Origin of the sequence: Faecalicatena contorta, assembly GCF_001404335.1 — a bacterium.
Lineage (GTDB): Bacteria > Bacillota > Clostridia > Lachnospirales > Lachnospiraceae > Faecalicatena > Faecalicatena contortus_B.
In genome coordinates this window covers 1-42,803 of record NZ_CYZU01000048.1, presented here as the reverse complement: position 1 = coordinate 42,803, position 42,803 = coordinate 1, and the positions used below count along the sequence as shown (strand labels likewise).

The following is a 42,803-nucleotide window of genomic DNA, read 5'->3' as shown; positions in this document are numbered from 1 at the left end:
AGTCCCGCCTGCATCCTTATCCTTCCATCCTTGTCCATCCACTGCTGAGTAGACCCGAATATCTTCATGCCGCCGGAAGTATCCGACCATATCTGGAATTTATTTGTGTAGATCGTGCCTGCCAGAAGATCATTTACAGTCACCGACTGGATCACAGCGCTTTTAATCAGCGCACTTTCGATCACCGCGTTTTGGGAAGTCAGATGTATATTGGTCAGGTCACCTACCCCTGCATTACCAGATAAAAGATTTTCGATATTGCCAAGGTTGATATTGGCGGTATTTATCTTTGCATTTATTGCCGTCAGCTCTTCTGTTTCAATCTTTTTAAGTTTTGCGTTAATTGCTTCCAGATCTATGATCTTTGCATAGGTGATGTTGGCAACATTAGCGTCTATTTTATTGACCAGGGCATGGTCAACTAGTGCCAACTGTACCGAGTATCTATCAATCGCCTGGGTGACTGGTCCTTTAAATCCTTGTTGCTCTTCCGTTTCGGATTCCCCCGGGGCTTCCACACTGGTAGTCAGCCCACCATCAAAATCTTGGGTCAAGCTCATTACGGGAACCTTGTAGTCTTTGCCATCCCGCCCTCGGACAACAATTACATCCCAAGGATCAATACGCGGGTCTCCTAAAAATCGGATGCTCCCTGCCATATAGCTGAAACCTTTTAGGGCAGCTTCCACGCTGTTTAAGATGCTTTGGGTCATTAACGGATTGGATATTGTAAGTTCTCGATTTCCGTTACCAGCGGTTATGGAGATGTTTTCACCATTTTCGCCTTTTCCGGTATAGCAAACGATTCGCTGAAACGTATATGGAAAATCGTTATGTTTAAAAGTGTCCCAGTATCTTGCAGGAGCAATATTTATGTTGGATACTACATACTTCTTTATTTCAATTTGCCCCTGGCGGTTGCATATAGCAAACCCCGCATACATTTGTGATATATAAGAAAGAACCTCCCTGCAGGTGTAACCATCCGGGCGTTTTATTGTTATTGAACTAAGTCCTCCTGTTGCTATCGGAACCTTAAGGAAGGCAGACATTTCATTCAGCACTGCGATTGTCGTTGTAGCTGCAGGTAATGATGAAAAATATCCTCTGTCTGCTTTTAGCATCCTATCAAAAGCCGTGAATTTAATCATGTCCTCGTCAGCCTCAGGCTTCCCTGCAGTAAAAAACCCCATCGGAACAAATTCTTCCACAGTTGCAGAAATATCAGCTCCTATACGCCATTCAAGTTCTTCATTTTCTATGAATATGGATGGCTTTTCCATTTCTACTTCTATGTACTGACTGATGCAACTGCCAATAATAAAAGAGGTTCCACTATTGGACCCCCCTTTTAATGTAATACTTTTAATGCCTGATTCAATTTCATTTTCGCCGAGAATTAATTTGCTTCTAAACGTCCGGGAATCTTTCTGTACCAATTCCGTAAACGCCGCTGAGGATTGATACATTATCTCACCCCCGATACTACTCCATCATCAGATCCAATAATGTGATATCCTGAACTGACAACGCGTCAAACTGTTCCAAATCGCACTTCTCAATCTCATCAAACGTAACCGTATGAAGCTGCATCTCATTTTCTATTGCCAACAGTTCATTCATTTCCCGCTCATATGCCACAATATCAGTAATGATATATGAGCCATCATCTACTCTGAATTTTCCGGAGTCATCCTTCTCAGCATATTTTTCAAGTATCTTCTGACGCTCCTCCTCATAGGATGTTGCTACTGGATCCATAATTTTAATGTTACGCGTAATCGCATACCCCAGTTTGATTGGAAGTTTTTTCTTTTTAAGATTCATTATCCCATTTATGAAATTAACTATTTGACTGTTTTTAATCTTCATTACTGCACTCCCCCCGTATGAATAGAATCTTCTATTTCATATACCAGCTGATCGAAATCAGACAAATCTTTCCGGCATTCAACCTTATTTACCTCATACAGTTCTTTATCCTGTATGCTACTGGAATGGCTGGTTGTGCCCCCATCCGTAGATATATTTGCCTGCATGTAGACTACTTGTTTATCATTAATCATGCTATTTCCTGACAGGTTAATAGTTTTGCTTGTCTTTAACATTTCGTCCTCCTATTTCTCTACCAAATCTACTTTTACCCCGTTATAAGTAATCCCGTTGCCATTCACATAAGTGTAAACTGGATATGTGGGCGTGCCCGCATAGAACGTCCTCGTAATACGGGTATTACTTCCTGGATCCAAAAACGTTACATTAAAAAAAGCAGGAGACACAGCCTGATCTATTTTAGCTGTATCTGCCCTGCTTAATGGAGGCCATTCGCACTGCAATGTATATTTTATTGCAACCAAGTCGCCTATAACATTCCCATCTGCTGCTCTCCCGGTGTTGCCGGACCATACTTTTTCCTTTGTAACAGTTAATCCACCTTTTTTAAGCGATGGCATTGTAATGCCGCCTATGATAAGAGGCTGTGCCATATCTTCACCACACTTTCTTATATATAAAAAGAACACCTACCACAATGGTAAATGTTCTTTGTATGACTCATATACTTTAATTCATTGATATTCATTATTTGCAGTACAACATTTTAGCAAAAGCTATTGCAGTAACTGCATCTACATATTCATCTGCTCTTACCCTATTATAGAGCAACTCTTTCTTCCAACCTTTTCTAAATTCTAATAAATCATTCAGTGTAAAGCAACTTAAATCAGATACAAAATCCGAAGTTTTTCGACACTCTTCACTACAAATCCCTATTTCGGTTTTAATACAAGAATCTACACACAGCTTAATTTTTTGTAACAGTTTTACTTCGTCATGTACCGGAAAGATAACTATATTAGAAGGGGATAGTTCTGTCATATCATGCCACCTCCCGATTAATCTTGCCAATCTCCAACTGCATATTTGTAGGAGGTTGCCAACGGTTTATGTATTCCAATGCTTCGTCAAATCTAACTCTCGGAAGATTAGCATATGCATTAATATTAAAATAGTCGTAAAAATCATGCCAAAGCCGGGAATAAACACGAGGTCTTATCTTTACACCATTTTCATCCTTGTGTGTATAGGCTCTTGCCGCCCGACCGCCTAGAGCATTAACCACTACTTCACTCACAAAATCCTTTAACTGTTTTTGCTGTGCATAGTCAATATTCATGGTGTTTTCCAGCTTATCAACTCTCTGCTCTACAATCTGAATCTTCTTATCATGGAAAAAGATAGCTTGTAGTTCTGGAGATAACTCTGAAAGATTATAGCCGCTCTTTATCGCATCTTCCATATCATGAAAGCGATTTATGTATTTTGCTGTAAACTCCGTGCCCTTTATTCCGGTTAACTTATGAGCGATAAACTCACAGCCTTTCTTTGTGATATTGTAGCAGGGTCTAGTCTCACCTTTTCCATCTTTATATGTACTTTCTGTAAAGAAATCAACGAGCGCAAGATTGCTCTGGTTCATTTGGTGAACGTATCTGCGTATATCCCGCAAGAGTTCTTTATGTTCCTTACCAACCATTTCTGCTACTTCGATACTACTAATTGTCTGTTCAATTTTTTCCATTAATCTTACCTTTCCTTTCCTCAACTATTGTCATAACCCAGAAAGTAAGATATAATATATTTATCAATACTTTCAGTGTTGGTGTTAGAGATTCATTGCTCTTGCTAGGGGGAGTGAATCTCTATTTTTTTAACTCTTTATAGACTTTTTCGATACCAAGTCTTATAATTTCAGATTTATTCCTTCCAGTCATCTTACAACAAAATTCCAACATTTGCACATCTTTTTCAGAAAATCTGATTCTCGTATTAAGACTTTTGGGATCGTCTGTCGGTCTACCTGTTCTTGGACTCATGTTTTCACCTCACTTTTGTATCCACATATATAATTATACATATGTATCCACAAAAGTCAAGGAGTTTTTGCAATATAAAAAGAGTGGAATATTCTCCACTCTTATATTTAATCAATCCATTCTTTTGTAGTTACAGATAGATCACTCATATCAGTTACAACCGTTACAATTCTTCCAACCTCTTCTCCCCATGTGTCATAGTATACATAGTCATAATCAAACCAGTTTTCATTACTAAGCGTTCCTATAAGGATTCCGACTTCCTTTGCTTTATTCCAAGAGTCCGAAATTGAGTCACTCTTATTTACTTCTATAGAATTCCATATTTGAAGTGCTTTTTTTCTATTATCCAACTGAATCTCATAACAATGTGCATTTCCTAAAAAATCTAACGAACGCTCAATTCTTTCTACATGAAATCTACTTTGTGATATTGCACATGTTATAAACAATACCAAGGAAAGGGTTACCCCAACAACAGGAATCTTTTTCCCTTTTTTCTTTATCAAACATACAATTAAATAAATCAAAAATCCCAAAAATGTTACTGCTGTTATCCTACATATCCAAACTAAAAACATTAACATAAACATTTCCTCCTTCTCAATATAAACTATTATAACATCTTTTTTTCTGAGTAGGTAAAAATGTTTGATTCCAAAATTATTTATGATATGAAGCCAAATTTAGGGTCAGATTGTTTCATATTGTTGTAATCTTTTACGATTTTCTTAACTAACTTCTCTCCACCTATTTCCAATGTTAAATACAAGTCACCACCCTGACCGCTTCCAGATGATGATAACGCACTTGTCACAGCATTATACACAGCGGGTCCAACTGCTGCAGCAATACCGTCTGTAATCTGTCTGTTATTTGCAACAGTATTTTTGTTCCCCATCTTACCGAGCATTTCTGGGCCTTTTTCATTCGCCACAAATAGTTCTCCTGTATTTGGGAATCCTCCCTTCGCATACCAATTCACCCTGAAACTCGGTATTGGAATGCTGGTATTTCCGACTTTGAGGCTGCTAAAAGATACACTTAAATGAGGTAGCGGTATATGTAGGTTTGAGAAAGACCTGAGGATACTGGACGCACTCGACGAAGCGTTCCCCTCCGCTTGCCTGAACTTGTCACGTATTCCTGAGATTGCCTCACTCGTATCTTCGGATAGCCCTTTCAATGTTCCACTCATCGACTTTTTGATGTTTTCACCCAATGAACGAACATTTTGTTCTGCACTTGAGCTTTTGCTCGTAAATCCGTCATTAAATCCTGCAACTGTATTTACACCATAAGAAAAAAATACTTTTGATGGAGAATGCATTTCCAATTCCCCAGTAAATGCCTTTTTTATTTTATCCACTAAACCCAATGTTGCATTCTCGACTTTCGAGCGACTCTGCTCAAGTCCTTCCTTTGTACCATCCCCGATACCTGTGCCGATTATTTTAGCTTTTTTCGGTGCTTCTGTTCCTAACTTGTCTAAAGATTGTGACAACTTAGCTTCAAAATCTTCTGAAGATACACCTGCCTTATCCAATTCATCTCGAACATATACCATCGCATCAGTAAATGGTACTCTTTGTAATTCGGCATTAGACAAAGTCTTATACAAATCGTTGAATTGATCATTTGTGATTGATCCTTCTTCTTTCAACAGACTTAAAGAATTTAATAGCGCGGTATAATCCGATGACTTTGCTGTATCATTAAGCGTTTGTATTCCCATCCTAAACGCTTCCGTAAAAGCTACAGACGTTAGAAATTTCCCACCTAAACCAGTAATCTTCCCGCCAAAAAGATCTATCGAACCACCAGCAGTACTTGCTGCAGCTCCCACGCCAGATGCTGAACTTGCAGCAGAAGAGGCGGTTTTTCCAAAAATACTGCCCAATGCTCCATAACCAGTTTTCACCTTACCGACAAACTCGCCTATGGAAGCCAGTACTGATGCCCCTTTAAATGCAACAGCTAATCCTGCCATAAAAAGTGCAACTTTGCCTCCCGTTGTCTGAGAAAGACCTTCTATAAGCCCCCCTAAAACCTCAGAAATAATTGTAAATACTTGTCCTAAAATAGTTTTCCAATCAATATTTGACAGAAGCTCTCCCAACTTCCTACCGAACATTTCCCAATCAGTTTGTTCTGCTACATCAACGAATACTCCAAGAACACCCGTTACAAAATCGCTAATTGCTTTTCCGGCTTCACCTGGATCTATTCCTCTGATAATCTTATTTAAACCATCTGAAATCTTTTTTCCTAAACCTTCAAACGGTTTCTCAGCATTAAAGTTCTTCAGAACCTCAAAGATTCCATTGAATCCTTTAACGAATGTATCTGCTATAGTATCAAAGTCTATCTTTTCAAATAGACCCTTTAAGGCTCTTCCGAGTCCTTTTCCTAGTTCTGCCCATCCGGTCAGCCCTAAATCATTTTTCCTGGACATATCGGTAACAAAGCCATTCAATATCTTCCATGAAATCATGAACCAATTCCCCAAAAGATTACCAAGTTCAGTCCATGGTATTTCATTTATGGCGCTACGTAGCCCTGTTGAAATACCAGTTCCAATTGCTTTGAAATTGATACCGCCATCCCCAATAAATAAATTTGCTGTTTTTACAGCAGTATTTATGCCTGTTCCTATAGTCCTTCCAAGCGTATCCCACAGGCCGCGGTTCTCAATAACTCTATTAAAAGTCCGTGTGAAACCATCTGCAAATTTTGTAATTTGAGACCCAACATTGTTCCAATTTATCGCATCATAAATCTTCCGCAATCCTTTATTAAGTCCTTCTGCTATAAGATCGCCCAAACCTTCCCAATCTTCTTTCAGGAACGCTTCTCTCAATCTTTTTGCAAAATCAGCTACTGCACCGGTAACCGGAACAGTTTCGAACATATCGCTTGGAGATAACTCAATTCCGCCTCCTCCGCCAGAACCACTGTTTCCCGAGTCATTGTTAGGTGCATTTAATACATTCAATTCATCAAATCCCAAAATAGTCCGCTGCAACTCTTTGGCTGATTTATTTGCATCATCGAGACCACCGGAGGTTTTATCTAGAGATGCACCATAATCCTGGAACACCTTTTTGGCCTGAACAACAAACCCTTTTCCTGTCAATGCTGCCATGAACTTACCTACAGCATTTAAAGCCGAGGCAATCATATTAATGAAAGATTGAATATAAGGACCCACTACATTAACAATCGGTGCAAACGCCGCAGCCCATGCATTTTTCAAATACAAAAGTGCTGACACAATAGAAGAAATACTTTTATTATATTCACTACTGTATTGCACTAAATTATTTGTTCCATCTGCTATGGCCTGTTTGATCCCAGATATCATGCCAAATGCAGTGGAATACAAAATTGACATTCCTATCATCTGAGGTACGCCAAATTTTCTCCCTGACTGCTTTTGTACGCCAAGCAATGCATTCTTAAACTTTTTAAGAGTTGCAATGGGAGCCGCCAGGCCTTTAATCAATGTCCTGCAACCGTTTACAAAAAATTTAATACCTTTCGCCGCTTTTTTAGCCCCATTTCCTATAGTTGCAAAGATTTTCGAAACATCTGCCAAAACTCCTTTTAAAGTTTTTAAACCTGCTGCAGTATTTTTGGTTGATGCATTTGAATCATTTTCAGCTTTAATAGACGATCTTAATTCCTTCTCATAATTCCTTTTTGCATATGTTACTTCCTGTAATTCCCGTGCAATAGCATCATATTCAGGATCATGCTGTGTATAACCTTGATTTGCCAAATCCGCAAGTTCTTTTTTGAGCCGCTTTATCTGCGCCTCATATGTATTAATTTTTGCAGAGTCCATTGACCCTTCGAAATCATTAATAGCATTACCTGCTGATTGTGCAGTCCCTCCAAATCTCCTCATTAAATCGTTAAAATTACGAATTTCTTCAGAGCCTTCGCCAAATACCATTCTCATAGCATCTGGGTCATAATTCATAGAACTGGGATTTATCTTCGAAACTTTTGGCACATCTTCCAGCGACGAAACGAAATTATTCCTATCAATTGTAAATTTATTCATCTTTGCCGCTTCGGAATTATATTTTTTCAATGCTTCTCGAGCTATCTCCAACTGATTGCTTACTTTGGCAATATCATATTGTTGACTCACCCAAGACTTACCCGGAATTTTCTCACCTTCAATGGCCTGTCTTTTCTCCTGGTTACCATACATTCTATCAAGCGCAGATTCCATCGACTTTATCTGCTTCCGCAATTCAGTGCTATTCATCCCTGAGAAGTCAATGTTTTTTCCAACATCTTTAAATTTCTTTTGAAGCTCTTCAGCTGTCTTAGCTGCATATTTAATATCTGCTTTATTAATCCTAGGTGTAGCATCCGTATTGTGGGATTTCTTCGATTTTCCAAGTAGTTCATCTATGTTTTTAGATGCTTTTTCATATTCTCCAAAGTCAACATTTCCAACATTGCCCAAAGCACCGGATAATGCGCCAAGTTTATCCAACGCGTTTGCAATATTGGTTATGCGTTTCTCCATTTTTCCCAGATTGCGGTTTGCTTTACTGGCCTCAGCCTCAACAACAATTTCCAGCCTATCGATCTCATTTCCCACTTACGCCACCACCTTTCATCATGGCGCTCAAGGCACTCTACTTTTTCTCAAATGCTTTATTAAAAGCATCTACAAATTCACCGAATCTAATTGCCGAAATATCGCTATCTTCATCTTCATCAAAAGACCGCATTCCAAATGGCTGATTTGGATATTTCGCTTTTTTTGGATCTAATGCTTTTTGGATTGCACAGACCATATATTGCCCCATTAACCAACAGGAATAATCCATTTTATCAGCCTCAGCCTGCATCTTTTGGTTATAATCGTCTTGAAAAGGCTTTAAGCGTTTTGGGTTCATCCTCCAGAAAGCTTCATATGGGATCCCATATCTTATTGCTGCTGGAAGCCATACTTCATATATGCAATCCGTGTAGCTTTTTACTTTGTTTCTTTTTCCGCCGGAACCTTTTCCTCCGTTGATACTTTCCGTGTTTCCTCCGTCTGCTGAATATTCAGCATCTTTCGGAAAAAATCCGACTCACCAGCTGCCTCCGAGAAGGTATTAACAATATCAATTAAATTTCCCCCACTGTACACATGCTGCGTAATTAATTCTTCTGCTTCTTCCCTGTCAAGCCCTGTAATTACACAAACAAATCCCATGGCAATCAGCATGTACTGTTTTTTTTCAAAAGCCTCTGTAACAGAAAATCCCTGCTCTTCCATCTTCGTAAAATGCTCAAATACTAATTCCGGGACTCTATATTTCTTGTTATTTATTTTAATATCCATCTATGTGCTCTCCTTTTTACAAAAAATAGGAGCGGTTATCCCGCTCCTAAAATCTTCTACTCTACTGCATTAGGTGAAATAACAGTGGATGGTGTAATAGTGATCGTCATCTCACGTACGCCATTTACTTCACCTTCATTCACAAATACGCTATGCTGCCCCTTCCAGCTGAATATTCCATCAACACCTGCCTGGCCAAATTCTAACTGATAGAGCTGTTCCTTATCAGCTGCCGTTTTTACTGTTTCATAGGTGGCCTTTTCATAGTTTGCCGTAAACTGCATGGATTCAACCTGCTGAACCCCCGGTACAAATGTCTGCATGGTATCTTCCATATCAGTTGTCTCAAGTTGCTCCGGTTCTCCACCTAACTGTGGATATGTCTTGATTTTACATAACTTCGCGAGACTTGCTTTTGCCTCACCACATTTTAATACTGTATTAATGGTACTTCTTCCACCTGCCATTATATTTCCATCCTTTCTACCGGTAAATATTTCCGGTCAGCAAATACCTCTAAGGTATCCGGTACAAACAAACGGAGCCTTACGCCCCTAAGTAAACTTTTCTATTTCATCCACCGATGACACGATTCGTTTAAACCTTGCCACCATACGATTAATATTTGTGTCAGATGTATTTGAAATTTTCTGAGGTCCATATGCTCTCACATATCCCATAATTCTCATCGAATCACAAGCCTTGTTGATGATTGTCTTTGACTCGGTAATGTTCTTGTTGGAAAAACTTTGAATTTCGATTACAGATTCGACCGCGTTTTCAGAATTTTCCAAGTCAACAGCCGTGTCCGGATTGTCAATCTGAACAACTGAAACTGACGGAAATGATGGAGGAGTCTTCGTGCTATCACTCTGAACATTCTGACAGATATCGGATATATACGTTTTCACATTTGTAAGAACTCTGTTTGATACATCAATCACTTCCAAACACCTCCTTCGCTATCTCAACAATTTTACTTCTTAGTTCCTGTCCGGTTTCGTACATAAACGGACGAGACGGCATGCCCTTTGTCCAATGCCACTCTCCGTCTTTATAATAAAACCACCCAGATTCACCGTGGCTATTAGTGTCATATTTCCAATTTGCAAGTCCGGTATCTGGATGAGGATTTTCACTCCCAACAATTCCAGTACCGAACTCTACATACGGTGCCCACTCACAACCGGTATAAATAACAAAAGACGCGCCATTTGTGGCAACGTCTCCCGGTTCCATATTTAAACTGTTGAGTAACTCTCCTGTTTCAATTGCATCGTATCCGGATATCTTCAATTTTGCCAGCGATACGCCCTCTTCTGCCATTTTTTCAGCAAAATCATAGCACTTATCTGTCAGATCATTTCTATACTGATGGATTTGTCTGGCTATCTTCCTGAATCCGCTGCCAGACAAACCAGTTGTAAATTTTTTAGCCATTCTTTGCCCTCGATTTTAATGCAATTACTAATTCATTTAATCCTGTTGCCGGTGGAGCTGCAACTTCATAATCTGCAGAATTGGGATCAGCTGTACCATCTGCCAGCAAACCAGGATCTGTTTCATACCAGACAAGAGATGTTTCTACAATCGGTAATTCTAAATTCGTTGTTGAAACGGCACGTGTAAAGTCCACATCTGTTCCAAATGCTTCTGCCTGTGCCGCACCTTTCCCGGGGGATAAATTGGCTTCAAATTTTACCGGAGTAGAATATCTGATTTCTTCATCTCCAGTCTCATCTCCATTTTCATCAAGAACTGGGCGCTTTTCTTCAAACAAAGCGTACCACATATCCCTTGTATTTTTTTTCAAATCTCTCATTCTTTCATGCTCCTCCCACCACCGATATATTGAGCATCCCTGCGACTACCCGCTATAAAATTCACACGTTTAAGTCACGCACAATCTTCTATGTCTAATACTATGACTTTCTATGACTAATCCTATACTAGTCTCCGCTTAACCCCGCGGCAGGGAGATACACGGATCACCTCAAACTTTCTGTCAGAATCCTGCCCATGCAAAAACTCCTTTCAGACAATCCTCTCTGTCTTTCCATGTTCTTGACGTACCATTTGAACTATGGCTAGTCTGTCCTTCAGCTCCAATTTGGTTATAATCGTATAAAGCTAAATCATGGATATTCGAATAGAGTTTTTTAAGATCCCGCTCAATATCATCATTCGTGAAGTGAGAAGGATAGCTCCGACGGTTTATAATTTCATTAATTGCGTTTTTTACTTTCAATGTCATTATTGTCTCATCTGAATCCTTTACAATGTTTAATTCATCAAGTAAATCTGTGCAAATTTCATTCTGAATACCCATAATTCACCACTCCTTACGATTTCGCAGTTACTGTGGTAATTCCAGCTTTCACTGCCAGATAATCCGCATCACATTCGATAATACAAATCTTCTTTCCAGTAGCCGCAGTAATGTCAGTAGTACCATCCCATGCAGTGTAATTCTTCACAAACGCACCATACTCTGGAACACTCAAATCCGTTCCTACTTTATACTTATAGGTATGTCCGCTTTCTAGTTCCGGAGATACCGTAATTTTCGTATCGCCAGAAGCCGTTCCCTCTGCACTTGTTACCGTTAATTCCTCTAATTCTCCCGGGCCACCATCATCAATTGTTCCCGTTGACAACAGATACACAGAATCCATTCTTTCGTAAGAAGGAAGCAATGTCTCTGAAACAACAGTAGTTGTCTGCATAGTTGAATCGTATGTAGTCATAACAACTACTGCAACTCCAGATGGGAGAATTGAAACATCCACATCCTGCGCTTCCATCTTTGAGAGCTCTTCAGGAGTCATACCGAACCAAGTATTTCCAAGTTTTCCTTCTGGTACAAATGCAATGAATCCATCAGGAACAAACGCTTTTGTCGCACCAGACTCGTCCTTAAATTTCTTCTTGTATACTATAACCTCAATCCCAGGGAACGTATTGGAAATCAGTTGTTTCGCTACAGTGGCCGTCATCATCACATGCGCCGTTGTATTCTGCGCGAGCAATGCCTCTTTCACTGAATCGCATGCCATAAATAGGTTAAGCTCAGCCTGAGACATCACTAAATACTTAATCGGCTCTTCCGCATTTTCGACAATCTGCCGTATATCCTCAAGTGGCTGTGCCGTCTTTCTATTTGCCCACAGTTTTGGTCCTGTCAAAGTTTTCCTGTTGTTTTTCGCCCAGTTTCCGTCCACATCATAGTTGTACTGATATGTGACTCCATCAGATGAGATGTAAATAGACGGTCCGCCTGTCTCCGGGAATAAAAGCTGCATTCTCATGCGCTCCGGAACAACATCTGCACCATCAACAAGATTCTTAGTATCATTAAAGATATTTGCAACCACATCCTTTACGAATGGAGACGTGCAATCGTTCAATTTTGCAAGTTCAATCCGATCATGCTCGGAAATCACCATACTTTCACGGAAGAAAGCCATTTCCTCTTTTGTGAACTTGAATCCTTTCCTCGCACGAATCGTAGCTTTCGCATCAAAGTTGCTCGGTGCAAGAGATACTGGCAGTCCATTTGCCGTCTTAATCCATTTCAAATCAATGGACGCTTTTCTTTCATTCGGCCAAAATGCCGTACCAAGATAAGGAATAGCATTACTTTTTTCATTCTTTACATATACAGCAATTGCAGCCGAATCATAAACATCATTAATCTTAATCATTGTCCTTTTACCTCCTTATTCAAACACGATCATCGGAAGCGCCGCCTTTGCTGTATCAGCAATTGCTGTTCCATAGTGTGATGTAATTACGTCATTTCTGACGTATGCTTTCTTTAAAATAGTTCCTTGCGGCCTGCTCTGAAGGACATCCTCTTTTAGGATTCCGATACAGTTTTTATCATTTTTGATAACGCCCCCGGCGCCAATCGGTGCTCCTGCCCTGCAGACACCATCTGTAAACGCTGTAGAGTCCAACGTGATTGGGATTGCTTCGAATCCCGGTCTTTTTAGAATCTGCACTTCATCTGTAATTTTAGTTTCTGTAACACTCATAGCCTGAATTGCCATAACCTCTTTACCTCCTTATTTGTAAGCTCCAATAATGTCTTCTGCTCCCTTTGCATCGGAAGCGCTCTCTTTTACCATTGTTTCTGCGAATATTTCAGCATCAGTCTTCTCGTCTTCGCCACCGGAACCTCCGGTTCCACCAGAGGTCTTGGTCTTATCCATTAATTCTTCTTTTATTTTTTGCTCAGTTGCTTCCTTCTGCTTATTAAGCATATTTGACAATGTCGTTGCCATAGCTTTTGACTTCTCAGCATCTTCAGACACAATCCCATCAATCAGTCCCGCATAATCCTCTTCATTAAGGCCCGCAGAAATCAGTATTTTTTCCACATCTAAACGATTTGTCTTTTTAGCATATTCAGCCTTAGTATCATCTGCCTCTTTTAATGCTTTCTGGATTTTTTCAGCATCTGTCAAATCTGCATCAAGCAACTTTTGATATGCAACATCTCTTTCCTGCAACCGTTTTAATTCTTTAGGATCAACATTATTCTTCTTTGCTGCTGTTAAATCCGTGCCATTTATATTCAATATGGCTGTTATCTGTTCTTCAGTTGCATCCGGAAACTGTTCTTTTACTTGTTCACGTGTCATTTTTTCATCTCTCCCTTTCTGAAACATACACTTTTTTAACGCGGGACGCTCCGCATAGTTTCTGCCTTCTTACGCTCAGGCCTGCAAAAATAAAAGAGCATCATCAGTTGAATGTTACTCCGCTTGATGTCGCTCTATTTTTTAGATAACTCGGCTTTCTTTTAGGAATGAATTCATGTTTTTCAGTGAATGTATCAAAAATATTCATCCCCCCGCACTCTGTACGAGTACACTTAATGGTTCCTTTTCCTTCAAAATCGCCGAGGAGTTTCCCGCAGTTCTTACACCTTATTTCCACTACTTTCCACACCTTCCTTTGTTAATTTTGCAAGTTCTAAGGTTGCCTGTCTCTCATTTTCATACTCTTTCTGCTTCTCCTCTGCCGTTTGATACAATACATCTAAGTATTCTTTGGATTGCATGTAAACCTTTTCCGGGTCCCCCCAAAGATCGCATGTTTTAATGGCAATCTTGGGATGAATCCCTTTTTCAAGCAAATAAATGAGTGCTTGTGCTTTTACCAGCATGTTATCCGTCTTGTTCCTGGTAATTTTCACATCGATATCCGCTATAGTTAATTCTTGCGATATCTGCTGCTTTCTTTTCAGGATAAGCAATACATTACGCAGGAAGTCCTTTTCTGACTTAATTGTAAGTGGTTCATCTATTTTGGCCCTCTGTTCTGCGAAGTCCCACCCATTTCTTAAATATACCGCCTGCCCTGTGTCTCCTCCAGTATTTTGCTCTCTGTTTGGCATCCCCTCAATAATAAGGGCATTTTTATACAAGTCATCTTTCGCAGTTTGAGTCTGCTGCTGATCTAGTTGTTCAGATATCATACCGACATCTGCTGGAAATGACGGATTTACCGTTTTTACTTTCAATGCACCTAATTTACACATTTTTAAAAAGGTATCTTCATCTATCTCACAATTAACAAATTTCATAAACGCCTGTACGAACTGTTCAATACCATCTATACGGTTTGATTGGATCTTGTTTATTCCATCAAGCATGGTAATGACAATTTCAATATCTGATAATCGCCTATGATTATTAGGGTATTCTGTAAGGAGTACTCTCCCATACCCGTTGATTGTTTCATCTACGTTTTCACCTTTTATTTCATATACATGGTTATCGGTGGTGCATAAATAATAAGACTCGCCTTTTTCGTCTTCACAAATAGAAACCGACATCATTTTCCTATGTCCATGGGTTGATGAGTAGATAATGAAATTGGAACGCGGGTCTGATACATCAATACCCATCAGTGGTTCTCCTGGATCAACTTCACGCCTTAATTTCGACCAAACTTCACGATACGCTGTTCCTGCAGTACTCTGCCAGTCTCCTAAAAGAACATCGTCACTGGCCTTATCAAGAACTTTCATAATATTGTTTAACGCATCAATTTCCTTTGTTTTTTCTTCGTCATTATTAACTGATACGTACTGAATAGGCTCACCATACATTTGAGCTGTCATAAATCGCATAATTTCAAGAGCATGGTTTTCAACTATATTATTCTTTATATCTGGCCGCACATCCTTGGCCCGATACAATATAGGCTGATCTCCGTTTGTATAGTGATATAAATAGTCAATCTCCCGTCTATTCTGATTATGGATAGAAAGTGATTTAGATAATATTTCTAAAACATTGGATTTTGAAATCGTTTTCGAGTTGGTATAGATTACTTTTCTCCCAAACCGGCCATGGCAGACATCTACAAACGATTTTCTATTTTTATGATAAATAATGCTACCTATATCCACTATTTCACCAACTTTCATACAACTAAAAAAGCATCGGCAAATTTTATCAGCCAATGCTTTATGGGGGATTTTTATTAACTTTTATCTTCAACACTCTTTTTACATTCTAATAATACCATATATAATTATGAAATTTATGAGACTTTGCTATTTTAAATACTTTTTTATCCTTAATGACACATTTGATTGATCCATTCCGATTTTATTTGCTATCCACTGCTGGCTTTTACCCTCAACGGTATATTCAAAGATCATCTTATCCTCAATGTCTGTTATTCCGGAAATCAATTCATCAATTGCTAATTTCAATTCCTGCATTCTCTCAATATCCTGCTTAATGCTTATTTCAAGATATCTACACTTAACATCCCATTCTTCCCATCGCTTATATTCTTCAGATTCAGCTCCACAAACAGTAAAATTGCATTGTACATACGGGAATCCCCGGGAAGAACCTTTAACCTTTCCTGCCGTTACACCAGGTTCCCTGTCTTTATACCGCTCAAGTTTCTTTTTATTTTTTTCAATTGCCGGCTCCAATAGATGATAGTTTATGACATCTTTTCTTGTAATTATCATACATGCCTCCATTAACATGGTCTTTTTACTGCCTCACATTTTGCATATGATTCTCCAGATATTAATTGTAGAAGCTGTACTAATCCATCAGCACTATCTTCATGCTCATTCCTGCCAATTTGCACTATCATGCATAATTCTTCCATTGCTTTTTTATACTCTTCACTCTGTAATTCTGGCTTCAAAAAATAGAATCTACGCTTAATATCAGGGGCGTACTGAATGATTTTTGCCATTTTACCCAACTGATTACTTGCCTTCGCCCATGTAATATTTGTTTTGAATCCTTGTAGCTGAAGCAAACGATCAATATCTTCCGCATACTCATCTCCACCATTATTGGCTTCGAATCTCTCCATATTTGGCTTATGTTGCATCGTTTTGGCTATGACTAATGGTTTAGTAATATATTTATCACCTTGATTAAATATCCAATCAGATATATATACCGGACCATCTTCTCTGCTTCCAAATGCTTTTCCGAATGGCATTGATAAACTATCCCCACCACCCCACGCAACATCGCAGGCTGCAGCCGTAATACAGTCCCCGTCCGGAAGAACGCCATTATAATAATTTAACTCATCTTCAGGGAATAACAAGCCTTCCCTCACAAATGGCTTCTGCATAAATTTTGCCATCCACTCATTTTTATCAAGTCGGTTTTTCATATTCAGGTAATGTCTGGTAGAGAATCCTAATCCAAAATCATACTGAAAGTTAGACTCATTATTCTCATTTAATGCAGGAATTTTTCTGAATCTATAACGTGGATTGTCTTTATTATCTTTCTCTACTCTTCCAAGTGGATCAAGCACATTCCACCGAGTCCCTACCATTAATTCTTTGGCTCCATCATTTTTTCGGTCAACCAGCACATTCAAATAATCCTGATACCGGTTCTCCAATCTGATAGGACTTAAAGACTCAGTTCTGTCACGAATCATATCATCCACATATAAATATCCATCAGAAGATATATCAACAGCACCGGTCCATGTACCATCAATACCACGACAAGTGAGTGTAGCAAATGCTTCAATCTCACTATATCGTAATTCATTCTTTTCTGCTGATTTTCCACATAAGGATACGCCTGGGAATATTTCTGAAAAAGTATATTCTTCATTTAACGTGAGTTTAATTACATCATTGTAAAATCTGTCTGCCAGCACTCCTGAATGGCCTGACATAGCGTTATGGCTTTCTGGATGCCGACCGATAATCCATGCCAAGAAGAAAATACATACCGTACTATTATGTGTTGGGATACCCCTTCTTCCGACTCTGTAAATTCCGCCTTGAACAGATATGCAATTTCCCTGCTTAGGTTCAATATTCTCAATTTTTTTGATTGCAATTCTTCTCTTTTGAGAAAACTCAAATAGCTGTTTTCTTTCTAGTCTACATGGTATTGGATGTGTGGGATTAAATGAAATCACCCAGTATTTTTTTTTGCATTTTATTCCAGATGAAGACACATGTGGTTCAACCTCTTTGACATAGCATCTCCATCCAAATGTTGATACAAGAGATATGAAATCTTCTTTGAGCATTTCTTCTGCTGTAGTGAAATCATATCTATGTTCTTTTCTTCTTAAGCATCCATCTGTGTCAATCAATCCTGCAAGCAACTCTAATCTTTGTTGAATTGAAGAACACAAATAAATTCCAGGAATACGTTTTTCAACACGTTTTCTGCTATGGCACATTCCCATTTTTTGCAGACCATCTCGTAATCCCGCAAAACCGTAATATTCAACTCCTGTTGTCTTATGTGTTGTATGCCACGAAATAGGATATCCATCATTTACAATAGACTCAACAATGGCGTAGTCGTCCGAACTACCACATATATCTGGATTTTGATTTCTTCCATCTCCAAGCCACGCACCAAAAGTATACGGTTGTACTGGAAGTATTCTTGGCCAACCAATAATTGGCTGATATAGTGGAATCTGATACATAAACCTTCTTTTTCCAGTATTTGCATCTATGGATGCTATATCTGTCAACTCGTTAGTTTCCATGATTCTTTCTTTTTGCTGATGTCTATCTCTTACAATCCACTCGTGGTTTTCATGACAATCTATGTACGAACCATCGGTGAACCAGACTCGCTTATTTGCATATGATTTAGGAAATACATGAGTTACTTTTACTGGCATTCCATCATAGTCATACACATAATCTCCAACCTTCAAATCTCCATGATTCTTCCAACCTTCATCCGTCAAAACAGGCGTGTCGTCTGAAATTAGTTTGCCTACTCGTGGCGGGAGACTGATTCCAAGAAAATCAAGTTTACCATCTTCCAAATCCTGTAAATCATCTACTACGATTTTGAGTGTTCGCCTTCTTGGAAAGTAAAATCTCTTCTTAGGCTTCCTGTTACGCTCCATGTACAAAAGAAAAGATTCAAATATATTAGGTGCCTCAAATAAAATGGCTCTCCAATATAAATTATTTAGTTCCTGTGTGGGGGGAAGATTTGGAATTAACTCTTTTATGTATTTCGTTATCTTCAAACAGTAATCCAAATCCGTCTCATCTTCCTGATATACCAGTATAGCCATATCTAAGAGATCACGAAGATGATTGTATTGAGTCAGGTCAGAATCCTTTATTGCTTCGATTATTTGTCTATTTTTGTCTGAAACTGCCACATTGCACCATCCTTTGAATGGCGCTCAGTGGCACTCTATTTTACAATTATTCCCTCTCATTCCTCATAAACAATGACACCCGCGGCTGACCGCCCACCACTGATAAGAAAATATTTGGACGTTTGCCAGCTTTCACTTCTTTCAAAATCTGTACAATCTCCTCATTGGAGAACTCCCAGCATGAAACCAATTCATCCGTCTGGAATTGTTCGTTATATAGCTTGCATGCTGGAAGATTATCACATCCTTCCGCTGTAAAGACTACATTTTGTTCTGAAAACTCTATTGGATTCATTTGCGACACCTCCTTTTTATCTGAAATCCATGGATTTTCCCCCAATTACTCACGTTTCACACTTTCCTCCGCAGATTCGCAACCATTCTTGCACATTTATAGGCGTTTTGACATCTGATCATCGTAATATAGCTGTAAGCAGCGTCTCCCAATGCCGTAATATCCGTCTTCTCAACATCCGGTACAAAATCACCACAATATGAACAGTAATCTTGTAATTCCAAAGAAAATCCTTCCACCATATCACTCCACCTCTGTATTATTGCAGTACACAAGCAGATGCTCCGCAATATGGCGTAAATCCTTATTGGAATACATATCTGCTTCGTATTCATCAGGAACCCCCTCATTAAATGCCTTTTGAAATGGATTTGCTCTACATGTTACTGTAGATCTGATGAGCATAGCTGCCACTTCAATAGGCTTCACAGGTAAATTAACCTTCACGCGCTGAATTTCCTCTAATTCGGATTGCAGACACTTAATATGCTCCCTCAATTCATTGTTTTCTGCCACCAGGTTTTCTATTGCCTTTTCTCTACATTCGAACATTGCAAAACCTCCTTATTCGTCATAACGGAATCGATAGGACTTGAACCTATGACATTTCGGTTAACAGCCGAACGCTCTCCCTACTGAGCTACGATTCCTTGCACGGTTCACGTTTCTACCACTGAATTATGTGCCAATACGCAGTTACCGCTTAGATTATCACGCTTGTGCATATACCGCGTCCGTATATGACATTAAAGGTTTTCGAGCATACCGTAGGCATACCTAAACTTCCTACAATCAGTTTTCAGCGATCATTGTCTTTCTCTGTGAGGTGTTCTGCTTACTCTCACATCATCCGGGCGCGACCCGGCATCTTGGAAAAGTTTGGATTCGAACCAAAATCTTGCTCTCCCTGTTTTATAGTGCGCACCGCTGCTCTGCCAGTTGAGCTACTTTCCCATAACCGCCATCCGACGGTTAGCAGTAATATTTTTCGTGCCTTGCGTTGCACTATCCGATTTTTATTATTACGCCTCCCGAACCGGCAAGTACACGGCGTGCAGATTACTCTGCAGATATGAATTCATATACGGTCTTTCCCGTCGTCAAGAGGGAATAGTCCCACACAGTTCACCCTCCCTTGGTCTGCTTCCTTACTGTCGCTTTCGCTTGCCTCCGCAGTTATACTATGTATACCGCTCTTTCAGACCTCTTCCACTTTGCCTTCGAGTCTAAATCTATTTGCACAACCTTGAAACAATTGCTTTAGTGGCTGAAATAATCAGATATGCTACTGTTGATGCAAGCATGCATTTTATGATCGTCCATCCAATAAGCATTCCTGTAAGCGCTCCGGCATCAAATGCAATGCATGCGGTCAGTATGGCCTTAATAAACATCACCCACAAGCCAAAGTATGCGGCTGCCGCAATCCCGGCAACTGTTATAATCATCGCCAGAAATGCTTTTGCTGCCTGTTTTAGATTTTCATTTTTCATCTTCGCATTCTCCTTTTCATCGGCGAATTCAATTGCATCATAGCAACCAATCCTTTCTATCGCGTAAAACGCTCCATCTTCTCCGATTATCCCATAATCAATCTCTTTCTCATCAGGACCCATGTCACATCTCCTATCAGTTCTATCCCTTTTTTATTTAAAATTTGCTTGGGGGACCGAGCAGGTGCCCCGGGGGGCGTTTCCACCAGACCCCCACCCCCATCAACAACATACCATAAAACGCATTAACTGAATTTTCATCTATACGACAAATAACTATTTGTTATACAGATAGTATACTGCATATTGTGTTGTCAATTGTTTGCATACAACATATAGATTCATTCCTCGTATTATCTGACAATTGCATACAATTGTTTATAAATTGTATGTCAAAAATCCTTATCTGGAAGCTGTTTGGGCTCCTGGTAATCTGACGCGATCTGTTCCGCCGTCCTTGTTGCATTGCCGTCCTGCTCTCTATGTAGCACCAAGGAACCTTCCACCCAGCCTTTTTCTATCTTTCCTTTCGCAAGCGCCCCAATATTGCCCTGCAATGTCATCGCGGTTAAACACGTTTCCCGCTCATTGCTCAACTTTTTGTAAATATCGGAGTGCGCAGAGCTGAGTTTCTGCCTATATTCCTCGCCCTGATGCCTCATTTTCCAGTAGGCTATATCAGGTATTACATCACCTTCTAGGTCATAATATACATAACTCCTAGTCTCACTATTAGCCCATGCATAAATAGTAGACTCATCTATCCCAGTAAGCTTAGAAAACCCTGCTATAGATATCTCTTTACCGTACTCATAACATAGATTAATATAATGGTCACATATACTATTAATCATATCAGGATCATTGTAATTAATAGTACTGTTACTCCTATGTCTGATATTACTTGGATTATCAATAGGCTTAAATACATGTCTATATATGTACATCAATACACTATTCCACCTCATCTGATTTATATCATAGCATTTTACCTTCTTCTCTTCTTCGTATAGATGGAGATATAGATCAATATCAGACTCATATACCTCTACAGTATTCTCTTCTTCCACTGCTCTTTCAGTAATTTTAGACATGTATTCTCACCACTCTTTCTGATTCAGTTTATTCCAGATCCTCGCATATCCTATCATCGTCCAATTTTAAGCATCTCCAAAATTTACAGCTCATTCTCAAACCCTCCAAAATCAAATAAAAAAAGCCGCCACCTGCTGCAATTACGTTATGCAACGGGTCACGGCTCCTAGAGCTACCAAGATTTCAATCCACCTCACAAGAGGACTACTATATTATCTATTACGATACCATTAGATCATGGGGCTTGTCAACCCCTTGATTTTATATTATAGAGCCGGTGGCAAGTCCGGCCCCAAGTTTATGGTGCTATGCTGTTCTCTTCTCCAGCTCCTCAACTCTTCTATTGAGCTGATCAATCATCTTGAGCAATAGAGTTGTATTATCACTTTCGAGTTTTGTGATACGGTAGTACTGACTTAACTCTTCCATATTTTTCTTGACTTCCGTGATCTGCTTCTCTAGATATGTTTGGGTTCTTCCAATTTCATCTAGCAATAGGCTTTCAGTCTGTTCCGCCCGTGCATCAATTAATTTTGCAATTGCTTCTAAGTCTTTACGATCTAACATTTCATTGCCTCCATTCTTTCAGGCACTTGCCTTGCCTGTTAATGTTATTATAGTCTATTATCGTGTATTTGTCAACATTCTATTATCGTGTACTATCACTTATTTTTGTACTCCATAATATCACCCGGCTGACAATTCAGCAACCTGCACAAATTACATATAACCTCACACGTTACATTTTCATTTTTAGTCAGCTTTGCGACAGTATTTGAATGCAGGCCATTATTCTTAAGCCACTGTTTATTAAGTTCTTTTTTCTTCATAACAATCCATAATTTCGCAAAATCTATATATCCGTTTTCCCCATAATTAGCCAATTAAAACACCTACTTTCCTATGTATATAATAATAGATTTTCTTCATTTCGTCAACGTCTATTTTCTTGTACTATTTATACAATAAAAATGCGTTTCTTTTCATCTATTTTTGTGTACTATTGCATATTGAATTATCGTCTATTTTCGTGTATATTTATATTAACAAATAAAACAGCAGAGCACCCGGAGAACACCGGGAGAAAGAAGGACATTATGAAAAATAATAAAATCCAAAACACAATTACTTTATATAAGGGGTATAATCCAAATCTTTTTGGCGGATGGTTCTGGAGCCTCGAAGAAGTGTGGAATGACTGGGATCACGTATACTCAGACCCATATATAGTAGAACTTCCAGAAGGATTTTATGTTGGTGAGTGCATCACAGGACAACCAATGATTTTTAAGAAGAGCTGCAACTTAGGATATGACGTATGCATAGGTCAAAATTCAGAAAATGGAAAGCCACATCTGGTAGGTGGCCACCCTGTAGAAAATATTACCTTAAAAGTCATTGGCCCGGCAGATAAAAAGATTGAAGCAGATGAACATTAACCGTCGCAGAGAATGCCAGCCGGCCCGATACCGGCGGCGGTATTGCCCTCTATAAGGGGCATTTAAAGCTTGTAAGGCATCCACCCATGTATAAGTCCTTACTGTACCACAAGTACTTAATGCGCGACCGTACCCGTCTACAGAACGTATTAAGCCGGTCACTCATCAACCCTAGTAACGCCCCGGTGAAGTTATCCGGCGCTTAACGGTTGCGCGATAGCATCCAGCATATTTACAGTATACAACCTATAGGCCACGGGGCGGGACACGGACGGTTGTGTGCTCGCCATATGCAAAAATAATCAGGCCTGATACTGCCCCAGTGTTATGCTGGGGCATTTGAAGGAGAAAAAATGAAGAATAAAGTATTAAGAGTCGCAATATATATACGCGTAAGTACATATGATCAAGCACGTGACGGATACTCTTTGGATGCACAGGAAAAGGCTCTGATTAAGTGGTGCAATAACAGAGGGTATGAAATTTATCATCTATATGCTGATCGCGGGATATCTGGAAAAGATATTAATCATCGCCCAGAAATGCGTAAATTATTACGTGATGCACAAGATGGTAAGTTTGATTTAGTCCTTTTTTGGTCCCTCAGTCGATTTACCCGAAGCGTATCCGATTTGTATAATACAATGTCATTACTACAGCAACATAATGTAAGGATGACATCACTAACAGAATCATTTGACACCGCCTCACCGATGGGGCGTGCAATGATCGGCATCGTCGGAGTATTCGCGCAATTGGAACGTGAGCTAACAGGAGAGCGCGTATTTTTTGCAATGCAAGAACGTGCGCAACAAGGGAAGCGCACGTGCTCTGATGTGTTAGGATATAATGTAAGCGGAAAGGATACATTTGTCATTAATCCCACGGAAGCAGAATATGTTAAATTTGTATTTGAAAAATACCTTGAACGAAAAAACCTATCTGAAGTTGCAAAATTATGCCGACAACAAGGTTATCGTGGCAAGCGCGGGAAAATTCCTACGGCGTATAGCGTATCTGTAATCTTGACACGGCCTATATACTGTGGGTATAATACATTCTGCGGAGAGCTATACAAAGGCAACCACGAGCCAATAATAGACATCAAAACTTTTAACCGCGTGCAATTCCTCCTTAAAAAGCAGGGGCGGTTTTCAGGGAGGACTAAACAAAAAATGTATAAAATAATTCCTGCGTGCTAGTTAGATAACACGATTTTGAGGGCATTTCTGGAAATCCAGATTTTTGCCCTCATTTTTTTCATGGCGACATCTTTTTTTCGGAGAAACTTTCCGAAGAATTTCTTGCAAAGATACCTTATAACGCGCGATTTTTCGGACTGATCTCATACCATTTTTTATGTAGCGGATCCGCAGCACATAAAGGCGGCCTTAGCCTATTGTAAGCTACGCTGCCTGCCGTCTGATGCTGCGTAATGTATCAGACGTAGACTCCGCGTAATACTTGCTTGTCGTGGCTGGGCTGGTGTGCCCCAGCACCTCCTGGATCACTCCGAGGTCGTATCCCTTATTCTTTAAGGTCATTCCGAGTGTTTTGCGGAACTTGTGGGGGTATACCTTACATGACATACCCTGCCGCCGTGCAATGTCTTTAAGGACGGCTCTCACGCCGCAGGGCTTAAGTCTACTGTACGGTACCCGCTTGCCAACGATCAGCGCCTCGCAATCGTCCTCCCGCTCATTAAGATACTCCCGCAGGTAGTACATGGCGGCCTCATCTATGTATGCCGGGGTATTGAGTCCACCCTTCTGGCGGCGTACCCATACATCCCCAGTTTTAAAATCCACATCCTCAATGTTAACGCTGCAGAACTCTCCCACCCGCAGGCCTGTGCTGCGCAATACCTCTACCAGCGCCCGATCACGCTTGCTCTCACAGCCTTCACGCAGTTTTTCCAGTTCCTCCTGGGTAAAGTAATCTATATTATTTTTGCTTACCTGCTTTTTCCCCACGGATTCCACCGGGTTATCGAAAATGAGCTTCTCGATCCGCATCCAGTTAAAAAATGCCGACAGATAGCGCCGCTCATTATTGATCGTGCTTGCCTTATTTACTTTGCCGGTCTTGTCCACGTTTCGCCGCTCGTACCATCTGAGGTATTGTTTAATATCGATGTCGGTCATCTCGACCAGCGGCTTGTCTATCTGCGTCAGCAGCTTTTTGATGGCATTGAGGTAGTTATATTTCGTCTCCTCTTTAAGCTCCTCTTTTTTTATTAAAAAGAGCTGGATCACGTACTTATTTTGCTCATCTATGCTGTTGTTTACCTCTGCCGGCAGCGTGGTTATCTCCTCAACATTGACCCGCACAAGTTGCTCCTCGATCAGATTACTCAATATCTGTAAAACCGCCTTATCCACGTACTCTGCCATGCCTACCAAAATAGCGTCTCTCATCTGTGATTTTATTATTTGTGTACTCATAAATTTATCCTCCTTCGTATTGCCCAAGAAGATAAATTATGTTACAATCTTCTCAGGTAAGTGGGTAACGGAATTCTCGCCAAAGAATACAGTCCGTTACCTGTTTTTTATTTAGTTATCTATAAAAAACTCACTCACCCAATAAATCAATCCACCGGCTCCCTACTTCCGGTTTCAATTATCTTTTTTCCCGAATAGCAATTGCTTGAATATTTCGTTCTGCTCGCTTATGATCTGAACATATTCGTTATACGCGCGTCTTGTAATTATATTCAATATCGTATCTGCAAGGATAAGCAGTAACCATATCGTGCATATTACTATCATAATTATCTCATTTGTTGTCATAACTGTTCTCCTTCATTAAATTTTGGTTCTGTTGTGTATCAATACGTATCGTTACACACCGATATAATTATCCAGCGCCTTGCGGATCACCCAGGAGATGGAGCGATCTTCTTTCTGGCAATGCTCCAGCAGCCTCTTATACTGCTCTGGATCCATGCTTATATTCTGCCGGATGTACTTCTTATCCTGGTCCTTCTTAGGCCTCCCCATATCTCCATCTCCTTTCGGTGTGTATTTACACACAATTTTTTAGATTTTTTGGTTTAGTTACCAGCTTTGATGTTTTTCATGTATTGTTTCAAATCCATCATAATCACTAATTTCCCATTCGATATTATCCGGAATTTCAATAATTTCTATATTGCCACACATACCATTCGCAAATGATCCTAATTCTTCGATAGCCGTAATTAATTCTTTATCAGTACGTTCTAAATCTCTATAAGACCAATATCCCGAATCCTCTCCTGTAGGAAACTCTTCAAACTCCTCTCCATAGTCTTTAGTAAATACATACCATATGTCTAATAAACTTTTTTCCTGTTTTTCTGGTTCTTTGACTTTCACAAATTTATCTTGTCCGTCACTAAAATAATGTTTTGTTTGCTTGTAGAAATGGCATTCTTTTCCCTTTAGATCTAATATTCTTTTTTGTGCAATCGGAGAAAGCGAAAATCCTCCAAAGCATTTATTAACTGCGATCTTCATAAATAATCTCCTTTTCAATTTTGGTTTAGTGCAGCAATATAACGCTTGTAGCAAAAAATCCAACTGCTATACCCATGCCCACTAAAAGACCAATACATCCCCATGCAAGCGCCTGTATGACAGCATCAAATAATTTCTTGCATATTTTTATAAGTTTATTTTTCATTTATGCCTCCTATATTCTGTTTTTTTCTTCTGCCGTTTCATAAGTCTTTGCAAAAATGTCAGGCTTACATGGATATACTTCTCCGTTGACACCATGAATGATAAAATCGCCTTTGTCGGCTCTCATCGTACCTTCAAGCGTTTTTATATCGCATGTCCCGTCTGCATGCGTAGTAATTATCTGATCTATTACCCTGTCTATAAACCAATCTGGCAGACAATCGTCAATCATGTACCTTACTGCCTCAATCACTACTGGTTTCTTTCTGTATTTCATCTCCTACCTCTTTCCCCGGCCAGCAGCCGGAATCTATTCTGGTCTATACCGATCTGGCAGTGGCATCCATGCAAGCACCCGATCCAATGCCCCGTTGTATGTACTCCATGTAGGTCTGTCATTGTTGTCTACAAGGCAATCTATAAACGTAGACGCATCATCCTCATTGACATCACACACTGCCACAAGTACATCTCTATGTAGTTCCGGTAGCCGCTCTGTTACCGGGATCCATTGCCGTACAGTGGGCTGTTCGTCGATTATATCTTTAACTGTTCTATTTCCATCAAAATACACATCCTGTTCTGATATCAGCTTATCCGCATCAATCAACCGCATATTCTCTTCCTCCTTTTCTAAATGCCAGTATAGTTAATATCTAAATCCTTTACGCCGGCAGTATTCTAGCCATGTTTCTGATCGGTAACATCCGCCATACATATACCTCTGCTGGAATTCAAGTTGTGCCTTATTTGGCATAACCCCCAACCGCTCATTACGTTCCGCCTGGGCATACAAATTAATAGCCTTATACCCTTTCAGCGCCTCCACGCGCTCCGTCGCGTCTTCGATATCCGCTGTCACCAGCAAATATACAAAAATCCTATATGGTCTAATCCCGTGTTTCCCGAGCAGCTCAATCGTGCGGCGGATCGGCTCGATCTGCGATTTCTGGTCGCAGGAAAACCGAATAAATCTTATCCATTTCAGCCTTGCAAGTATCCCGGCTATGTAATTGTCCACCAGCCGGGCATCCATGCCTTGGTTAAGATCAATTCGGTAGCCGCTGCCGATCATACGCTCCAACTGCTCTATACCATAACTACAGGCCAGAATATTATTGTCCATCAACACCAACTTGTCCGTATCCGATCTGACTATATCCTGCCAGTTCCGGTATGGCCTGATCTGCCCTTCCTTTTTAGGGACAATGCACCATCGACAATGATTCGGGCATCCTCTTGTTATGTATCCGATAGCATAATCACAGTCAGGATATATGGAGTAATCCGGATACATGTTGTCTATCTCTAGCGGCAACTCCTGATCCATTGGCAGGTCACGATATCCTGTTCCTCCACGGATCGCATCATCTGGCAGGTACGGGTTATCCGGAGTAAAATCAAATACCTTGCTGCTATACACCCGATCATAATGCGTAGTCGGTATCCACCACTCGACTGTATCTCCTAGTCTCTTATGCCAAGCTGATATTTTCATAAGCGCCAAGTTTGGGAAATTCTTGCTGCGCTTAAAATGTTCTTTTTCTGCATCATGCAGTCCTATTATCATATTTTTTATGAAAGGGATCCCTTTAATGCCGGCCGGCAAAATCTCCTTTCTTTGATCGCTAAATCTTAAGTTAGTCATTAAAAGTTATAACCGTAGTCATTAAGGGTTAATTTCCAGGGCTATACGGATCAGACTTTCTCCATGCAATTACCTTTTCATAATCTGCAAGTTCGCGCCACTCGGATTCTTCTATATCGTAATCATCCTTGTGTGCAAACCATATTGTCTGTTCGATCCTGTCGTCTGTTTCGGTATCTTCTGTTGTCACACAGTAATAATCACTTTCATCTGGAAGACGCTCTGACACCGGTATCCATCTAAAAGACTCTATCACTTCGTCTAACAACCACACGGTACGTAATAATTCATCACGCGTCATTTTTGCCCGCTCTTCTTTTGTTGGTTTGGGTGTTATAAGTTCCATATCATTCCTCCTAAATGTTAAATTATGCTACATAGTCCTCGAATCGCTTACACGACCTCCATATAATCCGATTATTAACCCACCGCTGCATGTCTCGGTAAACCGGTGCTGCGTGCTCCTTATCGTATACCATCACGTATGGGTCAAACCGAAGATCCCGCAGGGTGTAAATCCTATGTAAATCCTGCTCTATCGTGCTATCAAAATTAGTTAATACATATACGACCTTTCCGGCCTCTGATTTCCTGCTGTAACACTCTGCGAATCTCTTAAAATCCTCTGTGAGATCCTGATCAGGCTGATCCCACGCCAGATGCACCCTCTTGATCCGCATCCGGTTCAGCATTTCGATCCGATCCGGTGTTGCCAGCCTCACGTCAATGCCCTGTGTAAAATCTATAATTGCCCTGGATTCTATTAGCTGTCCCAGCAGATCATCCCACTCTCGGCAAGCAAATATATTTGGATCACACAATTTTATTTTTCTCTGACCATTCCAGAACTCACGTAGATCTGCCACCTTTCGGCTTACCATCCCTTCTTTGACTGCAACATGACAAAAGCTGCAGCCACGCGGACATCCTCTGGTTAAAAATCCAAATGCGGTATCTCTGGTTATCTCAGGATACAGGCCATAATCCGGATAGATATGCTCAATTTCTTCCGGCAGTAAGTTATCCCTCTCAGCCCGGTATACTTCTTTTCCGCCTACTAAATCAATGCAGTACCCGGATCCGCGCCGGATTATCTCATCAGCATTTATGCACTGGTCATAATCCTGCGTAAATGAAAACACCTTGCTCATATACACTCTATTGCAGCGCCCTGAAAATAGTGGATGATACCACTCAACCATGTCTCCCTGCTGCTTGTGCCATGCCGACAATTTCATCAGTGGCAAATTTGGAAAATTATGTCCGTCCACGTCTATAAGTCCAATTTTTATACCATTCACCTCCTGATCAGTTAAATGTTAATTCTCCATATAGTTATCAGTCGTTGATAAAAATAATTTTGTCGCTACCCACGGCAAATAATTTTGGGTGTTTAAAAAGTAAACTCTGCCGCTGGTTATTTTAAACAGTGCTCCCGGGTTTACTGTTATTCTCCCGCCATCACAATAAAATGCGTCAAATTGTTTTATGACCTTATATTTTTTGTTTTCCATTTCTCCTAAATTGTTAACTTAACTTTTCAAATATTATATATCTCTCATAATCTCCAAAAAGTTTCTGATTGATATGGTTTTCTGCCGCTTCAAACTCCGCGAAATGTACCGGAAGAAACTCGCAGTCATAATTATCAAAAATATAATACGGACACCCCATCATCTTCACCTCCGTAAATCTTAATACGATTCTCTTTCAAGCCACTTTAAGGCATCCGCAACCTCGTCAGCACGATAGGCAATAATGTCCAAATCATCTCGGTACAATTTCGCCTCTACCGTTGCCAAAAAATGGGCCAGCTCCTCATCCGTCATTGCTCTGATCCTTTCCGTATTTTTCATCCTGCTCCTCCTAAATTTTAATACTCTGTAGCAGAGATTGTTAATTGATGCGCATCGTTAAACAATGACACCACCTCAAAACGCTCTCCCAAGTCACCAACGTATAAATTATCATCCTCATTCAATGTTCCGTCTGCCAGATTTTCTTGTATATACTCCATGAGATTTTTTATTTTCATACTTTTCCTCCTAAATGTTAATTTATATTGTATCTGCGATCAAAAACTGTTATAATAACATCGAATAACAGGGAACGCAAAGCCGTCAGTTACCCTTGTGAGGTTGTAATTCCTCACCCCCGGATTCAGTTCCAGACCTGTGCACAGGTCGGCGAAAACGTCGGGCAGAGCCGTAAGGCTCTTTTTTATTCCCTTAAATGTTAATTCACTCTCTACTACGTCCTCTGCATTCATTCCTATCTGCATTACATCCCTTACACGGATCTCCCTGACTCTGAACCAACAAAAAACACATTTGTCCTTCCATTGTGCAAGTGGGTGGTACATATCCTTGCTGTATGCACATCTCTTTATACATATCCATTTTCGTTTCCTCCGTTAAATGTTAAATTGTCTAAAATTTTATCAATGCAAGCGTTCCACCCTTTTTGCCGTCCATGTAAATCTAATTCCTTTATTCCGGTTGCACCATCAATACCAATTACTGCTTTCTCTCTGGCAGTTCCCGAAGCGGACACCCCTCATGTCTAGTTTTTATATACGTCTCTATTCCGCGTGATATAAATGGACACATTAAATGAAAACTATCTCCCGAAGATAATTTACAAGCACCACAATTATATGGCATATCAATAACTAATACTGCTTTCATCTCGCACCTACCTCCTCTAAACGCTAAAAACATTCCTGTATTTTACGTTTTGCACTACTCAAATACCTCGAGTATATTGATTGGAGATGCTTTTTCTGTTTACGCAGAAATTGAAGAATCTCATTGCTGATCACTTTTCCTGCATAAGTTGTAAAACTGAAACCAGATCCATTATCAAATTTTTGCGCTGCTTTTACTAATCCTACATTTGCGATACCAAGAAGGTCATCGTACTCAATAGGTACACTTCTAAACTTATTCGCCATGGAATATGCAAACATTAAATTATCTTCAATTAATTTATTTATTTCTTCTGTCATTACTAGTCAGGAGAACCCGGGTATTATGCGCGCACCTCTTTTCTCCTTTCTCCTAAATTAACAGGTCTACATAGGTACAAACCAAATTAATCCACTTACTTTTATGTAATGCCGAAATGTGTTTAGATCTGTGTATATACCAAAATATATTCGCATATATTTCCAAACTTCCTTTATGGGCATCCCCTGAAAAAGTAAGTCCTGAATCTTTGCGTAATATGGAGTATACACACTTTGCTTTTTACACACTCTTATCTACACTCTCTTTCTTAAATGAACTATTCAGAATATCAATCCCGATATCATCCAGCAGTGCTTCGTTAAGTAATAAAAAATAATCTGCATCTGTCTCCACGAATTTAAGTTGCCTTATTATAAACTCCATATAGGCTAAGATCTGATCTTTGTTATAATCACACTCCCTATATAGATAATCCACACTTATTAAAAGGAAGCTATCAAAAGCCCTTTTGATGTCTTCATCCGCTTGCTTCTTTTGTGCTTCTTTAAAACGAGGGTCCTTCAAGGCTTGTTCAACTAAATTGTGAATCTTATGTTTCTTGATTTCTTTATCTGCCCAGCTAATTCTGACCACCTTCTTTTCGCATTGATATAAGCATCTTTCTTACAACAATTGACCATCCGCAAATAAAAAAATCATTTGCCTCTTTAACAACTATAGCAACATCCTTGTCTGTGAAATTACATATCTCAGACACTATCTCATCCATTTCCTGATTATATTTCGCCATGTTTCCTGATTTTACGAAATTCGTGTACGCTTTCCAGTTTTCATTCTGTATATCCTTTATTAAGTTGTGTAGCTTCTGAATATCCACTTTTCCTTCCATTGCTTATCTCCTATTCGAACACTAATTCCATATCTTCTGCCACAGGCACAAAGCCATCATCATGTTTATTCCATCCGTACAGCTTATTTTCAGCCACATAGTTCTTAAGCCGCTTTGACTCCTTCTCGTAAAACAGAGGGGTAAAATGATCCTGAATCCCACCATCACGGTCTTTGGCAATTTCAATTACATTGGTTGCTCTGTACAGTTCATTATCGTCTTTCCATCCAAACATCTGCTTTGTCAGCCGTCTGAAGTCCTCGTTGACTCTATGAACAATAAAAGCATTATCAACAGCATTCCCTAAATCCCCAGTTCCGCTTATATCATCCAGCCTTAAAAACCCCATTGCCTTCCTTGGATGTGCTACAAAGGCAATATGTATATCTTTTCTCTTTGCTAATTGCTCCAGTCCAAGTACGAATAATGTTTGAGCGTCATATTTGTTATCTGATAAAGTGGAAATATTAAAAGCCATAAGATTATCAAGTATTAGCAAATCCAGTTTCTTTTCTTCCACCTGTTTCTCGAACTGCTCAATAACAGCCAGATAATCATTGCCATATTCATTGTTGTAAAGGAAGAAATGCTCTCCAAGCCAATCAGCAATATACTTCTGGTATTTCTTCTGCACATTATAGTATCCTTCGAACTGAGTTGGCTCCGTATATCCTTTTCCTGCCGCCTGCAGATTCATCCAGCGCATAAAGTTCTTCGGTGATAGTTCTCCCGAGAATACGCCCGCATTATTTCCTGTTTCAACACAATCCAAACATATTTCAGAAATAACAGAACTTTTCCCTGATGCGCGCAATCCTGAGATTACAGATACATAACCTTTTTTCAATCCACGCATCTTCTTGTCAATATCCATGATACCAGTTTTTATAAATGCTTCATCCGTCACTGGCAGATCAAGAATGTCCTTTGCCGTGTAAAATATCGGTCTGCCTTCCACAATCTCAATTTTCTTTATATCCTGAAACCGGTTTGGTTTCTGGTATATTCTATGCTCATATTCCAGCTGCCGCTTCTCGTATGCATCAGGCTCATAGAGCAGCCTCACGTCACGCCATGTCTTGTCTGAGCATGAATTGTGGAAGCAGTGAAAGCCGATCGCACCGGAACGTGATTGGAAGATGCAGGCATCTTTCCCCTTGTGGTTACTGTCGAATGGACAGCAATCCAAGATATACTTCGTTCCGTCTGAATAGCTGCTCTTCCGATATCGAAATCCGTATTTACTTAACCACTCTTCGAGATCAAACTCCCGCGGCTGGTAGTTGTTATACCGCTGCGGTTTCTCTTCCTTTGGGTACAGATTGCACAATTTCTGCAAATATTTGATGTCATTTACCTCAATGTTCTCTGGGCTACCGATGATATAACTCATACGATGCGGTCTCACGTCCGTATTTGCCCCTTTCTGTGCCAATGTGCCATACAGCTTACAAACTCTCGCCGGATTGAAGTTTTTCATGTCTACGCCTATCTCAGCGTCCGTGAACAGCATATCTAATGTTTTCAAAGACTTCTTCATCAACGCTGTAACTTCTTCAGACTTGTCAAGATATACCCTGTACAGTAAATGCACACCGTTTCCACTAAATCCAAACAAAGGATCATTAAAACCAAGGTTTTTCAAGAACTTATAGATCTGATTTCCTTTCGCCTTTGCCTTTTTGATCTGTTCATCTGTAGAAGATGTTCCTGTTGGCCTGATTGGGTCAAGGTCAAGCATCATCCAGTCGTATCCGGTTACATCATTGTCACTGGTCGTTGCTTTTGGGTTTTTCTCAAATCTATCTCGTTGAGTTCTGTCATAACACGCATCATTCAGCGTGTTAAGCGTGATGTAGATATTGCAGTCTCCAAAATTTCTAAGTTTGTCAAAACCACGTACCAATGCCTCTGCATTCTGAAAATATCCGCTATACAACTGTTTATTGCCATATATTACCCTGACCTCGAATAACTGATTGTCAGGCTTCATAAGTGCAATTGCTTTTCGCACCTCTTTTTCGTTTAGCATCCTTGCCTACCTCCTCCAGTATTGGTATTTTTAAGTATTGGATCCACGATATTCGCATCGTCATAATTACCATCCAGCACTTTGGGAAAATTATTCGGAAGCACAAACCAATCAAAAGTAATAGTCCATTGACGCCGGTTACTACTCCGTCCCTGAAGGAAACTGCTATATTTGATTTTATCAATTGCTTTTAATACATCATCGATACCATACTGTTTTATTCTTGCGATTAAGCTGTCATATCTCTTTGTACCGGATGTCAATTTTGATACTGGTTTGATTCCGAAAGATTTTAAATTATTCCAAGCGTCTACACACCGTCGGACGTCAGTCTGACGAACAGTATCTTTAGATACTGTATTTACTTTACTATCCTTTACTTTACTATCCTTTTGTCCTAGTGAATCGTCATTTACTTCAAGCGTATTGTCATTCTCTCCTAGTGAATCGTCATTTACTTCAAGTTTCTGCTTATTTTTTCGTACAAAAACTACATCTTGATAATCTTTTCCATTTTTATCAAGCAGCCACAGTTCACTATATATTTCCGTTCCCTTACGATTTTTGCTCTTAAGGACCAACAGAAAACTTTTTTGGATACCTTTACTGGTAAGCACTCCCCACCCATCAAACAGCCTCTTATCAAAAAGACCAATCTGTAAGCAGTAGTCCACAGTTTCTTTTACTGTACCGGCACCAACGCCCCCGCCCATCTTCCTTGCAGTCGTTGCACATAAGTCGTAGCACCATTCGTAGTAGTATCCTTCGCTTCCAAACGCCATCTGGCATAGGTAAAAGTAAATTCCAAATCCAACCCATCCTTGAGCATCTAAAAGCTTATCTATCTTTGTGTCATTGGAGAAAATGTCAACAGACCATCCGGCGTAATCAATCCGCTTCTTAGGTCTCCCTGCCATGTTATTCCTCCGTATTCATATTTAATAAGTCGATGATTCGTTTCCCGGATTCTTCCGGTCGGCAGAAAAGAAACTCCACTCCATATTTTTTTTGCATCGTTCTCATTGCCTTAGCCAATGAAGCGCCTTTTGTTGCAGTCGGATATTTCAATGCCCTTTTTCGCTCACCAGATGGTGTTGTAATCCACTTTTGCATATGTAGCCGAGGATTATCCCAAGTTTGCAGATCATCTATGGATTTGATGCCATCTTCGTTCTCAATAAGGACTAACAGACGGATGTCATTATTCTTAGCCAAAATGCATTCATCACGAAATCTTGCATGCTCCTTTCCGCAAATATTACCGATAATTTCCTGGATATCTTTTTTGGTATCTACGCAAATAGAATATGTTCCCAGAAAATCCATTTTCTTTGGTTCCATTCCCCGTTTTTGTTTTCTTTTAATTACATCTATTACCTTATCGGTACAGAGAATATAATCACCACAGGGGAGAGGATATCGTTCCCAGTAAATGCCATGGGATTCAAAATAAATATGTTTAAGTTCATGTTTTTTATCCTGCTGTCCTTTATCCTCTATCACTATCATCGTCATCACCTGCCTTATATTCTCTGTCGCAGTCCAAATACTCTTCTGTCCGCTTTTGCAAATTCAGCATACCTCCAAGCCGTTTGAGAACTGCTTTGTTGTTTTCAGAATTCGAGAAATTGTGCACATGTATGTATAAGTCCACGGTATCTTTGAACTTTCTCCTCTGAAGCCTTTCCTTGTGAAGAGCAGTTGCGAGCCTATTTCTTTCTTGCTTGTCCTTTGCAAATTCGAACTTGTGCTGCCAACTCCGGACTCGCTCGATTGAGTCAAGTCGTTCACATTCGCTTTTGGATTCATTATAAATATCATTAGCATAATTCAATAAATCAATGAAGTCCTGAATGATTTCAGACGGTTTTCTGTTTCCCAAGATTAACCACCGCCCTTAGTTAAACGGAAGCTGTTCATTGATTCCGTCAGGGATATTCATAAATCCGTCTCCTGAACCTTCCGGCGCTGATCCCGTATTCTGGCTCTGATTTTGTTGGTTTTCAGATTTGCTTTGCGCAAATTCATGTTCCTCAATCAGAACCTCTGTTGTATATACTTTCACACCATCTTTATTCGTATAGCTTCCAGTTTGGATACGCCCGGAAATAGCTACGCGCATTCCCTGGCGGAAATACTTTTCGGCAAACTCTGCTGTTCGGCCGAACGCCACACATGGAATAAAATCTGCTGTCGGTTCATTATCCCTCTTAAACTTACGATCAACTGCGATTGTATATCTCACAATAGCTGTTGCATTATCTCCCTGTGAATACCTAACTTCTGGATCTCTTGTCAGCCTACCCACTAAAATTGTTTTATTCATTTCTTCTCTCCAATCTCCGGCAGTCAGTCCTTGACTGCCGGAATATTTATTATGATATAACCGTAAACGCCGGGTATTCAGAAAGTCCTTGCTGCAAATATTCTTTAATTGCTATCATAGCTACATTCTTCCATGCGCCTCCATCGGCTTCGAAAATTGCGCATCCTACACCGCTTATCTCGTCCTGACGCATCCGGAACACAAATGCACTTTCAGGCTGCTCCACTTCGATAAATGTTCGAAATGGCCTTAATTTCACTGGATTAGGTACAACCGCCTCGCCCTTAGATGCTATGCCGGTTTTAATTGTAGCTTTCTGTGTTACTCCATCATCCCCATACTGTGCTACAGTTCCATTTTCAACAGTTCCAGCGAATTTAAGAAGCAGTTCACTATCACCGTTTGGAATAAATTTCGATTGAAGAGCAATAATAAAACTCTCATGCCCCATATACTTCCCAAAATCAAAATTAGGGATTTGAGCATTAACATCAACTAAAATCTCACGTTTTCGATCATCGTCCAGAGCGGATACCAACCGCACCTCACATGGTGATATAACCTGCACAATCATCTTATCCGTAGATTTATCCGTATTGGATTTGATATACTCTACAAGGCTTGTTAACGTACTCATCTCTAATGCTTCTGCCCGGCGCACTTCATCCACCGGATATAATTTCTTGTCCGAATAAGTGACTGCCATACGTTCAACCAAATTTGGCTCCGCCAATTCATTTCCATACTGTACCAGTTCTTTTAATCCGCTTTCCATCATTATAGAATCCTCCTTATGCCTGTTTTGCAGTTCTTAAATCGACTACTTTGTTCTCTTTAATTTCACCAGTTTCTGTGTCAACCACCTTGCCATCAATCATTTCCTCTTTTTTCGCCAAATCTTCAATGGTCATCTGTCCTTTAATTCCCGGACCATATTCGGACGCAAATACTTTTCCGGTTTCCAAATCGCGCTGCAATGCAAATTGTGTCTTAATCGGAGATGCCGGAGCGAGCTTTGTCTCAACGGAAACCTCTGCTACCGAATCATCTCTTAACTCATTTTGAGTGAGTGCTACTTTAATTGTGATCACACGCTTATTCTTGTACGGAGTATTCACATCAAGCATATTCTCCGTCACCTGTTCGAACGCTCTGTCGAACTTTTCCTGCAAAGCACCGCCTGCAAATTCTTCTAAATTTACTTTTGTCATAATAAAATCCTTTCTCAAAATAAATTGATTAAATAACATATATAAAAACTGACCGGTCAAGTTGTTTTTTACCTATGATTTCAATTCCGTCATCTTTCTCCTAAAACGGAAAATCCAAGTCTACCTCAAGGCCTTCATCCGCCACATAAACCGAGCAATTAACGACCTTTTGCGCCTTAGCTTTAAATTGTTCAGCATCAGCATTACTTCTGCTCAAATGGCACAACACGACGTTCCTCAAGGTCGGATTGTTGTTTGCTTTTAAAAATTCGCAAGTTGTTTCGATTTCCATATGTCCAGTGAGTACATGGTCGCGTTTTGCTGATCCAGCGTCCACATCACAGAGGAACTCTTTCGCATAATTTGCTTCTACCAAAATATGATTTGCATTTTTGAACCGCCATTTAACGTATTCCGTGTCACTGGCATATATAAGACTCCCCATTGACGGTTCTGCAACATAAAATCCATAGCATGCTATATCATGTACCAGTGGAAAAGATTTAACTATAAATCCCCCATATGTACGCACCTGCAGTTCCATTTCCGATTTATAAGGCTTAAACACTGGTATTCCTGCCTTTTCATATTCAGAAATAAAGCCAGAATGATCCTTGTGGGAGTGAGAGCATATTACTCCCACGATCTTCCTTACATTAAAAGCTAATGCTTTCTTGACTTTTATGAAAGGTAAGCCAGATTCAATTATTAACGCTTCGGCTTCTGATTCTAAGATATAACAGTTCCCGGAAGATCCAGAGCCGAGTACTTTAAGTTTCATCAAACACCACACCCTTCACTCCAATAAATAAGCTCGGCGGAACCGGTAACACACCGGAATACTTCTCAATTGGTTTCCAGATATGCAGACAATGTTGAATGTTGTTTACATATTCGCTTTTTGGCGGATGGTACTGTACGCAACATTCGTCATCTGTAAAAAACATATCTTTAAACTGACACATCTCATCCCATGACGGCATACGTTTCTTTCCATCAATACTGACGTGTTCCCACCCACCACCATAGCTCCAAATAACGGTCATATCTTTAAGTTTTCCTTTGGTAAATACACCCATACCACCGTCAAATGTTTTTCGGATAATCTCGAAATCTTTTAGGTTCTCTAATTCTTCATATAACAATTTAATATTTTTCATAGTCTAATCCTCAAATGGATGATCGCTATCCTGCGACGCTGCTACTACCTTCGGATTTTCAACTGTTTCAGCTATCTCCGATTCGTTTATTGTAAAATCCTCACTGTTAGCGTTTTCAGCAATTTCTTCTTTAACTTGCTGATATGTATCGTCTATTTGGAGCAACGATTGTGATGCAATAGAATTGAAGTTCTTCGGATACTTCTTAATTGCGTTATTCCGCATTTTACGGATAATCATAGCTTCCGGCGTGTCAAGCCATGCCGCACTGATAAAAGGCTTTGCCGTTTCGCAAGATAGCATGTCCTCAATCGTAGGACATGCTCTTAAGGCGTCAAGGATTTCACTCTTCTTCGCCTTAATTTCCGCTTTCTGCGTTTCATTAGCTTTGTATCTGTCCTTACAGATTCCAAATGTTTCGTTCATCATACTGTTGCGAATATGAGCTAACAGATTCGCTTTAACACTCTCTCGCTCCGCAATCAAATATTCAACATGACCATTCATCATTTCAACTGGATAAACCACTCGAATCACCTTCTGTGACTCCCCTTTTTCTTCCCATTCCGGCGGGATCAGTTCCATTCCTTTGTGTTTTGGATAAGTAAAAATGTCTCCCTCTTTTACCAGCCATACCGGATGCACTTTCGCCACATTCACACCAAACTGGCGAAGAATGGCATCGTTACCATCTCCCTCAATTCCAAGTTCTACTTCTTTATGCCAGTTACCACTTTCATCCTGCTTGTTCCTCAGCTGAAAATAGCACTCCCTCGGGACTGCATTAGCATTCAGTTTGAGGCTTGCCACCTGCCCGAGCACCTGTCGAAGATTTGAACCAGGTAAATTCTGCATAGCTACTTTATTTGACGTAGCCAATCCGTAAATAGAACTCATTGCTGCCATTACACAGTGTTTAGAATAATCATCGAATACAAGATCATGTTCCGCAAAATCCCGCTCCATCAGGCAAGTATATTCATTTGCATAAAATGAAAGATTTGTATTCATTTTTGCCACTTCTTTTTTCTGTTCTGCCATCACTGTTCCTCCCTAAAATAATTTCGGCCTCATACACGCTGTAATACTGACTGTCAGAAGATTATGCGCCTGCTCTTCCGAAAATCCAGCTTTAACAAAAGACTCTTTTATAGCAAAAAATTCATCTGCCATTTCTTCATACTTCTTATACTTTTCTAATCTACTGATCTGTGATTTTAAATCATCAATTACCGCAAGATTATTATCTATTTCTTTCTGTAAGTCCTGTTTTGTTTTCGTTTCCATTATTGCTTCTCCCTTCTACAAATGCGGCTCCCGTATCTTCGAAAATATCATATCTACATTCCCTCCACTTTCAATTCTTTATCCGTGGTCACATTCAAAGCTATCAATTGCGTATTATCGTTTCTAGGAATGTTCCAATCGTTCACTTCGGCAGCTTCATCAAGGAAAACCGGATAATACATTCCAAAGAACTTCTGCAATGAATAGCAGATATCAAGTCGTACTTTTACTTTCAGTCCACCATTCATATCCTCCCACTTGGTAAGCTCTCCAGCGTCAGAAAGCACAGCTGGGATACAGGTTTCTTTGTAATTTCCATTCTTCTGATAGTCAAACAGAATCCATTTTACTACTTCAAAATGCTGGTTGATTTCATCCACAAGGAGTTCATTCTTACGCTTAGAAAGCGTATCAAGTTGATCGAGTATCTTTTCAGAATCAGCTTTCGCCTGTTCGTACTCCCGCTGCTTCTTCTGCAAATCTGCTATCTGTTCATCAATCTCAAGATTCCTGCCGGCAACGGCAATCTGTTTTTCTACTTCAGATAAATCGTGTCTCAAAGAATCCAGTTCATTTTTTAAAGAACTGCGGTATGTAGCGCCGTCATTCATTGATGACAATATCTCTTCTAGTCTGGCAGCCTGATTTTCAAGCATTTCATACTCCTGATTGCCTGACAAATCAATGCGTTCTGGAAGTTCTGAGAGTTTTTTTGTTTCCTCAGTCTGTTCCTTGTTGAACCTGATTTTATCTGCTTTGATCTGTTCCAATTCAGCTTTTTTGGCATCGAGCTCCTTTGCTTTTTCAGCAGACTCGCGTTTCAAATCATTGCCGCGAGAAATTAAATCATCTAAAGTATCTTGTCTTCGTTTGTCAAAATCTTCCGCGGCTTGCTTCTTCCGTATCTCGAAATCAGATCTCAGTTCCTGAATTTTTTGGGAATCATAGGCCCTGCCACAAGTCGGACAGAGCGTAGAATCCTTTGGGAAAGTCCATTTTGAGTCATCAAATTTCTTATTAACATTTCTGTTATACTCTTTTCCAAGTTCGGCCCGCTCTTGATCCCTTCGTTTTATGTAATCTCCCAACCGCTTTATATCCAATTCGATCATATTATGCCGTTGTACTGCTGTATGAAAATCCTTTTCTGCAATATCAATTTTATTTTGAATTGAACGCCTTTCATTATTTAGCTTGTCCTGGGCCTGTTGCTGGATGGAATTCATCTGAAACTTCAATTCCATAATTTTGTCCGTCAGTTCCTGATGCTTACTTAATGTACTCTCAGCATCCGATAACATATTTTCTTTCTCTGCAATCTGCTCTTCAATGACAGATTTTTGTAATTCCAACTCCGCTGTATCATAATCAACCTTACTCTTTTCCATTCCGATAATCTGGTTTGGTATATCGCGAACCTGAGCCTCTGCTTTCTTTTTGGATGCTTTATGCATTGCTTCAATTTCTTCCAGCTTATATCCCTGTGAAAGCAAGGCAGCAATATCAATAGTATCGGATTTCATATTAGCAATATCCAGATCTGATTTTTCACTTGCCATCTTAAAAAGAATTTTTCGCATATCAGAAGATTTCTGTCCGGTAAATACATTTGGATGGCTTAATGCCAGAAACAAGTCCCAATTGATACCCTCGTCTTCCAGATAGTCACGGAAGTCTCTTTCCGTTTTTGGTACACTGTTAATCTCATATGTATTTGAAGAAGTAATTTTAACAATACCCTTACTGTCCGGTTTGCTCTTAAGCGTTTTCTGGGATTTGGTTACTGTAATTTCTTTTCCATCAATATCAAGAACCAAATCGACCCGAGGAATACACTCTTCCATCCCATTCGGCCGAACGTTCGGATTACTTTTTAAGTCATAATCCTTGTCCATGGTCAGCCAATACCAGGCGGTTGCAATAGTAGTTTTCCCTAAACCATTTGCCGCAGAAATTTTAGTATTATTGGAAAAAACGTACTCACCGTTCCTTACCCCCTTAAAATCTGTAAGGGTTAACCTCTTAATTCTTACAGTCGCCAACCTAATTCCCTCCTACTTTTGAATTGTTTTTATTTCATCTGTCAGCTTGTGGATCAACTGCAGATCTGTTTTTGATTCATGTATCAACCGCCATTCATCTGGATCCAAACCCTTCCGACTCAATTTCATTTTCTGAATACGGCTCAACTTTTTTGGCTGTTTCATTCTTGCATTTCCCCCTGAATCTGCTATAATAATGTTGATTAATTTTCTGAGTGCTTACGCCTTGCCGGGCTTATGTAAGCGCTCTTTTTTATTTGATCCGGTAAAGCAACTGAAACTTATATCCAATCTGCTCAATATCTTCCACGGTCAAAATTTTTCCTTCTTCCGGCCGGCCATTGAGTTTAAA

62 protein-coding genes and 2 tRNA genes are annotated in these 42,803 nt (G+C 39.9%); 2 read left to right on the top strand and 62 right to left on the bottom strand.

What is annotated here, in order from left to right:
• From ARB69_RS19545 to ARB69_RS28505, 30 genes are all read right to left on the bottom strand, one after another.
• A partial coding sequence (locus ARB69_RS19545; protein WP_157355696.1) for a hypothetical protein occupies nt 1-1,469 on the bottom strand: 1,469 nt, incomplete at its 3' end.
• A gap of 16 nt (nt 1,470-1,485) precedes the next feature.
• A complete protein-coding gene (locus ARB69_RS19540) occupies nt 1,486-1,872 on the bottom strand; it encodes a hypothetical protein (RefSeq protein WP_055154765.1) in 387 nt (128 codons plus the stop codon).
• A complete protein-coding gene (locus ARB69_RS19535) occupies nt 1,872-2,108 on the bottom strand; it encodes a hypothetical protein (protein ID WP_055154764.1) in 237 nt (78 codons plus the stop codon). Before ARB69_RS19535 ends, ARB69_RS19540 begins: the two co-directional genes overlap by 1 nt.
• A 9-nt stretch (nt 2,109-2,117) precedes the next feature.
• Entirely contained in the window at nt 2,118-2,453 is a 336-nt protein-coding gene (locus ARB69_RS19530) for a DUF6711 family protein (protein WP_055154763.1), read from the bottom strand.
• Between the two features lie 127 nt (nt 2,454-2,580).
• Nucleotides 2,581-2,877, bottom strand: coding sequence for a hypothetical protein (locus tag ARB69_RS19525; protein WP_055154762.1), 297 nt, complete (start codon nt 2,875-2,877; stop codon nt 2,581-2,583).
• Between the two features lies 1 nt (nt 2,878).
• Nucleotides 2,879-3,580 carry a Rha family transcriptional regulator gene (locus ARB69_RS26855; RefSeq protein WP_157355692.1) on the bottom strand — a complete coding sequence of 234 codons (702 nt, stop codon included), beginning with the start codon at nt 3,578-3,580 and terminating at the stop codon, nt 2,879-2,881.
• 402 nt (nt 3,581-3,982) lie between these two features.
• A complete protein-coding gene (locus ARB69_RS19515) occupies nt 3,983-4,462 on the bottom strand; it encodes a hypothetical protein (RefSeq protein ID WP_055154761.1) in 480 nt (159 codons plus the stop codon).
• 80 nt (nt 4,463-4,542) lie between these two features.
• Nucleotides 4,543-8,496 (bottom strand): hypothetical protein, encoded by a 3,954-nt coding sequence (locus tag ARB69_RS19510; RefSeq protein ID WP_055154760.1) that lies wholly within the window; start codon nt 8,494-8,496, stop codon nt 4,543-4,545.
• Nucleotides 8,497-8,533: 37 nt separating this feature from the next.
• Entirely contained in the window at nt 8,534-8,797 is a 264-nt protein-coding gene (locus tag ARB69_RS19505; RefSeq protein ID WP_025655598.1) for a hypothetical protein, read from the bottom strand.
• A gap of 80 nt (nt 8,798-8,877) precedes the next feature.
• On the bottom strand, nt 8,878-9,231 hold the full coding sequence (locus ARB69_RS19500) for a hypothetical protein (RefSeq protein ID WP_055154759.1): 354 nt from the start codon (nt 9,229-9,231) through the stop codon (nt 8,878-8,880).
• A 56-nt stretch (nt 9,232-9,287) separates the two neighbouring features.
• Nucleotides 9,288-9,698, bottom strand: a complete 411-nt coding sequence (locus tag ARB69_RS19495) for a phage tail tube protein (RefSeq protein ID WP_055154758.1) — start codon at nt 9,696-9,698, stop codon at nt 9,288-9,290.
• 87 nt (nt 9,699-9,785) lie between these two features.
• On the bottom strand, nt 9,786-10,175 hold the full coding sequence (locus ARB69_RS19490) for a hypothetical protein (RefSeq protein WP_055154757.1): 390 nt from the start codon (nt 10,173-10,175) through the stop codon (nt 9,786-9,788).
• Nucleotides 10,168-10,671 (bottom strand): HK97 gp10 family phage protein, encoded by a 504-nt coding sequence (locus ARB69_RS19485; protein WP_055154756.1) that lies wholly within the window; start codon nt 10,669-10,671, stop codon nt 10,168-10,170. The genes ARB69_RS19490 and ARB69_RS19485 overlap by 8 nt, the downstream gene beginning before the upstream one ends.
• Entirely contained in the window at nt 10,664-11,053 is a 390-nt protein-coding gene (locus ARB69_RS19480; protein ID WP_055154755.1) for a hypothetical protein, read from the bottom strand. The genes ARB69_RS19485 and ARB69_RS19480 overlap by 8 nt, the downstream gene beginning before the upstream one ends.
• Nucleotides 11,054-11,236: 183 nt before the next feature.
• Nucleotides 11,237-11,560, bottom strand: coding sequence for a phage head-tail connector protein (locus ARB69_RS19475; RefSeq protein WP_055154754.1), 324 nt, complete (start codon nt 11,558-11,560; stop codon nt 11,237-11,239).
• 13 nt (nt 11,561-11,573) lie between these two features.
• Nucleotides 11,574-12,935: a major capsid protein gene (locus tag ARB69_RS27770; RefSeq protein WP_055154753.1), complete on the bottom strand. Its 1,362-nt coding sequence runs from the start codon at nt 12,933-12,935 to the stop codon at nt 11,574-11,576.
• Nucleotides 12,936-12,950: 15 nt separating this feature from the next.
• Nucleotides 12,951-13,283, bottom strand: a complete 333-nt coding sequence (locus ARB69_RS19465) for a hypothetical protein (RefSeq protein ID WP_055154752.1) — start codon at nt 13,281-13,283, stop codon at nt 12,951-12,953.
• A 15-nt stretch (nt 13,284-13,298) separates the two neighbouring features.
• Nucleotides 13,299-13,877, bottom strand: a complete 579-nt coding sequence (locus ARB69_RS19460; RefSeq protein WP_055154751.1) for a hypothetical protein — start codon at nt 13,875-13,877, stop codon at nt 13,299-13,301.
• A gap of 281 nt (nt 13,878-14,158) precedes the next feature.
• On the bottom strand, nt 14,159-15,673 hold the full coding sequence (locus ARB69_RS19450; protein WP_055154749.1) for a phage portal protein: 1,515 nt from the start codon (nt 15,671-15,673) through the stop codon (nt 14,159-14,161).
• A 129-nt stretch (nt 15,674-15,802) separates the two neighbouring features.
• Complete coding sequence (locus ARB69_RS19445; protein WP_025655586.1) at nt 15,803-16,234, bottom strand: hypothetical protein; 432 nt, start codon at nt 16,232-16,234, stop codon at nt 15,803-15,805.
• An 11-nt stretch (nt 16,235-16,245) separates the two neighbouring features.
• Nucleotides 16,246-18,900, bottom strand: a complete 2,655-nt coding sequence (locus ARB69_RS19440) for an LAGLIDADG family homing endonuclease (protein ID WP_055154748.1) — start codon at nt 18,898-18,900, stop codon at nt 16,246-16,248.
• A gap of 46 nt (nt 18,901-18,946) precedes the next feature.
• The gene (locus ARB69_RS19435) at nt 18,947-19,195 is read right to left on the bottom strand and encodes a hypothetical protein (protein ID WP_055154747.1); all 249 of its coding nucleotides are present in this window, start codon (nt 19,193-19,195) and stop codon (nt 18,947-18,949) included.
• A 56-nt stretch (nt 19,196-19,251) separates the two neighbouring features.
• Nucleotides 19,252-19,437 carry a hypothetical protein gene (locus tag ARB69_RS19430; protein WP_055154746.1) on the bottom strand — a complete coding sequence of 62 codons (186 nt, stop codon included), beginning with the start codon at nt 19,435-19,437 and terminating at the stop codon, nt 19,252-19,254.
• A 1-nt stretch (nt 19,438) separates the two neighbouring features.
• Nucleotides 19,439-19,747 (bottom strand): hypothetical protein, encoded by a 309-nt coding sequence (locus ARB69_RS19425; RefSeq protein WP_055154745.1) that lies wholly within the window; start codon nt 19,745-19,747, stop codon nt 19,439-19,441.
• Nucleotides 19,748-19,772: 25 nt separating this feature from the next.
• A tRNA-Asn gene (locus ARB69_RS19420) sits at nt 19,773-19,845 on the bottom strand.
• A 220-nt stretch (nt 19,846-20,065) separates the two neighbouring features.
• Nucleotides 20,066-20,149: transfer RNA gene (locus ARB69_RS19415), tRNA-Phe, on the bottom strand.
• Between the two features lie 278 nt (nt 20,150-20,427).
• Nucleotides 20,428-20,811, bottom strand: coding sequence for a hypothetical protein (locus tag ARB69_RS19410; RefSeq protein ID WP_055154744.1), 384 nt, complete (start codon nt 20,809-20,811; stop codon nt 20,428-20,430).
• A gap of 269 nt (nt 20,812-21,080) precedes the next feature.
• Nucleotides 21,081-21,782, bottom strand: coding sequence for a hypothetical protein (locus ARB69_RS19405; RefSeq protein WP_055154743.1), 702 nt, complete (start codon nt 21,780-21,782; stop codon nt 21,081-21,083).
• 307 nt (nt 21,783-22,089) lie between these two features.
• On the bottom strand, nt 22,090-22,350 hold the full coding sequence (locus ARB69_RS19400; RefSeq protein ID WP_055154742.1) for a hypothetical protein: 261 nt from the start codon (nt 22,348-22,350) through the stop codon (nt 22,090-22,092).
• Nucleotides 22,351-22,445: 95 nt separating this feature from the next.
• A complete protein-coding gene (locus tag ARB69_RS28505) occupies nt 22,446-22,667 on the bottom strand; it encodes a helix-turn-helix domain-containing protein (protein WP_025655578.1) in 222 nt (73 codons plus the stop codon).
• Nucleotides 22,668-22,880: 213 nt separating this feature from the next.
• Between ARB69_RS28505 and ARB69_RS19390 the strand changes: the two genes are divergently transcribed.
• Complete coding sequence (locus tag ARB69_RS19390) at nt 22,881-23,222, top strand: hypothetical protein (RefSeq protein ID WP_055154741.1); 342 nt, start codon at nt 22,881-22,883, stop codon at nt 23,220-23,222.
• 353 nt (nt 23,223-23,575) lie between these two features.
• Nucleotides 23,576-24,424, top strand: coding sequence for a recombinase family protein (locus ARB69_RS19385; protein ID WP_055154740.1), 849 nt, complete (start codon nt 23,576-23,578; stop codon nt 24,422-24,424).
• 204 nt (nt 24,425-24,628) lie between these two features.
• Here the strand turns inward: ARB69_RS19385 and ARB69_RS19380 are convergent, their stop codons facing one another.
• The 32 genes from ARB69_RS19380 to ARB69_RS26820 form a co-directional block, all read right to left on the bottom strand.
• On the bottom strand, nt 24,629-25,666 hold the full coding sequence (locus ARB69_RS19380; protein WP_055154739.1) for a tyrosine-type recombinase/integrase: 1,038 nt from the start codon (nt 25,664-25,666) through the stop codon (nt 24,629-24,631).
• 174 nt (nt 25,667-25,840) lie between these two features.
• Nucleotides 25,841-26,014: a hypothetical protein gene (locus ARB69_RS26850; protein WP_157355690.1), complete on the bottom strand. Its 174-nt coding sequence runs from the start codon at nt 26,012-26,014 to the stop codon at nt 25,841-25,843.
• Between the two features lie 51 nt (nt 26,015-26,065).
• Complete coding sequence (locus ARB69_RS26220) at nt 26,066-26,224, bottom strand: ribbon-helix-helix domain-containing protein (RefSeq protein WP_083487159.1); 159 nt, start codon at nt 26,222-26,224, stop codon at nt 26,066-26,068.
• Nucleotides 26,225-26,281: 57 nt separating this feature from the next.
• Entirely contained in the window at nt 26,282-26,722 is a 441-nt protein-coding gene (locus tag ARB69_RS19375) for a hypothetical protein (RefSeq protein ID WP_055154738.1), read from the bottom strand.
• A 25-nt stretch (nt 26,723-26,747) separates the two neighbouring features.
• A complete protein-coding gene (locus ARB69_RS26845) occupies nt 26,748-26,888 on the bottom strand; it encodes a hypothetical protein (RefSeq protein WP_157355688.1) in 141 nt (46 codons plus the stop codon).
• A gap of 9 nt (nt 26,889-26,897) precedes the next feature.
• Nucleotides 26,898-27,164 carry a hypothetical protein gene (locus tag ARB69_RS19370; RefSeq protein WP_055154737.1) on the bottom strand — a complete coding sequence of 89 codons (267 nt, stop codon included), beginning with the start codon at nt 27,162-27,164 and terminating at the stop codon, nt 26,898-26,900.
• A gap of 33 nt (nt 27,165-27,197) precedes the next feature.
• The gene (locus ARB69_RS19365) at nt 27,198-27,503 is read right to left on the bottom strand and encodes a DUF551 domain-containing protein (RefSeq protein WP_055154736.1); all 306 of its coding nucleotides are present in this window, start codon (nt 27,501-27,503) and stop codon (nt 27,198-27,200) included.
• A 33-nt stretch (nt 27,504-27,536) separates the two neighbouring features.
• Entirely contained in the window at nt 27,537-28,385 is an 849-nt protein-coding gene (locus ARB69_RS19360) for a radical SAM protein (protein ID WP_157355686.1), read from the bottom strand.
• Nucleotides 28,386-28,563: 178 nt separating this feature from the next.
• The gene (locus ARB69_RS19355) at nt 28,564-28,881 is read right to left on the bottom strand and encodes a DUF551 domain-containing protein (protein WP_055154735.1); all 318 of its coding nucleotides are present in this window, start codon (nt 28,879-28,881) and stop codon (nt 28,564-28,566) included.
• A gap of 22 nt (nt 28,882-28,903) precedes the next feature.
• Complete coding sequence (locus ARB69_RS19350; protein ID WP_330377735.1) at nt 28,904-29,737, bottom strand: hypothetical protein; 834 nt, start codon at nt 29,735-29,737, stop codon at nt 28,904-28,906.
• 117 nt (nt 29,738-29,854) lie between these two features.
• Nucleotides 29,855-30,049 carry a hypothetical protein gene (locus ARB69_RS19345; RefSeq protein ID WP_055154734.1) on the bottom strand — a complete coding sequence of 65 codons (195 nt, stop codon included), beginning with the start codon at nt 30,047-30,049 and terminating at the stop codon, nt 29,855-29,857.
• A 13-nt stretch (nt 30,050-30,062) separates the two neighbouring features.
• Complete coding sequence (locus ARB69_RS26840) at nt 30,063-30,212, bottom strand: hypothetical protein (RefSeq protein WP_156320704.1); 150 nt, start codon at nt 30,210-30,212, stop codon at nt 30,063-30,065.
• Between the two features lie 17 nt (nt 30,213-30,229).
• Nucleotides 30,230-30,391 (bottom strand): hypothetical protein, encoded by a 162-nt coding sequence (locus tag ARB69_RS26835; protein ID WP_157355684.1) that lies wholly within the window; start codon nt 30,389-30,391, stop codon nt 30,230-30,232.
• A 17-nt stretch (nt 30,392-30,408) separates the two neighbouring features.
• Entirely contained in the window at nt 30,409-30,570 is a 162-nt protein-coding gene (locus tag ARB69_RS26830) for a hypothetical protein (protein ID WP_157355682.1), read from the bottom strand.
• A 39-nt stretch (nt 30,571-30,609) separates the two neighbouring features.
• The gene (locus ARB69_RS19340; protein WP_055154733.1) at nt 30,610-30,816 is read right to left on the bottom strand and encodes a hypothetical protein; all 207 of its coding nucleotides are present in this window, start codon (nt 30,814-30,816) and stop codon (nt 30,610-30,612) included.
• A gap of 235 nt (nt 30,817-31,051) precedes the next feature.
• The gene (locus ARB69_RS26825) at nt 31,052-31,222 is read right to left on the bottom strand and encodes a hypothetical protein (protein WP_157355680.1); all 171 of its coding nucleotides are present in this window, start codon (nt 31,220-31,222) and stop codon (nt 31,052-31,054) included.
• A gap of 23 nt (nt 31,223-31,245) precedes the next feature.
• Complete coding sequence (locus ARB69_RS19335; protein ID WP_055154732.1) at nt 31,246-31,542, bottom strand: sigma-70 family RNA polymerase sigma factor; 297 nt, start codon at nt 31,540-31,542, stop codon at nt 31,246-31,248.
• Nucleotides 31,543-31,783: 241 nt separating this feature from the next.
• On the bottom strand, nt 31,784-32,137 hold the full coding sequence (locus ARB69_RS19330; RefSeq protein WP_055154731.1) for a hypothetical protein: 354 nt from the start codon (nt 32,135-32,137) through the stop codon (nt 31,784-31,786).
• The gene (locus ARB69_RS19325) at nt 32,124-32,393 is read right to left on the bottom strand and encodes a hypothetical protein (RefSeq protein ID WP_055154730.1); all 270 of its coding nucleotides are present in this window, start codon (nt 32,391-32,393) and stop codon (nt 32,124-32,126) included. The genes ARB69_RS19330 and ARB69_RS19325 overlap by 14 nt, the downstream gene beginning before the upstream one ends.
• Before the next feature lie 10 nt (nt 32,394-32,403).
• Nucleotides 32,404-34,425: an AAA family ATPase gene (locus ARB69_RS19320; RefSeq protein WP_055154729.1), complete on the bottom strand. Its 2,022-nt coding sequence runs from the start codon at nt 34,423-34,425 to the stop codon at nt 32,404-32,406.
• The gene (locus ARB69_RS19315) at nt 34,419-35,342 is read right to left on the bottom strand and encodes a DUF4373 domain-containing protein (RefSeq protein WP_055154728.1); all 924 of its coding nucleotides are present in this window, start codon (nt 35,340-35,342) and stop codon (nt 34,419-34,421) included. The genes ARB69_RS19320 and ARB69_RS19315 overlap by 7 nt, the downstream gene beginning before the upstream one ends.
• A gap of 1 nt (nt 35,343) precedes the next feature.
• Nucleotides 35,344-35,934 carry an ERCC4 domain-containing protein gene (locus ARB69_RS19310; protein WP_055154727.1) on the bottom strand — a complete coding sequence of 197 codons (591 nt, stop codon included), beginning with the start codon at nt 35,932-35,934 and terminating at the stop codon, nt 35,344-35,346.
• A complete protein-coding gene (locus tag ARB69_RS19305; RefSeq protein WP_055154726.1) occupies nt 35,915-36,307 on the bottom strand; it encodes a hypothetical protein in 393 nt (130 codons plus the stop codon). Before ARB69_RS19305 ends, ARB69_RS19310 begins: the two co-directional genes overlap by 20 nt.
• A 15-nt stretch (nt 36,308-36,322) precedes the next feature.
• Nucleotides 36,323-36,751: a single-stranded DNA-binding protein gene (locus tag ARB69_RS19300; protein ID WP_055154725.1), complete on the bottom strand. Its 429-nt coding sequence runs from the start codon at nt 36,749-36,751 to the stop codon at nt 36,323-36,325.
• Nucleotides 36,752-36,800: 49 nt separating this feature from the next.
• Nucleotides 36,801-37,529: a hypothetical protein gene (locus ARB69_RS19295; RefSeq protein WP_070102494.1), complete on the bottom strand. Its 729-nt coding sequence runs from the start codon at nt 37,527-37,529 to the stop codon at nt 36,801-36,803.
• Between the two features lie 13 nt (nt 37,530-37,542).
• Nucleotides 37,543-37,962, bottom strand: coding sequence for a hypothetical protein (locus tag ARB69_RS19290; protein WP_025655560.1), 420 nt, complete (start codon nt 37,960-37,962; stop codon nt 37,543-37,545).
• Between the two features lie 100 nt (nt 37,963-38,062).
• A complete protein-coding gene (locus ARB69_RS19285; RefSeq protein ID WP_055154724.1) occupies nt 38,063-38,743 on the bottom strand; it encodes an MBL fold metallo-hydrolase in 681 nt (226 codons plus the stop codon).
• Nucleotides 38,733-39,122: a DUF7694 domain-containing protein gene (locus ARB69_RS19280; RefSeq protein WP_055154723.1), complete on the bottom strand. Its 390-nt coding sequence runs from the start codon at nt 39,120-39,122 to the stop codon at nt 38,733-38,735. Before ARB69_RS19280 ends, ARB69_RS19285 begins: the two co-directional genes overlap by 11 nt.
• Before the next feature lie 3 nt (nt 39,123-39,125).
• Nucleotides 39,126-40,163, bottom strand: coding sequence for a hypothetical protein (locus ARB69_RS19275; protein WP_055154722.1), 1,038 nt, complete (start codon nt 40,161-40,163; stop codon nt 39,126-39,128).
• A 12-nt stretch (nt 40,164-40,175) separates the two neighbouring features.
• Nucleotides 40,176-40,409, bottom strand: a complete 234-nt coding sequence (locus ARB69_RS19270) for a hypothetical protein (protein ID WP_050641032.1) — start codon at nt 40,407-40,409, stop codon at nt 40,176-40,178.
• A gap of 53 nt (nt 40,410-40,462) precedes the next feature.
• Entirely contained in the window at nt 40,463-42,451 is a 1,989-nt protein-coding gene (locus ARB69_RS19265; protein WP_055154721.1) for a hypothetical protein, read from the bottom strand.
• A 12-nt stretch (nt 42,452-42,463) separates the two neighbouring features.
• Complete coding sequence (locus ARB69_RS26820; RefSeq protein WP_157355678.1) at nt 42,464-42,616, bottom strand: DUF6906 family protein; 153 nt, start codon at nt 42,614-42,616, stop codon at nt 42,464-42,466.
• Nucleotides 42,617-42,803 lie beyond the last annotated feature (187 nt).

What these genes read in the sequence shown, in the direction of transcription:
- ARB69_RS19355 (WP_055154735.1), bottom strand. Translation starts at nt 28,881, where the DNA reads ATGGAACTTATAACACCCAAACCAACAAAAGAAGAGCGGGCAAAAATG.
- ARB69_RS19315 (WP_055154728.1), bottom strand. Translation starts at nt 35,342, where the DNA reads ATGGCAGGGAGACCTAAGAAGCGGATTGATTACGCCGGATGGTCTGTT.
- ARB69_RS19375 (WP_055154738.1), bottom strand. Translation starts at nt 26,722, where the DNA reads ATGAAGATCGCAGTTAATAAATGCTTTGGAGGATTTTCGCTTTCTCCG.
- ARB69_RS26835 (WP_157355684.1), bottom strand. Translation starts at nt 30,391, where the DNA reads ATGAAAAATACGGAAAGGATCAGAGCAATGACGGATGAGGAGCTGGCC.
- ARB69_RS19360 (WP_157355686.1), bottom strand. Translation starts at nt 28,385, where the DNA reads ATGAAAATATCAGCTTGGCATAAGAGACTAGGAGATACAGTCGAGTGG.
- ARB69_RS19350 (WP_330377735.1), bottom strand. Translation starts at nt 29,737, where the DNA reads ATGGTTGAGTGGTATCATCCACTATTTTCAGGGCGCTGCAATAGAGTG.
- ARB69_RS26830 (WP_157355682.1), bottom strand. Translation starts at nt 30,570, where the DNA reads ATGAAAATAAAAAATCTCATGGAGTATATACAAGAAAATCTGGCAGAC.
- ARB69_RS19515 (WP_055154761.1), bottom strand. Translation starts at nt 4,462, where the DNA reads ATGTTAATGTTTTTAGTTTGGATATGTAGGATAACAGCAGTAACATTT.
- ARB69_RS19525 (WP_055154762.1), bottom strand. Translation starts at nt 2,877, where the DNA reads ATGACAGAACTATCCCCTTCTAATATAGTTATCTTTCCGGTACATGAC.
- ARB69_RS19445 (WP_025655586.1), bottom strand. Translation starts at nt 16,234, where the DNA reads ATGATAATTACAAGAAAAGATGTCATAAACTATCATCTATTGGAGCCG.
- ARB69_RS26845 (WP_157355688.1), bottom strand. Translation starts at nt 26,888, where the DNA reads ATGAAAAATAAACTTATAAAAATATGCAAGAAATTATTTGATGCTGTC.
- ARB69_RS26820 (WP_157355678.1), bottom strand. Translation starts at nt 42,616, where the DNA reads ATGAAACAGCCAAAAAAGTTGAGCCGTATTCAGAAAATGAAATTGAGT.
- ARB69_RS19295 (WP_070102494.1), bottom strand. Translation starts at nt 37,529, where the DNA reads ATGATGGAAAGCGGATTAAAAGAACTGGTACAGTATGGAAATGAATTG.
- ARB69_RS26850 (WP_157355690.1), bottom strand. Translation starts at nt 26,014, where the DNA reads ATGACAACAAATGAGATAATTATGATAGTAATATGCACGATATGGTTA.
- ARB69_RS19280 (WP_055154723.1), bottom strand. Translation starts at nt 39,122, where the DNA reads ATGAAAAATATTAAATTGTTATATGAAGAATTAGAGAACCTAAAAGAT.
- ARB69_RS19385 (WP_055154740.1), top strand. Translation starts at nt 23,576, where the DNA reads ATGAAGAATAAAGTATTAAGAGTCGCAATATATATACGCGTAAGTACA.
- ARB69_RS19390 (WP_055154741.1), top strand. Translation starts at nt 22,881, where the DNA reads ATGAAAAATAATAAAATCCAAAACACAATTACTTTATATAAGGGGTAT.
- ARB69_RS19480 (WP_055154755.1), bottom strand. Translation starts at nt 11,053, where the DNA reads ATGAGAGATTTGAAAAAAAATACAAGGGATATGTGGTACGCTTTGTTT.
- ARB69_RS19485 (WP_055154756.1), bottom strand. Translation starts at nt 10,671, where the DNA reads ATGGCTAAAAAATTTACAACTGGTTTGTCTGGCAGCGGATTCAGGAAG.
- ARB69_RS26825 (WP_157355680.1), bottom strand. Translation starts at nt 31,222, where the DNA reads ATGAAAGCAGTATTAGTTATTGATATGCCATATAATTGTGGTGCTTGT.
- ARB69_RS26220 (WP_083487159.1), bottom strand. Translation starts at nt 26,224, where the DNA reads ATGGGGAGGCCTAAGAAGGACCAGGATAAGAAGTACATCCGGCAGAAT.
- ARB69_RS19310 (WP_055154727.1), bottom strand. Translation starts at nt 35,934, where the DNA reads ATGATAGTGATAGAGGATAAAGGACAGCAGGATAAAAAACATGAACTT.
- ARB69_RS19365 (WP_055154736.1), bottom strand. Translation starts at nt 27,503, where the DNA reads ATGCGGTTGATTGATGCGGATAAGCTGATATCAGAACAGGATGTGTAT.
- ARB69_RS19535 (WP_055154764.1), bottom strand. Translation starts at nt 2,108, where the DNA reads ATGTTAAAGACAAGCAAAACTATTAACCTGTCAGGAAATAGCATGATT.
- ARB69_RS19460 (WP_055154751.1), bottom strand. Translation starts at nt 13,877, where the DNA reads ATGACACGTGAACAAGTAAAAGAACAGTTTCCGGATGCAACTGAAGAA.
- ARB69_RS19335 (WP_055154732.1), bottom strand. Translation starts at nt 31,542, where the DNA reads ATGACAGAAGAAATAAATAAATTAATTGAAGATAATTTAATGTTTGCA.
- ARB69_RS19465 (WP_055154752.1), bottom strand. Translation starts at nt 13,283, where the DNA reads ATGGCAATTCAGGCTATGAGTGTTACAGAAACTAAAATTACAGATGAA.
- ARB69_RS19505 (WP_025655598.1), bottom strand. Translation starts at nt 8,797, where the DNA reads ATGAACCCAAAACGCTTAAAGCCTTTTCAAGACGATTATAACCAAAAG.
- ARB69_RS19405 (WP_055154743.1), bottom strand. Translation starts at nt 21,782, where the DNA reads ATGTCTAAAATTACTGAAAGAGCAGTGGAAGAAGAGAATACTGTAGAG.
- ARB69_RS26855 (WP_157355692.1), bottom strand. Translation starts at nt 3,580, where the DNA reads ATGGAAAAAATTGAACAGACAATTAGTAGTATCGAAGTAGCAGAAATG.
- ARB69_RS19370 (WP_055154737.1), bottom strand. Translation starts at nt 27,164, where the DNA reads ATGAAATACAGAAAGAAACCAGTAGTGATTGAGGCAGTAAGGTACATG.
- ARB69_RS19325 (WP_055154730.1), bottom strand. Translation starts at nt 32,393, where the DNA reads ATGGAAGGAAAAGTGGATATTCAGAAGCTACACAACTTAATAAAGGAT.
- ARB69_RS27770 (WP_055154753.1), bottom strand. Translation starts at nt 12,935, where the DNA reads ATGATTAAGATTAATGATGTTTATGATTCGGCTGCAATTGCTGTATAT.
- ARB69_RS19275 (WP_055154722.1), bottom strand. Translation starts at nt 40,163, where the DNA reads ATGGCAGAACAGAAAAAAGAAGTGGCAAAAATGAATACAAATCTTTCA.
- ARB69_RS19425 (WP_055154745.1), bottom strand. Translation starts at nt 19,747, where the DNA reads ATGTTCGAATGTAGAGAAAAGGCAATAGAAAACCTGGTGGCAGAAAAC.
- ARB69_RS19450 (WP_055154749.1), bottom strand. Translation starts at nt 15,673, where the DNA reads ATGAAAGTTGGTGAAATAGTGGATATAGGTAGCATTATTTATCATAAA.
- ARB69_RS19380 (WP_055154739.1), bottom strand. Translation starts at nt 25,666, where the DNA reads ATGAGTACACAAATAATAAAATCACAGATGAGAGACGCTATTTTGGTA.
- ARB69_RS19430 (WP_055154746.1), bottom strand. Translation starts at nt 19,437, where the DNA reads ATGGTGGAAGGATTTTCTTTGGAATTACAAGATTACTGTTCATATTGT.
- ARB69_RS26840 (WP_156320704.1), bottom strand. Translation starts at nt 30,212, where the DNA reads ATGATGGGGTGTCCGTATTATATTTTTGATAATTATGACTGCGAGTTT.
- ARB69_RS19530 (WP_055154763.1), bottom strand. Translation starts at nt 2,453, where the DNA reads ATGCCATCGCTTAAAAAAGGTGGATTAACTGTTACAAAGGAAAAAGTA.
- ARB69_RS19400 (WP_055154742.1), bottom strand. Translation starts at nt 22,350, where the DNA reads ATGTTAGATCGTAAAGACTTAGAAGCAATTGCAAAATTAATTGATGCA.
- ARB69_RS19300 (WP_055154725.1), bottom strand. Translation starts at nt 36,751, where the DNA reads ATGAATAAAACAATTTTAGTGGGTAGGCTGACAAGAGATCCAGAAGTT.
- ARB69_RS19435 (WP_055154747.1), bottom strand. Translation starts at nt 19,195, where the DNA reads ATGAATCCAATAGAGTTTTCAGAACAAAATGTAGTCTTTACAGCGGAA.
- ARB69_RS19500 (WP_055154759.1), bottom strand. Translation starts at nt 9,231, where the DNA reads ATGGATATTAAAATAAATAACAAGAAATATAGAGTCCCGGAATTAGTA.
- ARB69_RS19495 (WP_055154758.1), bottom strand. Translation starts at nt 9,698, where the DNA reads ATGGCAGGTGGAAGAAGTACCATTAATACAGTATTAAAATGTGGTGAG.
- ARB69_RS19285 (WP_055154724.1), bottom strand. Translation starts at nt 38,743, where the DNA reads ATGAAACTTAAAGTACTCGGCTCTGGATCTTCCGGGAACTGTTATATC.
- ARB69_RS19475 (WP_055154754.1), bottom strand. Translation starts at nt 11,560, where the DNA reads ATGGGTATTCAGAATGAAATTTGCACAGATTTACTTGATGAATTAAAC.
- ARB69_RS19320 (WP_055154729.1), bottom strand. Translation starts at nt 34,425, where the DNA reads ATGCTAAACGAAAAAGAGGTGCGAAAAGCAATTGCACTTATGAAGCCT.
- ARB69_RS19410 (WP_055154744.1), bottom strand. Translation starts at nt 20,811, where the DNA reads ATGGGTCCTGATGAGAAAGAGATTGATTATGGGATAATCGGAGAAGAT.
- ARB69_RS19345 (WP_055154734.1), bottom strand. Translation starts at nt 30,049, where the DNA reads ATGGAAAACAAAAAATATAAGGTCATAAAACAATTTGACGCATTTTAT.
- ARB69_RS19270 (WP_050641032.1), bottom strand. Translation starts at nt 40,409, where the DNA reads ATGGAAACGAAAACAAAACAGGACTTACAGAAAGAAATAGATAATAAT.
- ARB69_RS19290 (WP_025655560.1), bottom strand. Translation starts at nt 37,962, where the DNA reads ATGACAAAAGTAAATTTAGAAGAATTTGCAGGCGGTGCTTTGCAGGAA.
- ARB69_RS19540 (WP_055154765.1), bottom strand. Translation starts at nt 1,872, where the DNA reads ATGAAGATTAAAAACAGTCAAATAGTTAATTTCATAAATGGGATAATG.
- ARB69_RS19340 (WP_055154733.1), bottom strand. Translation starts at nt 30,816, where the DNA reads ATGCAGATAGGAATGAATGCAGAGGACGTAGTAGAGAGTGAATTAACA.